The sequence below is a fragment of the Mucilaginibacter sp. SG564 genome, assembly GCF_013149275.1.
Taxonomy (GTDB): Bacteria; Bacteroidota; Bacteroidia; order Sphingobacteriales; family Sphingobacteriaceae; genus Mucilaginibacter.
The window spans coordinates 1-57,671 of the sequence record NZ_JABGNA010000012.1 but is presented as its reverse complement, the minus strand read 5'-3'; the positions used below and the strand labels follow the sequence as shown (position 1 = coordinate 57,671).

The 57,671-nt window shown below is 42.4% G+C and carries 49 protein-coding genes (1 of these 49 running past the window's edge); 21 read left to right on the top strand and 28 right to left on the bottom strand.

Translation table 11 applies throughout. From position 1 onward, the window contains the following. Together sprA and FHW89_RS23425 are read left to right on the top strand one after the other, a co-directional pair. On the top strand, positions 1–3,438 hold the end of the coding sequence (sprA, locus tag FHW89_RS23430) for a cell surface protein SprA (protein ID WP_172337487.1). It extends 3,588 nt beyond the left edge of the window; 3,438 of the gene's 7,026 nt are visible here — the last part of the coding sequence; the start codon falls outside the window, past its left edge; it ends in the stop codon at positions 3,436–3,438. Between the two features lie 14 nt (positions 3,439–3,452). Continuing rightward, complete coding sequence (locus FHW89_RS23425) at positions 3,453–3,947, top strand: YcxB family protein (protein ID WP_172337486.1); 495 nt, start codon at positions 3,453–3,455, stop codon at positions 3,945–3,947. 400 nt (positions 3,948–4,347) lie between these two features. On the opposite strand, the gene FHW89_RS23420 is transcribed toward FHW89_RS23425, so the two are convergent. Continuing rightward, positions 4,348–6,150 (bottom strand): hypothetical protein, encoded by a 1,803-nt coding sequence (locus FHW89_RS23420; RefSeq protein WP_172337485.1) that lies wholly within the window; start codon positions 6,148–6,150, stop codon positions 4,348–4,350. Positions 6,151–6,841: 691 nt separating this feature from the next. On the opposite strand from FHW89_RS23420, the gene FHW89_RS23415 reads away from it, so the two are divergent. From FHW89_RS23415 to FHW89_RS23370, 10 genes are all read left to right on the top strand, one after another. Next, the gene (locus FHW89_RS23415; RefSeq protein ID WP_172337484.1) at positions 6,842–8,335 is read left to right on the top strand and encodes a MiaB/RimO family radical SAM methylthiotransferase; all 1,494 of its coding nucleotides are present in this window, start codon (positions 6,842–6,844) and stop codon (positions 8,333–8,335) included. Positions 8,336–8,378: 43 nt separating this feature from the next. After that, positions 8,379–8,756 carry a four helix bundle protein gene (locus FHW89_RS23410; protein ID WP_256367818.1) on the top strand — a complete coding sequence of 126 codons (378 nt, stop codon included), beginning with the start codon at positions 8,379–8,381 and terminating at the stop codon, positions 8,754–8,756. A gap of 27 nt (positions 8,757–8,783) precedes the next feature. After that, the gene (locus FHW89_RS23405) at positions 8,784–10,037 is read left to right on the top strand and encodes a sigma-54-dependent Fis family transcriptional regulator (RefSeq protein ID WP_172337482.1); all 1,254 of its coding nucleotides are present in this window, start codon (positions 8,784–8,786) and stop codon (positions 10,035–10,037) included. A gap of 5 nt (positions 10,038–10,042) precedes the next feature. Further along, positions 10,043–10,567: an LptE family protein gene (locus tag FHW89_RS23400; protein WP_172337481.1), complete on the top strand. Its 525-nt coding sequence runs from the start codon at positions 10,043–10,045 to the stop codon at positions 10,565–10,567. A 21-nt stretch (positions 10,568–10,588) separates the two neighbouring features. Further along, positions 10,589–11,977 (top strand): hypothetical protein, encoded by a 1,389-nt coding sequence (locus tag FHW89_RS23395; RefSeq protein WP_172337480.1) that lies wholly within the window; start codon positions 10,589–10,591, stop codon positions 11,975–11,977. 9 nt (positions 11,978–11,986) lie between these two features. Further along, a complete protein-coding gene (gene secG / locus FHW89_RS23390; RefSeq protein WP_172337479.1) occupies positions 11,987–12,355 on the top strand; it encodes a preprotein translocase subunit SecG in 369 nt (122 codons plus the stop codon). A 147-nt stretch (positions 12,356–12,502) separates the two neighbouring features. Next, the gene (locus FHW89_RS23385) at positions 12,503–13,120 is read left to right on the top strand and encodes a hypothetical protein (RefSeq protein WP_172337478.1); all 618 of its coding nucleotides are present in this window, start codon (positions 12,503–12,505) and stop codon (positions 13,118–13,120) included. A gap of 216 nt (positions 13,121–13,336) precedes the next feature. Further along, positions 13,337–13,612: a co-chaperone GroES gene (groES, locus tag FHW89_RS23380; RefSeq protein WP_076375713.1), complete on the top strand. Its 276-nt coding sequence runs from the start codon at positions 13,337–13,339 to the stop codon at positions 13,610–13,612. A 144-nt stretch (positions 13,613–13,756) separates the two neighbouring features. Beyond that, a complete protein-coding gene (gene groL / locus FHW89_RS23375) occupies positions 13,757–15,391 on the top strand; it encodes a chaperonin GroEL (protein ID WP_172337477.1) in 1,635 nt (544 codons plus the stop codon). 363 nt (positions 15,392–15,754) lie between these two features. Then, positions 15,755–16,543, top strand: a complete 789-nt coding sequence (locus FHW89_RS23370) for a mechanosensitive ion channel family protein (protein ID WP_172337476.1) — start codon at positions 15,755–15,757, stop codon at positions 16,541–16,543. 337 nt (positions 16,544–16,880) lie between these two features. On the opposite strand, the gene FHW89_RS23365 is transcribed toward FHW89_RS23370, so the two are convergent. The 6 genes from FHW89_RS23365 to FHW89_RS23340 form a co-directional block, all read right to left on the bottom strand. Beyond that, positions 16,881–18,227 carry a DUF58 domain-containing protein gene (locus FHW89_RS23365; RefSeq protein WP_172337475.1) on the bottom strand — a complete coding sequence of 449 codons (1,347 nt, stop codon included), beginning with the start codon at positions 18,225–18,227 and terminating at the stop codon, positions 16,881–16,883. Between the two features lie 111 nt (positions 18,228–18,338). Next, positions 18,339–19,316 (bottom strand): MoxR family ATPase, encoded by a 978-nt coding sequence (locus tag FHW89_RS23360; RefSeq protein WP_172337474.1) that lies wholly within the window; start codon positions 19,314–19,316, stop codon positions 18,339–18,341. Further along, positions 19,306–20,490 carry a DUF4350 domain-containing protein gene (locus tag FHW89_RS23355; protein WP_172337473.1) on the bottom strand — a complete coding sequence of 395 codons (1,185 nt, stop codon included), beginning with the start codon at positions 20,488–20,490 and terminating at the stop codon, positions 19,306–19,308. Before FHW89_RS23355 ends, FHW89_RS23360 begins: the two co-directional genes overlap by 11 nt. Next, the gene (locus tag FHW89_RS23350; RefSeq protein ID WP_172337472.1) at positions 20,487–21,239 is read right to left on the bottom strand and encodes a hypothetical protein; all 753 of its coding nucleotides are present in this window, start codon (positions 21,237–21,239) and stop codon (positions 20,487–20,489) included. The genes FHW89_RS23355 and FHW89_RS23350 overlap by 4 nt, the downstream gene beginning before the upstream one ends. Positions 21,240–21,241: 2 nt before the next feature. Next, on the bottom strand, positions 21,242–22,144 hold the full coding sequence (locus FHW89_RS23345) for a hypothetical protein (protein WP_172337471.1): 903 nt from the start codon (positions 22,142–22,144) through the stop codon (positions 21,242–21,244). Next, positions 22,128–23,099 (bottom strand): stage II sporulation protein M, encoded by a 972-nt coding sequence (locus FHW89_RS23340; RefSeq protein WP_172337470.1) that lies wholly within the window; start codon positions 23,097–23,099, stop codon positions 22,128–22,130. Before FHW89_RS23340 ends, FHW89_RS23345 begins: the two co-directional genes overlap by 17 nt. Positions 23,100–23,192: 93 nt before the next feature. On the opposite strand from FHW89_RS23340, the gene FHW89_RS23335 reads away from it, so the two are divergent. After that, positions 23,193–23,942, top strand: coding sequence for an RDD family protein (locus FHW89_RS23335; protein WP_172337469.1), 750 nt, complete (start codon positions 23,193–23,195; stop codon positions 23,940–23,942). Here FHW89_RS23335 and FHW89_RS23330 read toward each other — a convergent pair. Both FHW89_RS23330 and FHW89_RS23325 read right to left on the bottom strand, forming a co-directional pair. After that, a complete protein-coding gene (locus FHW89_RS23330) occupies positions 23,906–24,289 on the bottom strand; it encodes a DUF2752 domain-containing protein (RefSeq protein ID WP_172337468.1) in 384 nt (127 codons plus the stop codon). The two genes, FHW89_RS23335 and FHW89_RS23330, sit on opposite strands and share 37 nt — an antisense overlap. Continuing rightward, on the bottom strand, positions 24,289–24,765 hold the full coding sequence (locus FHW89_RS23325) for a DUF5684 domain-containing protein (protein ID WP_172337467.1): 477 nt from the start codon (positions 24,763–24,765) through the stop codon (positions 24,289–24,291). The genes FHW89_RS23330 and FHW89_RS23325 overlap by 1 nt, the downstream gene beginning before the upstream one ends. Before the next feature lie 132 nt (positions 24,766–24,897). On the opposite strand from FHW89_RS23325, the gene FHW89_RS23320 reads away from it, so the two are divergent. Further along, positions 24,898–26,325 (top strand): L-serine ammonia-lyase, encoded by a 1,428-nt coding sequence (locus tag FHW89_RS23320; RefSeq protein WP_172337466.1) that lies wholly within the window; start codon positions 24,898–24,900, stop codon positions 26,323–26,325. A gap of 286 nt (positions 26,326–26,611) precedes the next feature. Here FHW89_RS23320 and FHW89_RS23315 read toward each other — a convergent pair whose 3' ends face one another. Beyond that, positions 26,612–27,172: a histidine phosphatase family protein gene (locus FHW89_RS23315; RefSeq protein ID WP_216650679.1), complete on the bottom strand. Its 561-nt coding sequence runs from the start codon at positions 27,170–27,172 to the stop codon at positions 26,612–26,614. Positions 27,173–27,318: 146 nt separating this feature from the next. Beyond that, positions 27,319–27,600, bottom strand: coding sequence for an ATP-dependent Clp protease adaptor ClpS (locus FHW89_RS23310; RefSeq protein WP_076379060.1), 282 nt, complete (start codon positions 27,598–27,600; stop codon positions 27,319–27,321). Between the two features lie 115 nt (positions 27,601–27,715). On the opposite strand from FHW89_RS23310, the gene FHW89_RS28705 reads away from it, so the two are divergent. Continuing rightward, a complete protein-coding gene (locus FHW89_RS28705) occupies positions 27,716–28,582 on the top strand; it encodes a hypothetical protein (protein ID WP_216650678.1) in 867 nt (288 codons plus the stop codon). 142 nt (positions 28,583–28,724) lie between these two features. Here the strand turns inward: FHW89_RS28705 and FHW89_RS23300 are convergent, their stop codons facing one another. Beyond that, positions 28,725–31,448 (bottom strand): carboxypeptidase-like regulatory domain-containing protein, encoded by a 2,724-nt coding sequence (locus FHW89_RS23300; RefSeq protein WP_172337465.1) that lies wholly within the window; start codon positions 31,446–31,448, stop codon positions 28,725–28,727. A 156-nt stretch (positions 31,449–31,604) separates the two neighbouring features. Further along, positions 31,605–32,141, bottom strand: a complete 537-nt coding sequence (gene dcd, locus FHW89_RS23295; protein WP_166091642.1) for a dCTP deaminase — start codon at positions 32,139–32,141, stop codon at positions 31,605–31,607. Positions 32,142–32,419: 278 nt separating this feature from the next. Here dcd and FHW89_RS23290 point away from each other — a divergent pair, with 278 nt between their 5' ends. The 3 genes from FHW89_RS23290 to FHW89_RS23280 all read left to right on the top strand — a co-directional run bounded on the left by FHW89_RS23290 (position 32,420) and on the right by FHW89_RS23280 (position 34,532). Continuing rightward, positions 32,420–33,064 carry a 4'-phosphopantetheinyl transferase superfamily protein gene (locus FHW89_RS23290; RefSeq protein WP_172337464.1) on the top strand — a complete coding sequence of 215 codons (645 nt, stop codon included), beginning with the start codon at positions 32,420–32,422 and terminating at the stop codon, positions 33,062–33,064. Continuing rightward, positions 33,064–33,819 carry a lipoyl(octanoyl) transferase LipB gene (gene lipB / locus FHW89_RS23285; RefSeq protein ID WP_172337463.1) on the top strand — a complete coding sequence of 252 codons (756 nt, stop codon included), beginning with the start codon at positions 33,064–33,066 and terminating at the stop codon, positions 33,817–33,819. Before FHW89_RS23290 ends, lipB begins: the two co-directional genes overlap by 1 nt. Before the next feature lie 65 nt (positions 33,820–33,884). Next, positions 33,885–34,532 carry an SGNH/GDSL hydrolase family protein gene (locus FHW89_RS23280; protein WP_253952309.1) on the top strand — a complete coding sequence of 216 codons (648 nt, stop codon included), beginning with the start codon at positions 33,885–33,887 and terminating at the stop codon, positions 34,530–34,532. Positions 34,533–34,592: 60 nt separating this feature from the next. Here FHW89_RS23280 and FHW89_RS23275 read toward each other — a convergent pair whose 3' ends face one another. Both FHW89_RS23275 and ettA read right to left on the bottom strand, forming a co-directional pair. Further along, on the bottom strand, positions 34,593–35,660 hold the full coding sequence (locus FHW89_RS23275) for a branched-chain amino acid aminotransferase (RefSeq protein ID WP_166091646.1): 1,068 nt from the start codon (positions 35,658–35,660) through the stop codon (positions 34,593–34,595). Between the two features lie 259 nt (positions 35,661–35,919). Further along, the gene (gene ettA / locus FHW89_RS23270; protein ID WP_172337462.1) at positions 35,920–37,602 is read right to left on the bottom strand and encodes an energy-dependent translational throttle protein EttA; all 1,683 of its coding nucleotides are present in this window, start codon (positions 37,600–37,602) and stop codon (positions 35,920–35,922) included. A gap of 229 nt (positions 37,603–37,831) precedes the next feature. Between ettA and FHW89_RS23265 the strand changes: the two genes are divergently transcribed. Further along, entirely contained in the window at positions 37,832–38,611 is a 780-nt protein-coding gene (locus FHW89_RS23265) for a hypothetical protein (RefSeq protein ID WP_172337461.1), read from the top strand. A gap of 340 nt (positions 38,612–38,951) precedes the next feature. Here the strand turns inward: FHW89_RS23265 and FHW89_RS23260 are convergent, their stop codons facing one another. Together FHW89_RS23260 and FHW89_RS23255 are read right to left on the bottom strand one after the other, a co-directional pair. Then, the gene (locus FHW89_RS23260) at positions 38,952–39,719 is read right to left on the bottom strand and encodes a LytTR family DNA-binding domain-containing protein (protein WP_172337460.1); all 768 of its coding nucleotides are present in this window, start codon (positions 39,717–39,719) and stop codon (positions 38,952–38,954) included. Next, positions 39,716–40,798, bottom strand: a complete 1,083-nt coding sequence (locus FHW89_RS23255) for a sensor histidine kinase (protein WP_172337459.1) — start codon at positions 40,796–40,798, stop codon at positions 39,716–39,718. Before FHW89_RS23255 ends, FHW89_RS23260 begins: the two co-directional genes overlap by 4 nt. Before the next feature lie 570 nt (positions 40,799–41,368). Between FHW89_RS23255 and FHW89_RS23250 the strand changes: the two genes are divergently transcribed. Next, positions 41,369–43,903: an ATP-dependent Clp protease ATP-binding subunit gene (locus tag FHW89_RS23250; protein ID WP_172337458.1), complete on the top strand. Its 2,535-nt coding sequence runs from the start codon at positions 41,369–41,371 to the stop codon at positions 43,901–43,903. Between the two features lie 58 nt (positions 43,904–43,961). Here the strand turns inward: FHW89_RS23250 and FHW89_RS23245 are convergent, their stop codons facing one another. After that, positions 43,962–45,074 (bottom strand): carboxypeptidase-like regulatory domain-containing protein, encoded by a 1,113-nt coding sequence (locus FHW89_RS23245; RefSeq protein WP_172337457.1) that lies wholly within the window; start codon positions 45,072–45,074, stop codon positions 43,962–43,964. Between the two features lie 160 nt (positions 45,075–45,234). Between FHW89_RS23245 and FHW89_RS23240 the strand changes: the two genes are divergently transcribed. Next, positions 45,235–45,633: a hypothetical protein gene (locus tag FHW89_RS23240; RefSeq protein ID WP_172337456.1), complete on the top strand. Its 399-nt coding sequence runs from the start codon at positions 45,235–45,237 to the stop codon at positions 45,631–45,633. A 119-nt stretch (positions 45,634–45,752) separates the two neighbouring features. Here the strand turns inward: FHW89_RS23240 and FHW89_RS23235 are convergent, their stop codons facing one another. From FHW89_RS23235 to FHW89_RS23190, 10 genes are all read right to left on the bottom strand, one after another. Further along, positions 45,753–46,769 carry a hypothetical protein gene (locus FHW89_RS23235; protein WP_172337455.1) on the bottom strand — a complete coding sequence of 339 codons (1,017 nt, stop codon included), beginning with the start codon at positions 46,767–46,769 and terminating at the stop codon, positions 45,753–45,755. Between the two features lie 267 nt (positions 46,770–47,036). Further along, positions 47,037–47,849 (bottom strand): enoyl-ACP reductase, encoded by an 813-nt coding sequence (locus tag FHW89_RS23230; RefSeq protein WP_172337454.1) that lies wholly within the window; start codon positions 47,847–47,849, stop codon positions 47,037–47,039. Between the two features lie 35 nt (positions 47,850–47,884). Beyond that, the gene (locus FHW89_RS23225; RefSeq protein ID WP_172337453.1) at positions 47,885–48,634 is read right to left on the bottom strand and encodes a TonB family protein; all 750 of its coding nucleotides are present in this window, start codon (positions 48,632–48,634) and stop codon (positions 47,885–47,887) included. A gap of 40 nt (positions 48,635–48,674) precedes the next feature. Continuing rightward, positions 48,675–50,378, bottom strand: coding sequence for a DNA repair protein RecN (gene recN / locus FHW89_RS23220; RefSeq protein ID WP_172337452.1), 1,704 nt, complete (start codon positions 50,376–50,378; stop codon positions 48,675–48,677). Positions 50,379–50,447: 69 nt separating this feature from the next. Further along, positions 50,448–52,430 (bottom strand): M56 family metallopeptidase, encoded by a 1,983-nt coding sequence (locus FHW89_RS23215; protein WP_172337451.1) that lies wholly within the window; start codon positions 52,428–52,430, stop codon positions 50,448–50,450. Positions 52,431–52,436: 6 nt separating this feature from the next. Further along, a complete protein-coding gene (locus FHW89_RS23210) occupies positions 52,437–52,814 on the bottom strand; it encodes a BlaI/MecI/CopY family transcriptional regulator (protein ID WP_172337450.1) in 378 nt (125 codons plus the stop codon). 498 nt (positions 52,815–53,312) lie between these two features. Continuing rightward, complete coding sequence (locus tag FHW89_RS23205; protein WP_172337449.1) at positions 53,313–54,224, bottom strand: DUF4835 family protein; 912 nt, start codon at positions 54,222–54,224, stop codon at positions 53,313–53,315. After that, on the bottom strand, positions 54,221–55,423 hold the full coding sequence (coaBC, locus tag FHW89_RS23200) for a bifunctional phosphopantothenoylcysteine decarboxylase/phosphopantothenate--cysteine ligase CoaBC (protein ID WP_172337448.1): 1,203 nt from the start codon (positions 55,421–55,423) through the stop codon (positions 54,221–54,223). Before coaBC ends, FHW89_RS23205 begins: the two co-directional genes overlap by 4 nt. A 142-nt stretch (positions 55,424–55,565) precedes the next feature. After that, on the bottom strand, positions 55,566–55,898 hold the full coding sequence (locus FHW89_RS23195) for a DNA-directed RNA polymerase subunit omega (protein WP_172337447.1): 333 nt from the start codon (positions 55,896–55,898) through the stop codon (positions 55,566–55,568). Between the two features lie 12 nt (positions 55,899–55,910). Next, positions 55,911–56,843, bottom strand: a complete 933-nt coding sequence (locus tag FHW89_RS23190) for an outer membrane protein assembly factor BamD (protein WP_172337446.1) — start codon at positions 56,841–56,843, stop codon at positions 55,911–55,913. Positions 56,844–57,671: the final 828 nt, after the last annotated feature.

The window sequence follows — 57,671 nt, the reverse complement described above, 5'->3', positions numbered from 1 at the left end:
AATGGCAGTACACAAATGGTTAACTGGTACCAGTTCAGGATCCCAATAACCGATTATCAGGCCGCTGTGGGTAATATTCAGGATTTTAAAGCCATCCGTTTTATGCGGATGTTCATGACCAACTTTGCCGATACCGCCGTATTACGTTTTGCTACCTTGCAGCTGGTTCGCGGGGAATGGCGTTCTTTTAATACCGAAAGAAACCCACTCAATGTGATTGCTGACCCGGCTATTCCGAACCCTCCAATTGATAATTCTACGCTTGATGTACAGGCGGTGAGTATCGAACAAAACGGTAACCGTACGCCCATCCCGTATGTAGTACCGCCGGGGATTAATCGCCAGCGTAATTATAATAACCTGCAAACAGATACTAAACTTAATGAGCAATCACTTTCGTTAAGTGTTAAAAGTTTGCGCGATGGTTATTCGCGGGCTGCCTTTAAAACCTTTTTTAATGATCTGCGATCGTATAAGCGAATCCAAATGTTTGTGCATGCCGAAGGTGATCGGCTGAAGGACAATGACTTAAATGCTTTTATCCGTTTAGGGGTTGATTACCAGGATAACTATTATGAATACCAGGTACCTTTAAAGGTTACAACACCTGGTACCCGAGATCCGGACGCGATATGGCCCTCTGTCAACGCTATCGACCTTGAACTGGATTTGTTAACGCGAGCTAAATTGAAGCGTAATCATTCCAACGTGCCCTACAACCAGGTGTTTAAATACGTGGAAGGTAATCAAACCGTTTATATCAAAGGTCAGCCGGATCTGAGCAAGCTGCGTACCATTATGCTGGGGGTACGTAATCCTTACAAAGGCGCGCAACCATCAAATATTGACGATGGTCTGGATAAAACCGGTACCGTTTGGTTTGACGAACTAAGGTTAACCGATTTTGACCAACGTGGTGGCTGGGCCGCGACGGCCCGGTTTGACGCCAAGCTGGCCGATTTTGCCGATATCACTATCGCCGGCACTAAAACTACTATTGGCTTTGGTACGCTTGATTCCCGTTTGAACGACAGGAGCCGTAGTGATGATCAAACATATGACGTATCGGCCAATTTAGAACTTGGAAAATTCTTCCCAGATAAGAGCGGTATCCACATCCCAACCTATGTCAATGTGTCCAAACAAACCAGCATGCCACAATATGATCCGGGCGCACCCGATGTGGAGCTCAAAGCATCATTAGCTGCTGCAACCTCCAGTCGTGAACGCGACTCGATACGCAACGCTGCTGTTGATTATACCCTCCGAAGAAGTTTCAATTTTACCAACGTACATAAGGCAAGGACAGATCCTAATGCCCCCAGCCATTTATGGGATGTAGAAAACCTGAATGCCTCATACGCTTATACGGAATATACTCACCATGATTTTGTAACTCAAAATGATCTGGAAAAAACATACAATCTTACACTGGCCTATAATTATACAAATCAACCCAAATACTATAGTCCGTTTGCCAAAATCATTAAGAGTAACCTCCTGGCACTTTTCCGGGATATTAATTTCAGCCTTTTGCCATCCCGGTTAAACCTGAGTATCAATTTTGATCGTTTTTATTCCGAAAATACCTTGCGGGATAATGACCCAAATAATTTTATCCCTGTACCTACAACCACTTTCAATAAATACTTTAATATTACCCGGGTTTACGGTATCGGCTGGAATCTTTCCAAATCATTGCAGATGGATATCGACGCGACCAATCTTTCGGTAGTTGATGAGCCTGCAGGTCGTATTAATGGCCTAAAACGGGATACCCTTTGGGATAACCTGAAAAAACTGGGCCGAACCACCAACTATAACCACACCATTAACTTTAACTATAACGTACCATTCACCAAAATACCGGGGATGGACTGGGTAGCTATGGTGGCCAGATACAGCGCGCATTTTAACTGGCAAACACAGCCTCTATTTGCAATCAATGATCCTACGTATGATGTGGGTAATAGTATACAAAACTCCAGGGCCATACAGTTAAACCCTACATTAAATATGGTGTCGCTGTATAATAAGTTCCCGTTCATACGCAAAGCCAATAACCCTAATAATACCAAAACAGGCATTGATAAAGTTTTGATAGGATTGTTAACCAGCGTTAAAAACCTTAGCGCTACTTATACCCGCACCCAGGGTATATTTTTACCGGGATATTTACCACAGTCGGGCTTTTTTGGATCCGACGCCGGAGCACCCGGTTTAGGATTTTTACTGGGTAGCCAGGCCGATATCCGGGCCAAGGCTGTAGCCAACGGTTGGATCACGAGGGATACACTGCAAAACCAACTGTATGTAACCACCATGAATGAGGATATGCACTTCAGGGGTATCATTGAACCGTTTAAGGATCTGCGAATTGAACTTATCGCGTTTAAAACACAGGATCATAACTACCAGGCTAATTTTAAATACCTCCCATCAACCAATAGTATTGAAACTTTAAGCCCGGTAACCACCGGCAATTACAGCATATCATTTTTAACCATTGCTACGGCGTTCAAAAAAACAACCGGAGTAAATAATTCATCGCCTATTTATCAAAAGCTTTTGGATAGCCGCTCAACTATTTCCCAAAAACTGGGGGCAACAAACCCCAATTCTTCGGGTAGTACAGATGGCTATGCCGATGGTTATGGGCCAAACTCACAAAATGTACTGGTGCCGGCTTTCCTGGCGGCTTATACGGGTAAAAATCCTGCTAAAAGCAATCTTTCCCAGTTTCCGTCTATCCCGATACCTAACTGGCAGATCACTTATAACGGGTTGAGCAAGATTCCGTTTTTCCAGGATATTTTTGACTCGTTTGATCTGACACATGGCTACCGGTCGTCCTATAACGTAAGCGGTTTTACCTCTCTATTGCAATACCAGGAGGCTAATGGCGCCGTTAATTCACGGGATCTGAACAACGATTTTTTACCCCAATACCAGTTTTCGCAGGTAACTATTTTTGAGCAGTTTGTACCCTTGCTGGGCGCCAGTATCAGGTTCAAGAACAGCATGACCACCAATGTAGAGTACAGGCAAAGCCGGTCATTAAGTTTGAGCTTGCTAAACAGTCAGCTGGCGCAACAAAACGAGCGTATTATTGTGTTTGGTTTTGGGTATCATACCAAAAATTTCCATTTTCCGTTTGGCTGGTTTAGTGGACCGGGTAAGGATAATGATGTAAATTTCAAACTCGATTTCTCCCTGCGGGATAATAAAACCCTGATATACCGGGCGGATGTGGAAGCCGCCGAAATATCATCGGGTGCGCAAAATATTACTGTACGCCCATCCATTGATTATGTGATCAACCAGCGGTTTAATTTGAATCTGTTTTATGATTCAAATATTACCAGGCCATACACTTCGCAAACATTTAATACCGCGTATACCAATTTCGGTATCAACCTTAAATTGTTGCTGCAATAAGCTATAAGAATGCTATGGAAGATATTAAAGTTACGAGCTCGATAGACCTAAAAACTTATTATGCCATCTGTTTACGTATATATTTGAAAAAGCGTGCCCTTATACTTCTGATTCCGTTTGTGCTTGTACAAATCACCATTCTTATGGAGCCGCCGGTTTCCTGGGACGAGGAGCTTTGGCTAATTGGCATTTTTGCCGCATTGTATATTTTTAGTATCTGGGCAATGTACAGGGCTTGTAAACTACAAACGCAAAGAACACCTTATCTTAAAGAAACGGTACACTATAAGCTTAATCCCGATAAAATTGAATTATCCGGCAATTCATTTACCCATGTTTGTAGCTGGGAGTATGTAGGTACGCTAATGGAGCGCGAAAAGTACTTCATGCTGTTTAACCAGAACCGGACTTTTTACTACCTGCCAAAAGATGGTTTTGAGTCGCGCGAGGCTGCTGCCGGTTTTAAAGAAATGGTAAAAGAAAAAGGCATTAAATTTTCCTATAACTGATCCCCAAAAACTTTTTAAACCTTAAATTTTAACAAATTTTCGTTCAGAAACGGCGTAAAAACGGCCGGAAATTTGTTCAAAACCCCTCATTTTAACACTTTTTAACAAATTTTGAGGTCGTTTTAATGCGTTTTTTTAAATTTAAAAAGTATTAAATTATTGATTGTCAAATAACTACACGTAAAATGGTCGGTTGTTGACCTTGTTCTACCCTTAACAAAACAGCCCGGTTATCTGGTGAAAGATAACCGGGCTGTGATTCATATAAAGATACGAAAATTTAAGCAGAATACATAAACAAACAAGTTGGCCTGTCACGCTGATCCCGTCGAAGAGGCTTGCCCGCCATGCTTCGACAGGCTTCAGCATGACATCTCCGGGTTTTTCATGGTAACGTTTCTTACTTATTCAATTCTTTCTGCCGCTTTTTTTCGGCTCTGCGTTTTTTTCGGGCTTCTTTTCGGGCCTTGTGTTCGCGTTTGTTCTTTTGATGCTCCTCCAGTCGGGCTTTGGTTTCCTGTTGTTTTTTGGCATCAACACCAACGCAGGGTTTTATACCTTCGAGCAGGGTTTTCCACATCGTTTTAAAAAAAGGCGAATCTTTAGGGCGCAGGTAAACCACATTGGCCGAACGGGGTGTTTCGCCAGCCTTATCCGGGTTGTCATGTTTGATCACGAACAGGTTGGCAAACATCGACAATACCGAACGCTTTTTCAACCGGTCATTTGCGGTATCGGCCTGGAATATGTTTACCTTCAGGTTATTATATAAAAAACCAACATGCCCTTTAAATACATTGGCATTGGCCTGTATATCAAAGCTTAACTCTTTAATGGTTCCTGAGGTAGCCTTCACCATAGCCAGTGGCATAACCGCGGGATTAATTGTTTGCAGGCTCATAGGGCCCAGGGTGCCTTTATACGTAAAGGCCGCATCTTTATCAGTTAGATTGAAAGCAAATTGTACATCCAGCTTACCCCGGTTCATGAAATAAGTGGTAAGGTTAACCATAGTAATATTGTTTTTGGCCAACGTGGCCTTGTTGGTGGTGATATTATAAAAATGACCACTGGTATTATTAAAGGTAACTGTACCCGTTTTGTTTGATTTATGATTAAACTCGGAGTACTCCACATTAATATGGTGCACGCGCAGAGTATCAATGTTCAGATCGGTACCTATCTGGTGTATCATTACATTAGGAAAGGTTTTTACCTTATCAACCGTTTCATCCTTTGTTTTATTGGGGTTGTTGAATACCCGGATGCTGCCCCGGTTCAACAGCAGGTTTGAGGCCGTTACCCGCCGGTATTTATGATAGCTTAAAAAATCAAAATTATTAAGCTGCAGGCTGTCGATATTCACCCCAAAGCGGTCGCTGTGACTTTTGCTAAAAAACAGATCTGTTTTGGCTGGTGAAAGACTTAGCCCTTCTACATTTAACTGCGATTTGAGTGTGGAAAGCTTGAGGTATTTGATCTTGTAGGTATACAAGCCACTTGCTGTTTTACCGGTATAGTTATTCAGTTCGGTTATTACATCCTTACAATAAAGCAGGCGGGAACGGTCTGTTTGCGTGGCCGAATCAATCAACAGGTCATTTGCCGTCAGGTTCATTTCCTTCAGTTCGGAAATAGCTACTTTATTGCCCGAGTAATCATGGTATTTAAACTTTACATCATTGAGCAGTATCTGCCCGATGTGGATAGATTTTAAGCTTTTGGAGATCTTTTGCCACGCCGTGCGATGATCTTTTAAAACCGTATCCTTAGTATGATTAAGCTGATAACTGATATTTACTTCGGGCTCGTTTAATATTACCCGCCCAATATTTAGTTTATGACTAAAATACAAAGTAAAAGGATGCACATGCTGTAAAACAAGTCGTTTTACCCGGAGCTCAACCAGGTTGTTTGGCGCCAGGTGCTGTTTTTTCTTTTGATTGTAAACCGCGGTATCCGGGGTGAGCGTAATATTGTAAAGTGTTAATTTCCCCTCCAGCACATGCAGGCGGGCATCGGTAAAATCAATACGGTACAGGCTATCGCTGCTGCTTAATACCACATCATGAACCTTGTTGGCCAAAATAGGCGACCAATACCGGTTAACCACCAGGGCCAGCAGAAAAATAATGATTACCGGTATCAGCACAAACTTAAATACTATTTTTTGCCACTTGTGCTTTAAAAATTTAAATTTCATTTACCGGTTTCTATCTCTTAGGGTTTTATTATTTTAGATCAACTGCTTTTGCCAGCTTTTGGTTTTAACTTCCGCTTTAATCAATAGCTTCTGGACATACTTCAGCCTTAAATTTATTAAACTTATACGGTAAAACACACCGTATTAATACCTTATTTTAATTTTTTTATAAAACATAACAAATGGCATTATATCATTCGATGTCCTTTTATAAAAATGCAGGGATTGATGCCGTAAGATAACGCGGCAGTTAACAGGTTATGGCATAAACGGTGACGAGGTAGGGTTATTGTTTTGGAGGTGAAAATGTGGTAGGACAATTTTAAACAAGCTGATGAACCGACTCGCCCTGTCATCGCTGCGCTCGACATCCCTCTCTTCGCCTGCGGCGGAAAGAGGGAGTTTTTTCTTTTTAGTTTTCGTCATCCTGAGGAACGAAGGATCTATTCTGCGATTGAAAAGTTCTATAATAGATGCTTCACTCCGTTCAGCATGACAAAGCTTTTTTCCTCTTTCTGCCGCAGGCGGATGAAGGGGAAGAGGCCTGCCCACAACTTGGGAAGATTAAATAGTTATTAAAAAAAATCAGTAATTCACTAAATCACTAATTGAATAATTAATACAAATGCTGCCAATATGTCATTTGGGTATTTAAATTTTATGTATTTTTGCAAACTAATTTTTACAATACATGATGGATTTGGTAATTCCGGATAAAACACATGACGAAAGCAGGCAGGGCGAAGCCCTAGTTTTAGAACCTGCGGCCGGTAAAAACAATGGCCGTAAGCTTTATATTGAAAGCTACGGCTGTGCCATGAATTTTTCGGACAGTGAGATAGTTGCATCAATTTTAGCCGAGCAGGGTTTTGAAACCACAGCCGATCATAACCTTGCCGATGTTATTTTTATAAATACCTGCTCCATCCGCGAAAACGCGGAGCAAAGGGTACGCAACCGGCTAAAAGAGTTTACGGTTGCCAAAGTAAAAAATCCCGGCCTGGTGGTAGGTGTGCTGGGCTGTATGGCCGAACGCCTGAAATCGAAATTTTTAGAAGAAGAAAAACTGGTTGATGTAGTGGTTGGTCCGGATGCATACCGCAACCTGCCCGAACTGATTGACCAGGTAGATAGCGGCCAGAAAGCGGTGAACGTACTGCTGTCGCGCGAGGAAACTTATGCCGATATCAGTCCTGTACGTTTAAACAGCAATGGTATCAATGCCTTTGTATCTATTATGCGTGGCTGCGATAATATGTGTTCGTTTTGTGTGGTACCATTTACCCGCGGTCGTGAACGCAGCCGAGATCCAAAATCAATTGTGGCTGAGTGTACCGATCTGTTTAATAAAGGTTACCGCGAGGTTACCTTGCTGGGGCAGAATGTGGATTCGTATAAATGGAAACAGCCTCAGCCTGCCCTCTCCAAAGGAGAGGGTTCTGATGAGCCGAATGCGGAGGAAGTCCTCTCCTTTGGAGAGGATTTAGGTGAGTCCGAAACTACCAATTTCGCTAACCTATTGGAACTGGTAGCCTTGATCAATCCTGATCTGCGGGTACGTTTTTCGACCTCGCATCCTAAGGATATCACCGATGATGTATTGTACACCATCAACCAGTACGAAAATATTTGCAACTATATACATCTGCCGGTACAATCGGGCAATAGCCGTATACTGGAAATGATGAACCGTACTTACGACAGGGAATGGTATATCAACCGTATCGATGCTATCCGCCGTATTATTCCGGATTGCGCGGTATCAACCGATGTGATCACCGGTTTTTGTTCGGAAACCGATGAGGAGCATCACGACACCGTAACCATGATGGATTACGTAAAATATGATTTTGCCTACATGTTTAAGTATAGCGAACGCCCGGGCACTTTGGCCGCGAAACGTTATGCTGATGACATCCCCGAGGAAATAAAACAAAAACGCCTGGCGCAGATTGTGGCCAAGCAGCAGGAGTATTCTTTTTACCGGATGCAAGCACGTATTGGCAAGGTAGAAAAAGTGCTGATAGAAGGATACTCCAAAAAATCAGACAAAGACTATTGCGGCCGCAGCGATCAAAACGCCATGGTAATTTTCCCGGTTGGTGATAGCTACAAACCCGGAGAGTACGTGAACGTGCTTATCGAAAAAACAACATCGGCGACGTTGATAGGGAAAGTGGTATAGTAGAGGCAAGAAGTTAGAATCAAGATATAAGACAAGAAATTGTATGCGGCATAATTTTAAGAATTTAAAAGTATGGCAAAAGGCAATGGATCTGACAGATTTAGTTTTTGATTATGGTAAGGACTTGCCTGTTAATGAGCGCTATAATTTGATTGATCAAATAAACAGATGTTCATGTTCCATCCCTTCAAACATTGCAGAGGGTTCGGGCAAAACAACAAGTAAGCATTTTACAGAGTTCTTGTCGATATCAATTTCATCGTCTTACGAGCTTGAGACACAATTATTAATTTGTGAACGAAGAAATTATGGGTCAGTAAATAAATTAAGGGAGTGTATGGAATTAGTAGCTGAGGTTCAAAGAATGATTTTTTCGTTCAGAGAACACATACTAAAAACAGGGGCTTCTCTTGATTCTTGACTCTAATCTCTTGATTCTTTTTAACAAATGGATATACAAGAAATAAAACAACGCTTTGGTATCATTGGCAATTCGCCATTGCTTAACCGGGCTATAAATATTGCTAACCAGGTATCGCCAACAGATATTTCGGTATTGATAACCGGCGAAAGCGGGAGTGGTAAGGAGGTGTTTTCGCACATCATACACCAGATGAGTCCGCGTAAGCACGGGCCGTTTATAGCGGTGAACTGCGGCGCTATACCAGAGGGTACTATTGATTCGGAATTGTTCGGTCACGAAAAAGGCGCCTATACCGGTGCTGTTGGTGAGCGTAAAGGTTATTTTGAAACGGTGAACGGCGGTACCATCTTTTTGGATGAGATTGCCGAAATGCCTTTAGGCACACAGGCGCGTTTGTTGCGCGTGCTGGAATCGGGTCAATACATCAAGGTAGGCTCGTCTAAAGTCGAAAAAACAAACGTGCGTGTTATAGCCGCTACTAATGTTGATGTGTACGATGCTGTAAAGAATGGCAAATTCAGGGAAGATCTTTATTACAGGTTAAATACTGTTCCGCTGCGCATACCACCACTGCGCGACCGGAAGGAAGATGTTTACCTGCTTTTCCGGAAATTTACGTCAGACTTTACCGATAAATACCGTACACCACCCATCCAACTGGACGATGAGGCGCAACAGATATTGATAAATTACTCATGGCCGGGTAACGTAAGGCAGCTTAAAAATATGGCCGAACAACTGGCCGTATTGGAGCGCGACCGTATCATCACCGCGCAAACACTGCTTACTTACATTCCGCACGAAACCAGCAACCGCAATTTGCCCATGCGTTTGGACAATCAGCCTAAAGAGGATTTTTCTGAAAGGGATATCCTGTATAAAGTGCTGTTTGATATGAAGCGCGATATGGTAGAACTAAAAAAACTGGTAGCCGATATTATTGAACATGGGGGAGTAGCCGCCAACTACAGTAATCATTCGCAAACTATCAATCAGTTGTACCGCGATATTGAGCTGCCCGGAAACCCCGAAGCGCAATTTACTTTGCAACAACCCGTTAATACGGTAAATAATAACAGCAATAATAATAACGTTGATGCCTATAATATAACGCATGATGCCGAAGAGGTGGAAGAATCGTTATCACTGATAGAAAAAGAATCGGACCTGATACGTAAAGCGTTAAAGAAACATAAGGGCAAACGCAAGCTGGCTGCTAATGAACTGGGTATATCAGAACGTACCCTTTACCGGAAAATAAAAGAATTAAATTTATAAGCTAAATGAAAAAGTTTTTTGGGGTCGTTGTTTGTTCGCTAAGCTTGCTGTTGTCATCTTGCTATACACTCAGAAATGCTTCTATCCCTCCGGGTATGAAAACCCTTGACGTGCAGTTTTTTGAAAATAACTCGCCCCTGGTGGTAGCCAACCTGAGCCAAACTTTTACCGAGAATTTAAAGACCCGGATACGTAACCAAAGTAGTCTAAGTCTTTCCCGTAATGCCGACGCGGATGCTACCTTATCGGGCAGTATTATAGGGTATACCATTGCGCCGGTTTCTATCCAGGCGGTAGCCAATAACGTAGCCCCTATTGCCGATGCGAACAGGCTGACGATTACCGTAAAGGTTAAATTTGTTTTTAACAGTGCAAAGACTCCTGCCGAGAAAAAGATTAGCTTTGAACAGGATTTTACCAATTATCAGGATTATAAAGGGGATATAGGAGCGCAGGAGCAAAGCCTGATAAAAACGATAACGGATAAGATAACAGAAGATATTTTTAACAAAGCCTTTTCTAATTGGTAGGCAATTCGTACTTTCAACCACGTGGATCAAGACTTGAATAACAGGCAGAACGGAATATTATTGGAATTGTTGGCTAATCCGGCTAATATCGGGCAGCAGCATAGCTATAATTTGCAGCAACTGGTTAATGAATTTCCGCAGAGCGGCTTACTGCGTGCTGTACTTGCCCGTGCAGGTAACGGCACCGATCTGAAACAGGCTGCCGCTTATTTTGATCCGCAATTTTTATACAAACTCACTCATGAGGCCGACAGTCTGGCTGTAGTATCACCAGCACAAATTGCCGGGAGTTCTGCAAATTTGGTCAGCCATCAAAACGGTGAAAACTTTGCCGGCGAAAATTATTTTAATATTGGACAGGTATCTGAACATACCATAACCAATGAACCCCTCGCTGCAGAACTGCATGCCGAGGATCAGTTTGTGAATAAGAACAGGCTGCCCGCCGAAACTGATGAAGATCACTCGGAAACACAATCTGTAGTAACTGAGCCTGTAGCTTCTGTTCCGCCTGCTCAGCACGATATAGATGATGAGGTGTATGATGAAATAAGGGGTATTGATGAACCGGCTAAACCTGTTGTTGCGCACCCTCACGATGGTATTGAAGACGAGGTTTATGATGAGATATTAGGTATTGAGCATATTCACCTTCCTAAACAGGAGAAAGTACAGGAAGAGCCTGTTGCCAATGAAAAAACAAAGGACACGGAGACCGAACCTGATGCGATATCTGAAGATTGGGTGATAGGCAGTATAGCCGGCAGCGATTACTTTATGTTTGATAAATCGGTTGCTGACCAAAGGCATCATGAAGAGGCAAAAAAAGAAGTGACTTCACCTGTGGCCGAAACAGTAACTCACGCCGATACGGAAAGTAAGGATGTATCCAGGTATGATGATGAGAAAATGCCTTATACCTTTATGTGGTGGCTGGATAAAACCCGTAAGGAATATGCCGCTACTTATCAGCCGTACTCAAGTCCTGAACCGGTAAAGGCAACCCGCGTACAGCAAGGCAATAACAGCAATGAACCTGCTGCAGATGCTTTACAGCAGCAGTACGTTGAAAATATTTTCCATGTACGGTCATTAGAGGAATTGGAAAAAACACCTCAGCCGGATGTGCCCGAGATTAAACGGAAAGAAGATGTGATCATTGACCGCTTTATACAGGAGGAGCCGCAGATACGGCCACCCGCCATGGATAAACTGGACAATGAGAACAAAGCCAAAAAGAGCTCCGAGGACCGGAATGACCTGGTAAGCGAAACACTTGCCCAGATTTACGCCGACCAAATGCTTTACCACAAAGCAATAGCTACTTATAAAAAATTGATGTTGAAATTCCCGGAAAAAAGCCGTTACTTTGCCACCCAAATTGAACAGTTAGAAAAGAAAACCAATTAATATAAAGAAATGTATTTAGTTTTAATTATCATTGCCATTATCGTTTGCATCCTTTTAGGCCTTATTGTGCTTATCCAAAACCCTAAAGGTGGTGGTTTATCATCAAATTTCTCCAGCTCATCACAATTGATGGGTGTACAAAAAACCGGTGACTTTTTAGAAAAAGGTACCTGGGTGCTGGCCATTAGTTTAATGGTGTTATCATTGGCTATTAACGTAGCTGTAAAAGGCGGTGCTTCAACAGGCAACAGTGGTTCTGTATCGCGTGAGCAAATTGAAAAAGCTTCAAAACCATCAGCGCCAGCAAGTGCACCGTTGAGCTTACCTTCAACACCAACACCTGCACCGGCTAAGCCAGATGCAAAACCTGCTAAATAACTATAGCGGTCAAAAAAATAAAAAAAGGCTTTGGACATGTCCAAAGCCTTTTTTGTGAATATAGCCTTAGAAAAACCAGAGACTTTATTGCCGATAGTAAAGGATATTATTAATTTAGTTCCCCCAGTAATTTTTAACAGCATAATAATGACGAGTTCTGTAACTAACCCGAAAAAGGGGTTTGAAGATGTCCTTGGAGGACTGTTTTTGATGATAGCATTTACATTAGTTTGGACAGTAATTAGCGAGTTTGCGCTACGTGGACGGGATTATTGGAGTATAGGTCTGCTGTTTATTATAGTGATCGGGTTTTTCCTGATCGCCTATAGGAAATTTTATACAGCATCTAAAAAAATTAAAGGCGAAGCGGTTACTGTTTCAGCCGAAGACAAGGCTAAAAGCAAGTGGTTCAACATCATTTTTATAGTAGAGGGAGTAGCGATATTTGTTGTGGTAAATGTGTTGAATAATACGGGTCATGGCAACTATTTTATCTCCAGTTTCGCGCTTATTGTGGGTTTGCATTTTTTTCCGTTAGGAAAAATTATGCAGCGCAGGGCTTATTATCTTATGGGGAGCTTTATATCGCTGGGTGCTATTCTGGGAATTATCCTGACCAATAAAGGATTTCCCGCGTACGAAGTTACCGGCATAGTAGGCGCCTGGTGCGCTCTGGCTACCTCTGCCTATGGCATAACATTAATAAGAAGAGGAAACCAATTGCTATTAAACAGCAGCACGCAAAGCTATCAGGCAGGTAGCTGAAATTGGGTTATTGCTTGTAAAATATCGCTGTTTTGCAAAAATAAGTAACTGACATGATGGCACTGGAATATTAAAAGATTGTTAAGCACCAAAAATAAAATAACCTTTAGCTGACATTACAACAGTTTAACCTGTCAATATTGGCCATTGTATTTACTTGGCATAATTGATGAGGAATTGGAGTCGAAAACTTAAATAAAATAAACAGATATAACTATGTCATTAAACATTAAACCAATCGGCGACAGGGTTGTGGTGGAAGCTGCAGCTGCCGAAGAGAAGACCGCTTCGGGAATTATCATCCCGGATACCGCTAAAGAAAAACCTCAGCGTGGAACTATCGTTGCAGTTGGCGATGGTAAAGTAGATGAGCCTTTAACCGTAAAAGTTGGTGACCAGGTTTTATATGGAAAATATGCAGGTACCGAAATTACTTATGAAGGTAAAGAGTATCTGATTATGCGTGAATCTGATATTTACGCGGTACTTTAATAGAAGTGAGATATTAGATATGAGATTTGAGACAAATTATGCTCAGATACTTGTATCATAAACTTAAAAAAATTAAAACGATTTGATGTTTGAAATGGAGTTATCTCACATCTCAAATCTCAGATCTCAAATCTAAAAACAAAAATGGCAAAACAAGTTAAATACAATGTTGAAGCACGCGACGCCCTGAAACGCGGTGTTGATATTTTAGCCAACGCGGTTAAAGTAACATTAGGTCCAAAAGGTCGTAACGTAATTATTGATAAAAAATTCGGTTCACCAGCTATCACTAAGGATGGTGTAACTGTAGCTAAAGAGATCGAACTGAAAGATGCTTTAGAGAACATGGGTGCCCAGATGGTGAAAGAAGTAGCTTCAAAAACTGCTGATATCGCTGGTGATGGTACTACTACCGCTACCGTTTTAGCTCAGGCTATCGTTACTGCTGGTATTAAAAACGTTGCAGCCGGTGCTAACCCAATGGATCTGAAACGCGGTATCGACAAAGCTGTTGCAGAAGTTGTTAAAAACCTGCAAAGCCAATCACAAACTGTTGGCGAAGACAATAACAAAATCAAACAAGTTGCTGCTATCTCTGCAAATAACGACGAGGTTATCGGTTCGTTAATTGCCGAAGCAATGGCTAAAGTTGGTAAAGACGGTGTAATTACTGTTGAGGAAGCAAAAGGTACCGAAACCGAAGTTAAAACTGTAGAAGGTATGCAGTTTGACCGTGGTTACCTTTCTCCTTACTTTGTTACTAATGCTGACAAAATGGAAGTTGAACTGGAAAATCCTTACATCCTGATCTATGATAAAAAGATCTCTTCGATGAAAGAATTACTTCCTATCCTGGAAAAACAAGTTCAAACCGGTAAACCATTATTGATCATTGCAGAGGATCTTGACGGCGAAGCTTTAGCTACTTTGGTAGTTAACAAGATTCGTGGTTCATTGAAAGTTGCTGCTGTTAAAGCTCCAGGCTTTGGCGATCGTCGTAAAGCGATGTTAGAGGATATCGCTATCCTTACTGGTGGTACTTTAATTTCTGAAGAAAGAGGTTTCAAATTAGAGAACGCTGATCTTTCTTACTTAGGTACTGCCGAGAAAGTAATTATCGACAAAGACAATACTACCGTTATTAACGGTGCTGGTTCTGCCGAAGAGATAAAAGGCCGTGTAAGCCAGATCAAATCTCAGATCGAGTCAACTACATCTGATTATGACCGCGAAAAATTACAGGAGCGTTTAGCCAAATTATCTGGCGGTGTTGCTGTATTGTACGTAGGTGCTGCTACAGAAGTAGAAATGAAAGAGAAAAAAGACCGTGTTGATGATGCTTTACACGCAACCCGTGCAGCTGTTGAAGAAGGTATTGTTGCCGGTGGTGGGGTTGCCTTCATCCGTGCAGTAGGTGCTTTAGCTGATCTTAAAGGCGAGAACGAAGACGAGAACACTGGTATCCAGATCATCCGTCGCGCTATCGAAGAGCCTTTACGTCAGATCTGCGAAAACGCTGGTATCGAAGGTTCAATCGTTGTGCAAAAAGTTAAAGAAGGCACTGCCGACTTTGGTTACAACGCACGTACCGATAAATATGAAAACTTAATTGGTGCCGGCGTTATCGACCCAACTAAAGTAAGCCGTGTAGCTTTAGAGAACGCAGCTTCAATCGCAGCTATGTTGTTAACAACAGAAGTTGTATTGGCTGATGATCCTGAAGATGCTCCAGCTGGTGGTCCACCAATGGGTGGCGGCGGCATGGGCGGCATGATGTAAGCCGCTAGCCCCCTGAAGGGGTGTTTAAAAAATATACACAATACAAATCCCTGTCTGGTTTTCCAGACGGGGATTTTGTTTTTAGAAGCATTTTGGGTCATGAAAAAGTAAACGGATAGTCACGAGTTAATCATTTGATTAATTTAGTGTATTTTCTATATTATCGTTCCGTATTTTTGCGTAACAAATCTGAAACTCAATACTCCGGGCATAAGATTTGCGTATTACAAGTATTATGAAAAAAATAGTTCAAACATCAAAATTAGTGCGCAGTGCCATAGTAGATTGGGTGCTGATCAAAGGCCCTGAGCTGTTTGTTACTATTTACGGTAAGTAATAAATTTTTACCTTTACCTCCGCATTATGAAGGTAGAAGAATTTTATCAGCAGTTTCATCATTGGCTAATCACCCGCGGGCCAAATTACGTAGGCGGGATCATCATATTTTTTATTGGTCTTTGGGTTATTAAGCTTATCCGTACGCGTATGCGTAACCGGATGATCAGGCGAGGTATCCACTCATCGTTACAGCCCTTTTTTCTGAGCCTTACCATTACCGCGCTTTATGTGCTGCTGGTAATTTGGGTAATGAATATTATTGGTTGGGAGATGACCATCTTCACCACCATCATCGGTGCGTTCAGTGTGGCGGCCGGTTTGGCGCTGTCTGGTACATTTCAAAATTTTGCCGGTGGCGTACTGATATTACTATTGAAACCATTCGAACTCAATGATAGCATACAGGCCCAGGGGCAGGATGGCAAAGTAACCTCTATACAAATGTTTTACACGGTTTTGCTTACTGCCGATAATAAAACAGTCATCATCCCCAATGGCAAACTGTTTAACGAGGTTATTATCAACGTAACCCGCGAAGGCAAACGCCGCCTGGATTTTGAAGTAAAGGTGGGCTATGCCAATGATGTGGAGAAAGTAAGAGGGATTATTGAGAACGCCATAAGTACAAGCTCTGGTTTGTTGAAAACACCAGCCTCAAGGGTTGGTATTAATAGCCTGGAGATAGATTCCATCAGATATGTGATCAACGTATGGGTTCAGCCCGATAATTTTTTAACAGCCAAAATGGCCCTTCAGGAAAAGATCATCAAAGATCTGGGTGCGGCTGGAGTATCGTTCCCGAAAGCAGGATAGGATGGGGAAGAGAATCAAGAGATAAGAATCAGGAAATTTTTTTAGGTATTCATTGATGTCATTTCGACCGGAGGGAGAAATCTTTTGCGCCTAACATATCTTGGCGTAAAAGATCTCTCCTCGTACCTCGTTCGAGATGACATTTGTTTTTAGACGATGGTTATATAGTAATTAAATACGTTTGTCATTCTGAGCGACAGCGAAGAATCTATTTTACAATATGCATAGTTCGTTAATAGATCCTTCGCTGTCGCTCAGGATGACAAACTTGAAGAAATGTATAGAACAGTATTATAGTCTTGATTCTTGACTCTAATCTCTTGCTTCTCTTCCACCCTTAAATCTTTTGCTTAGCCTTAATTTCCAGATACCGGTTAATGGTATTAATGGTCAAATTTTGAGGTGCGCTCAGGATAGATTGGATGCCGTGTTTGGCTAGCTCTTTTACGATGAGCTTTTTATCGTAGGCAAACTTTTCGGCTATGGTTTTAATGTAAATGCCTTCTACATCGGCAGCGGGTTGCTCGCTCAATTTTTTCAGCTCGGTATTTTCAAAAAACACCACCAATAGCAGGTGGTATTTGGCTATTCTTTTTAAAAAGGGTAACTGCCTGTTTAATGCATTCAGGCTCTCATAATTAGTAAAAAATACTACCAGGCTACGTTGTTTGATCACCCTGCGTACAGTGGCAAACAGCAACTCCATATTGGTTTCCAGGTAGCGAGTTTTCTCTTTGTATAAAGCTTCGAGTATTTTGTTCAGGTGGGCAGGACGCCTTTCGGCAGGTATTACCGCTCCCAGTTTTTCAGATACGGTGATCAGCCCGGCTTTATCTTCTTTCAATAGCGCCACGTTTGATAATACCAGGCTGGCGTTGATGGCATAATCCAGCAGGCTCAGTCCCTCAAAAGGCATTTTCATGGCCCTTGATTTATCAATAACACAGTATACATGCTGCGATTTTTCGTCGGTATAGGAGTTTACCATCAGATTGCCTTGCCTTGCGGTGGCTTTCCAGTTAATGGTGCGATAATCATCACCCTGAACATAATTTTTTACCTGCTCAAACTCCATGCTGTGCCCAATACGGCGAATTTTTTTGATGCCGATATCGGTAAGTCGGTTGGATATGGCCATCAGCTCATATTTGCGCATCTGCAGAAAGGACGGGTATACCGGTAAGGTTTCTGCCTGCTCAAAATTATAACGCCGCCTGATAAAGCCTAAAGGCGATTTAACGTACACCCGGATATCGCCAAATTCATATTCGCCCCGGCGTGTTGGTCTTAATACATAATTGATGAGTTTTTTTTCATGCGGTTTCAGACTGGTTTTAAACCAGATATCGCGCTTTTGAAACTGGAAAGGGATCTCGTCAATAATACCAACACTGACAGGGAAACTGTACCAGTTTTCGATATATACACCCAGATCATTATTATCGCTGTTACTCAGGCGTTCGGGCGCATGGCGTTTGGCAAATACCCCGTTTGCTATACGGTATAGCAGTAATACATCTATCAAAAATAATATCACCAGCACCCCAAATGCCAGGGTTGGAATAAAGCCCAGCCACGGAAAAAAGAACGAAAATAAAAACAACACCACACTGCAGGTTAAAGCTGCAAACAGGCGGTTTGTTAAAAACAGGTTTCTATAAAAGAGGCTGATGAATTTTTTCACTATAAGCTGTTGATTAAGTATCAAGTAGCTAGTATCAAGTATCAAGATTTTTGACTACATGGGTAAATGAAGCAGTCGTGATACTTGATACTAGCTACTTGATACTAACTTCTATCTCGGTATTTCCAATTTTTGTATGATCTGCGCTACCACATCATCCGGGCTCACACCTTCCATTTCCTTATCCGGCGTAAGCATAATACGGTGCCTTAATACCGGTGCGGCTACGTAAATAATATCATCTGGTGTAATAAAATCGCGGCCCTTGATAGCAGCAACGGCTTTAGCGGCATTGATTATGGCCAGCGACGCACGTGGCGAACCACCCAGGAATAATGATTTATGGTTACGGGTTTCGTGAATGATCTTAGCAACAAACTCCAATAGTTTGGCTTCTACATGGAACGACCGTACCTGCTGCCGAAGGGCAATAATATCCGCACCCGATAAAACCGGCTGTATATGACTTAGCTGGTCGGTAGTTTTTTGCTGATGCTGACGGGTAATGATGGCTATCTCTTCTTCCAGTGTTGGGTATTTGATTTCTACTTTAAATAAAAACCTGTCGAGCTGGGCTTCGGGTAAACGATAGGTACCTTCCTGCTCCACCGGGTTTTGTGTGGCCAGAACGGTGAAAGGTTCCTGCATTTTATAGGTATGCCCGTCGATAGTTACCTGACGCTCTTCCATCACCTCAAACAAAGCCGATTGGGTTTTGGCCGGGGCGCGGTTAATTTCATCTATCAGGATGATGTTGCCAAAAACAGGGCCCTGTTTAAATTCAAACTCCGCATTCTTAGGGTTAAATACAGATGTGCCCAATATATCCGAGGGCATGAGGTCGGGTGTAAACTGGATGCGTGAATAGCGGGCGTCAATAGCTTTGGAGATCAGTTTAGCGGTAAGGGTTTTGGCCACGCCAGGAACTCCCTCTATCAGGATGTGCCCATCGGCCAGGATACCTGCGATAAGCAGGTCGATGGAATCCTGTTGCCCTACAATGATCTGCGCAAGTGTATATTTAATTTGATTAACCGCGGTACTGAGTTTGCTCAGATCGGTTCTGTTTTCAAAATTCTCATTTTCCATTATATCCGGTTTGGCTGTAAAATTTCTCTATTAATTTATTCAATTCAATCAATTCCCTATCGGTTACCTGCTGCTGCGTACTGATGAAATTTACCGCGCTGATGAGCGAGTTGGCAAAACCACCATCGATACCCGTTTTTTGCGACAAGATGTCGATAAACTCCTGATTGAGCTTACTGGTTTTTAAACGGTAACGCTCCCTGATATGATCAAGCAGATAAATAACTTTTTTATGGGCAATGTTGGCGTTATTGCGTTTTTCATAATATACCTGACCCACAACAGTTACAAAATCAAGTGTGGAATTGGGCAAAGGCTCAATCACCGGGATTACACGCTGGCGGCGTTTCATCTCATAAAAAACAAACAGGAGTATACTGCCCAGGCTTAGGTAATAGGCCCATTGCAAAGCCGGGTTGGCGAAAAATACCCGCAATGGCGATATATCTTCGGGGATGTCTCCGTTTTGATACTGGTCCCAGTAAACATGTTGGGCCCGGGGCAGGTATGATAAGGCTTTGGATACGTAATCGGCTCCCTGTGGGGTTAACAGGCTGTAGTTGGTAAAAACATCGGGAGTTGCACACAGGTACAATGTACCCTTGCCAAATTTATAGCTTAAAAAAGTAGCATGATCTGCATAGTTTTTGCCTATTACCATAGCTTTGGCGGTGTCGAGCTCCGAAAAATATTGGTTTGCAATGTCCCGCTTAAATACATAGTTATTGGTTGCCTTTAACTGTGGGTTGGTAAAGTTGATAGATACATTTTTTGTGGCATATTCTGCCCGACTCTCCATTTTCAAAGTATCCGTAATAAAGCCGCGCCACTCAAAAGCCGACATAAACACCGAGTTACCGGCTTTGATATATTTCACCATTGCCTCAAAATCAAATTTATTAAGAGTGATGTTTTTGGCTATGATAATATAGTTTCCCTGTTGCAAGCTATCGCCGTGAAAAGCATTATAGACTGATTTATTGGTTCTGGTTAATTCGGCATTAGGATAAATGTCTTTTAGCCGGTCATATAATAAATAAGTGCCGAAGGGAATCTTATCCTTATAATACAGGGTTGATTGCCAGTTAACCGGTTTGGGTTTGTTGTACTGTGCCACCACGTAACCTATCAATGCCAGGCTGGCTATAGTGATATAGATCTTAAAATCTTTCATGCTATGCCTTTGTTAAAATCCTGGAACACGGTGTTGATGTTTTTGAAAGTTTTCCCGTCGATGGCAAATTCGCCGTACCAAACATATTCAAACTGTAAGGTCAATGAACTGAAAAGCTGGCGCTGATGGGCGTTGGTCAGTTCGTCAATATAGGCGCTGTTGGTTTTATCAATTTGCCATTTGATCAAATCGGCATCGCTAAGCTGTTTTAAACATTTTAAATAAAGCAAGCGTACGGCCAGGCGGTAATTATGCTGAGCTACGGCCTTTTCAATTTCGTCATCAAAGTTAATATCATGAATATTCTCCAACGATTCGGTAAAAGGTAAGTTGGCTGATGTGGGCTTGCGCCGGAAAATGTTGAGCATGTCAATGCCCATAAGCTTAAGCACCAGAAATACTATAGCAGCCAAACCCGCGGCCAGAAGCAGGTATTGCAAAACATATGATAATATCCTCAGGAAAGGGCTCATACCATGCTGGCCCAGCTTTATAGGTTTAAACAAACTCCAGAACCAGCGCCAGAAACGGTCCCACCAGGAAGGTGTTGTATCGGTATCATCCCGGTACTGAAACTCAGGCTGTTTGCTGTGAACTGCAATAGTGGCAGTGTCTAAACGGCGCAAGGTTATCTTTGCCGTGTCGGTTTTAAGCACAAGTGGTTGTTTAACAGGTTTAACAGCCGGAACCGCCCCGTTGCCCGCGTAAACAAGTAGTACAAAAAAGATAGTACACAACAGGCGCAGCATGATCAATATTCTTCGGCCGGTAAATCGGTATTGGGTGTGGTAGTACCCAGTTTGTTTATCTTATCCATTAAGCTGGTGCCATCTTTGCTTTCGGTTAAGTTAAAATAGCAAAGTGCTAATGCGGTTACAGGCAAAACGCCAAATACCTGGCAAAGCTGTTGCAAAGCCGCCCCAATAATGGCAGCAGGAGCCGAAAACGCAGCGCCACCTTTTTGCGGAGCGGTGATCAGGCTTATCATGTTAATAATAGTTGTAGGTATGGTGATTACTACTATAGCCACGTAAAAAATTATCCATATCACCACCAATGCACCAAAGGTTACCCACCAGTTATCCTTGATCAGAAAGAAACTCCTGCTAAAGGCATAGCCAAAGCTGGCGTTCTCTATCACCATGATCGGAAATATCAAAGCAAAAATAGGGGAAAGATAAATCCCTGGTACGCCGCAAAGCAACGATGCGAAAATGAGTAATATATGCAGCAGTATCGAGCTGCCCAGTACCCGCAGAAAGTAATATTTAATATAACCCCACATCTCTTCGGTGGTGGGCACCTGCTTGCCTTTTTCTTTGTACAGGGCTATGTAGCTTAAAAAGGTAACCGTTAAAGCAGTAAAGCTCAGTATTCCAAAAAGGATGAGTAAAAAATACTCGGGTCCAAAAAAACTGAATGGCGACGGCTTGTATTGATTGGTGTTAAAAGCGCCTGCACGCAGACTGTTCATTGTACCGGCCCATTTTAACTGGTACAGCGCCGCGCATACAATACCGCCTGCTACAAAAATACCGCAAAAGGTAAAAAAGTATTTCAGCAACGGTTTAATATTTTGCCTGATAAATAAAAAGGTATCGCTTATAATTTCGCCAAAATCGCGGATCTTGGCTAACTCAACTTTGGGTTGCATGATGGGTATAGGTTTGGGTTGCTTTATAAATTTTATTGGGGTATATGATCACATACCAAATAATGAACAATAATGATGATGCTAATATAGTAATACTAAGCCACATCGGCATTTCGGTGTGGCGGGTTACAAAACCTTCAAAAAACGCCGCTACAATTAATATGGGGATAATGCCAATGGCCACTTTCATGCCATCTTTAGCACCTCTTTTTAAGGATACCATACGCTTATAAGTTTTTGGGAACAATAGGCTGTTCCCCAGGATAATGCCGGCAGCGCCCGCTATAATAATGGCCGAGATCTCCAACGTGCCATGTATCCATATCACCAGGATTGATTTTACACCCAACCCTTTGCTGAAAAAATAATACTGGAATGAACCCAGCATAATGCCATTACGAAAAAGATAATAAACCGTACCAACGGTGAATATAATACCACTCACAAAAGTTACCAGGGATACGTAAATGTTATTGGCTGCTATACCTAAAAACATCAAAGTTTCGCTGCCGTTCTTGTACACACCAAAAGGGTCGCCTTTCATAATGTTGGCATTGGTCATGTCCACGTACTGGTCGCCCATGATGAGGCGTACAAAATTTTCATCGTATTTGGCCGATAGCGCGCCTATCAAACAAAAAACCATAAAAAATAAGAAAGCGTAAAGCAACTGCTTTTGATAGGCTTTAAACAGCAGGGGCAGCTCATATTTCCAGAAAGTGAGGAAGCGGTTGCTCTTTTCGCTTTTGTTTTTGTAGATGGATTGATGCAGACCAGCCGCCAATCCATTCAAATAAGCGGTAGTTTTTGATTTAGGATAAAATGTTTTGGCATAAGCCAGATCGTCGGTTATCTGGATAAACCTATCGGCAAGCTCATCAGGATCATTGGTTGGTTCCTGCTCAAAGCTGGTCCATTTCTGAGAATTTTGCTTAACAAAAAGAGGTTCCCGCATGAATTGCCGTATAAAAATTATTTGGTTAAAATAATTACAAAAGAGCTATATAACAACTAAAAAAGACAGATTTACATTTTATATTTGAGTCATATGCAAACGATAAGGATAACCACCACACAAAATATAGATATTGATTATGAAGTAGCCGGTTTGGGCGAACGCATTGTGGCCTATATTATTGATATGGCCATGTTTGGGGTTATCATTATAGCCACAATTATCATTGCAGAAGCTACAACCAAGTTTCGGGGGGGTACCGAGAGCTTTTGGTTGGGCCTTATCATTATAATTTATGCTGTATTGTATGTGTTTTATGACCTGATATGCGAATTGGCCATGAACGGGCAAAGCGTAGGTAAAAAGATCATGAAAATAAAGGTAATAAGCCTGGATGGGGCCCGGCCGCGCCTGGGGCAATACCTGTTGCGCTGGTTATTCCGCATTATTGATTTTTTGCCCGGTACTTTAAATTTGTGCGGATTGATCTGTGTGGCCGTGTCAGACAAATCGCAACGCCTGGGAGATATGGTTGCAGGTACCACGCTCATCAGGACTGTGCCCCGCACCAAAATGCAAAACATCGCCTTTAAACCCGAGGGGGATAATTATCAGCCTGTTTTTACAGAAGCAGCTCAGTTAAGCGAGCAGGATATTGAATTGATAAACGAAGTGATCAACAATTATGTTAAAAGTGGTAACAGTATGCTGGTGTATAATATGGCACAACGCATCAAAGATCTGTTGAATGTAACACCACCTGCCGAAATGAACAATATGTTATTTTTGCAAACTATTATTAAAGATTACAGCCACATCATAGCCCAGGCCGATGTTTTGTAATGGCCATATAATTCCCACAATTTAATGCCGTAGCTAACCAGCACAATGCTGCCCATGATCATGAACAGGGTTTTCTTGATGGTTGATTTGGGCGTGTCCAGCTTAAAATAACTGTCGGCAATGCCGTAGGCGAAAAAGAACAGGAGCGGAATAGCTGGTGGGTAGAGTGCAAAACTTTTATGAAGATCGCCCTGCAAAAGAGCTACTATGGCACGCTGAAAGCCGCAGCCCGGGCAGTCGACTCCGGTAAGATATTTGAAAGGGCAGGGGAGCAAATGATTTTGCAGCCAGTGGATAAAACCCCACTGGCTGCAAAATATTTGTAAATGGATATACTTGAATAGCATTACACCTGCGGCGTAGGCGGATTGGTGTTGAATGGATCCTGGTAATTGGTGGAGGGATCAAATGGTTTACCACCACCCACAAACCCGGCACCGGCGGGCCCTAAATATTGATAGTTGCCAAAGCCTAAAATCGGTAGAAAAATAAAGTGTAAAAATATAATACCAATTGTAAAGCCAACGCCCTGGCCAAAACTTTTGCTTAGCAAATTAATTGCCCAAATGGCAAAAATAAAACTGGTGCATGGAAAGATAATAAGGAATAACCACCATATAGGTTTGCCGATGATTTCAAGCAATACAATGGTGCTGTAAATTGGTATAATGGATGCCCAACCTGGTTTGCCGGCTTTTTCAAATATTTTCCACAGCCCAACGATAGAGATAATACTTGTAATTATTAATGGAATAATACAAATCATAAATATTGCCATGAATATTCCGGCCGAGGCTGCTGAAGAAGGATCGTAATCTTGCATTTTGATTTTGGTTTAAGTGATTGTTTTAGTGTTTATTGATTGCTGCAAAATATAAAATATTTAAATAAAAATTAAATACATCACTTTTTTATTACAAAGCAGGTGTGGTATTTTATTTATAATTTTGGCGTAATGCAGAGAGAACAAATTTCGGTTTTTGATATGTTCAAGATAGGCATAGGGCCTTCCAGTTCACATACACTGGGGCCCTGGCGGGCGGCACAACAGTTTGTGCAGTCACTTGAACAGCAAGGTGTTTTGCCTTTGGTTGAACAGGTGAAAATATTGCTTTATGGTTCATTGGCCAAAACGGGCCGTGGTCATGGTACCGATATTGCCATACTATTAGGATTGAGTGGCGATGATCCGGTAACTTTTGAGGTTGACCAGATAACAACTAAAATTGGTGACATCACGGCAACCCACAAATTACAGCTTGGCGGTATTCAAAGCATTAGCTTTTCTGTGGTCGACGATCTGCTTTTCCTGTTTAACGAGAGCTTGCCTTTTCATCCTAACGCGGTAACTTTTCAGGCTTTTTTAAGTAATGGTAAGGCTGTTTCTGAAACCTATTACTCCATAGGTGGGGGCTTTGTAGTAAAAGAAGGCGGCTCGAATCAAACCAAACAGGAGGTTGATCTACCGTTCCCAATTGATACCGCTGCCGACCTGCTGCACTGGTGCATCAAAACCGGGCTGAAGATATCAGAAGTGGTAATGGAAAACGAGCTGGCCTGGCGCAGCGAGCAGGAAACACGTACCGGAGTGCTACAGATTTTTAAAGCGTTAAAGGAATGTATTTACCGTGGCTGCCATACTACCGGGCAATTGCCGGGGGGATTAAATGTGGCACGTCGCGCTTTTAAACTTAACAGTAAATTAATAGGTAATAACGCTTATTCCAACTACGACGAATGGGTTTTAGCCATTCGTAAAACTGGTGAAGGGTTTAAAAATATATTGGATTGGGTAAGCTGTTTTGCCTTGGCCGTAAATGAAGAGAATGCTTCATTCGGCAGAGTAGTTACCGCGCCTACCAATGGCGCGGCAGGGGTTATACCTGCTGTATTACAGTATTATATCGTTTTTTGCGAAGGCAATACTGATCAGCGCATCATCCAGTTTTTGCTTACGGCATCAGAAATTGGCAGTATCTTTAAAAAAGGTGCCACCATATCGGCAGCGATGGGGGGGTGCCAGGCCGAGATCGGTGTATCATCGGCCATGGCCGCGGCAGCGCTTACCGAGTGTATGGGCGGTACACAAAGGCAGGTGCTTATGGCTGCCGAAATAGCCATGGAGCATCACCTGGGCCTCACCTGCGATCCGATAGGTGGCCTGGTGCAGATCCCCTGCATCGAGCGCAATACTATGGGTGCCATTAAAGCTATTACGGCCTCGCAGCTAGCCTTACAAAGTAACCCTGAAAAAGCGAAAGTGAGTTTGGATGCCGTAGTGAAAACCATGTGGCAAACCGCATTGGATATGAACTCCAAATATAAAGAGACATCGGACGGTGGATTGGCTATTAACATTCCAATCAGCTTGCCGGAATGTTAAGCCTGGCTCCCTGAAAGGGGGAAGGCCGTTAAATAAGGAATTTTGGAAACCCCATCGGGGTTCAAGCTTTGTAGAATAAACCAGTTTCAAGACCAGTGCCGTAGGTACTGTACTCAGGTTGCATACCTACGGCATGCTTAATTCCTATTGTTTGTTTTCTCAGTATCAAACAAAAAAAATGCGTCATTGCGAGCGATAGCGTGGCAATCCCAAACTATACAGCTCTGCTCTGTAGACCGGGGATTGCCACGCTATCGCTCGCAATGACGTTGGTGCTTAGAGCTGGTCAAAAACTACAACCCACGGCCGGCTTTATTCCCTCTTTGTCAATAGTTAAAACGGGTTTATCATTTTTAAAGGTTACCACCCAAATGGTATCATAATCATTATCGGGCCATTGAAGGTCTTTAACCTTCAGGCCGAGCTTCTTCAATATAGAGGTGATCTCGTTGTGTTCCCATACCACCAGTATAGTACCTTTCCGGCTGGCCAGTTCTTCGGCCATATCTTTGGTGTCTTCTTCTTCAAAAACACTGTTGATGGTTAAATTATACTTAATAGCAAAAGGCGAAATAGTTTGAAACATGCGTGCCCGGGGAGTTGATTTACCGAGGTGCAGGGCAGGCACATAAACCCGATCGGGCAAACCGAATTTGGCCTTTAAAACAGCTGGTAATTTAAGTGCCCGGTTCAAACCGGCACATGACAGGTTATCGCCATCATCTGGTTTCTCGGCATGGCGTATAAAAACCAGTTTAAGGTTTTTGCTTTGCGCACTTAAACTGCAATTTGTAAAGCAAATCACTATCAGGATCAAGGCAGATAAAACAGCTATTCTCTTTATCATAAACATCTGAATCAAAATTTGCAGAATTAAAAAATTAGCAGAATTGAAAATTATCCAAATCCGAAACAGCGAAGCTCTCTTTAACACAAATGAAAACCAACAATTGTTAAAAATCGAATATCCGAACTCCGAAATCAAAAAGACGCTTACTCTACACTAACGGTAAGGCCTTCCTGTTGTAATATTTTGCGATAGATCTCCATTTCGGTAAATGAGCCTTCTAATACAGCGCATTTACCTTCATTGTGTACCTTCCAGGCAATTTTTTCGGCTTGTGCTTCTGAGTAATCCAGATACTTCATCATACAATGAATCACGTGATCAAAGGTGTTAAAATCATCGTTCCATAGTATCAGGCGGTGAACTTCTTTAAGTCCTGCCAGTATCTCTTCGAGTGTGAGTGTTTCTTCCTGTGTTTCGGTTGGCATACGTAACTACAAATTTACTCAAAAACAATAATAAATGTGTTAAAATTGTGTTTTATGGGCTTAAAAATCATGTTACAATATAGCGTCGATCAAAAACCCTAAACTCTCCAATTTTATGAAAAAAGTTGTCCCCTGTTTTATTTTAGCCTGTACCGCTCAGTTGTTAGCTGTTGGCGTAAGCCACGCACAAACCGCAAAAAATGCGCAATCTACGCTGAAAGTGCCATTTGGCCCTATTGTCATTGATGGCAACCTCAAGGACTGGGGCGACAGTTTGCGTTATTTTAACGACGAAAAAAAGATCAGTTATACGCTGTCCAATGATCAAACTACGCTTTACGCGGCCGTACGGGTGAGCGACCGTATGGATCAGATCCGGACGTTAAACGCGGGTATAACCCTGAGTGTTGATACCAAAGGCAAAAAAAAGGAAAGCTTTTCCCTCACTTTTCCGCTGGCCGATCCGGGAACGCCACCAACTTTTGGCAAACGGGATAACCCCGGCGGCGATATTACCCAGGAAGACCGTGATGAGCTGATGCGCGAACGTGTAACCAAGCTGCGTAATATAAAAGTGGTAGGCTTTAAAGATATTGAGGGTGATATGATAACCACCTCGAACACCTATGGTATTAAAGCCGCCGTTGATTATGATGCCAAAGGCAACCTGGTATATGAACTGGCTGTACCTTTACAATTTTTTCATGCCGATGACATCGCTAAAAATGAGTGGGCGTTTAACTTTAAAATAAACGGGCTGCAAAGGGCCAAGGGTGATGGTGCCGAAAATCCTGATCATCAGAGCGGTGGCTTTGGTGGTGGCGGTGGCCGGGGCGGTCGTGGAGGTGGAATGGGCGGCGGTGGTCGTGGAGGCAGAGGTGGCCGTGGTGGTATGGGCGCTGGCGCCGGTGGAGCAGAAAACGGCCGCAGCGAACTGGCCAAATCTGTTGATTTTTGGGAGAAGTTTTACCTGGCTAAATAAAATTCAAAAGTCAAAATTCAAAAAACTTATCTTGTTGAAATAAGTGAATTATTACTGATCAGGATAGTAACCCAACTGATATAAAAGTAAAAAGTCAAAATCCACGCCGGGTTTTGACTTTTTACTTTTGAATTTTAACTTTTTACTCTACCTTATATTTAAATACCTGTCTGCCCAGGTTGCCATCGGCATCAATACCTTCTATAATTACACGATACGTACCTTTCCCATCCGCATTAAAGAAGGAGAAGGAAGTGCTGCCTTCTTTATCCGTAATGATCTTGGGGTTCCAGTATATGGTTGACCGCAGATCCTGCATCTGTGTATTGGTTTTAGGATCGTCATACTGGGGCGAATAAAACTCCCTTGCTTTATAATAGCCCTTAGGTGAATAAGTAACTACGCCTGGAGCATACCGGTTATATACAGAGCCTTCATCACCCCGTTTAGTGGTGATCACCAGCAAGCCGTTTCCTCCCCTGAAACCATATATGGCCGTATTGCCTGCAGAACGCAAAACTTCAATACTGGCAATATCTGATATCACTATATTGTCCAGGTAATCGGCTTCCATATAAATACCATCAACTACAATCTGCATAGGGCCACCGCCACGGGTAGAGTAAGGTTTACCTCCGCGAAACATTACCCCTAAAAGCCGGCCTGCCAGGATATTGGAAAGCTGACCACCGCCCAAATTCTCCAGGTCCTTGTAAGTTAAAACCTGGTCGGCGTTACCGGCTCCATTCAAGTTTGACGAATGTTTTACCGCCGTGGTACGGGTATCTTTTACGACTACCTCTTTTAGTACAATGGTATGGTTCCCTATACCATATTTTACCTGCTCATTAAACAGCTTTTTACTGTTCTGCAAATAAACCGACCGGCTATCGCTCACACTTACCTGTATATCCGGGGCATTTTTATTTTTTCCGACTGCCTGCGGTGCTATATTATCCAGCTCTATCTCCAGGTTTTTACGGTCTTTGGCTGTACGGGCCTGCACCACAAATTTGATACTGTCCCTGAAAACCAGGTTATTGAAAGTGAATTTGCCTTGGGCATCGGCTACAGTATCTAAAATAAAGGTACCGCCCGCGGTTGTAAATAAGGTTACTTTGCCATTAGGAACGGGCTTACCGCCAAAGGTTTTTAAGTGTCCGGTTACTTGTAATGTTTTTTCGGGCTGATAAACCGCAGGGGGTACAGCATCATTGATCACCTGTTTCCATTCAAAACGTCGATAGCCTTGTGTAAGCATCAATACGTCAAGATCGGCGTTTGTTTTTGCGCTTGGGTTGCTAAAATAATAGCCTGGTTTTTCTATATAGCCTTTCAGGTCGGAACTTAGCAATATGTTCGAAAAAATGCTTTCCTCGTTAGTCTCATCAACCGGGACTTTTGACAGATCGATAACCGAGGCCGAAAAACTACCAATTACAGGCTTATCTTCTTTATTTTTAGCATTCAGATTAATGGTTACCTTTTCGCGTGGCGCAAATTGTTGCTTAGGTGCCGAAACTGATAATTTAAGCTGATCTGGATTTTGAATAAATACGATGCGTTCATTTAAAGGCTCGCCGGTTGCCGAAAACAAAGTAAACTGTACAATACCCGATGGGAATTTACTTTTTGGGATAATGGCCCTGAATGTTTTTCCGTTATCGGAGCTTTTAGCGGCATAGTAGATTTCGCCGCTGCTTTGAGCTACGAGCATGAGGCTGCCATTTGATGCAGTATTTTGTGCAATACCAGATCCCGGTAATATTCGCGCTACCAGGTTATCATCGGCAGAATTATCAATATTTAAAACATAAGCATTATCAATCGCTTTAGGTAGGTTAAAATCAGCCCCAGATCCATCAGCAAATATCACCTTCGCTTTATAGGTTTTGCCGTTTATGGGGGTAAAATTGAATACCCCCATACCCAGGTGGGTACTGCTAAATGTAGTTACTGTTTGGTTTTGATCATCCACAACCGTACCTTTTATATCAACACCCAAGCCATCGGCGCCAACCGCCTTAAAAGCTACCTTACAGCCGGCATCATTGATCAGGTTGCCACTTTCCGGAAAAAATTGGACATCCGTTTTGGCCGATACCGCTTTGACTGGCACCACCTTGGTGATCACTTTTTTATCGATCAGTTTGATATTGGCAATAATATTACCGGTTGCCGCGGGGTTGGGTGTAGTATTAATAAATGAGGCTGGCAGGTCGCCCTTATCATTGGTTACGCCCTTACCTTTAAAAACTATTTTGCCATTGAGTTCAACACGGTAGCTCACCTCGTTACCGGCATATGGTGCGCCGTTTGCATCGGTAAAATTAATCATGGCGTTTACCCTTTGCTTGCCGTTCTGTTCACCGTAGGTATAATCCGTTTTGGTAAAAACAGTATTGCCGATGGCTTTGGATATGGTAATGGTTTTATCAAAAAAATAAGCGTCGCCCGCATTGCGCATCCAGTTGGTATAGGCTCTTATACGATAGTTGCCTTCCTGCATGGTATCGGGCAGGGCAAAATCACCATATGCCATGCCGCTGATGAGCGGTAGTTTGATACTGCGTTTTACAGAATCATCTTCGCCTATCAGATCAACATTTAATATTTCGCTATAGGCCGATAGCTGGTGTTTGCTGCCAATGGTTACATAAGCCTTAAACCAGATATCATCGCCAACGGCATAATAGGGTTTGTCCAGATGGAGATAAACTTTTTCTTGCGGATGATCGGCGCGCCATTTATAAAGCTGGTCCACCAGTTTACCGAGCAGATCATCGCCTGGGCCCGTGAAACCAAAAATTACCGTAGCAATTACAGTTATCAATAAGCCGATAGATACTTTTTTGAATGTTATCATGGTAAATAAAGTTTAATCTACACAAAATATCTAATCAGGCGATGAGTTGTGAGGTTATAGGTTTATTATGTAAGGTTAAATTTATGTGCGTTTAATCTTAATTTTCACTTTGACCTTCCCCAACAACAATGGTTTAATCGATCCCCAAAAAAACGATTAAAACTTATTCTTCCACATCATGCTTTCCACAGGGCGTGTTGTCGGGTTATTATATTTAGCGTTGCTTTTGGTATTATACATGGTTTCGATATCCCCTTCCACCACAAAGTAGATGAGCTGGCCAATGGGCATGCCGGCGTAAATGCGTACGGGTTGGGCGCAGGAGATCTCCAGCGTCCAGGTATTGCAAAAGCCAACATCGCCTTTGCCCGCGGTAGCATGTATATCAATGCCTAACCTGCCGGTACTTGATTTACCTTCCAGAAAAGGTACATGGTTATGGGTTTCGGTATACTCCATGGTAACGCCGAGGTAAAGCGTATTGGGCTGCAGGATAAATCCTTCTTTGGGGATCTCAAAGCCATCAATTTCGTTGTGCAGTTTGGCATCCAGCACCCTATCGCGGTAAGTGGCCAGGTGCTTGCCTAAATGAACGTCGTAGGAGTTGGTACCCAGGCATTCGCGTTTAAAGGGTTCAATAATAATACTTCCTTTTTCAATTTCTTCGAGAATGCGCTTATCTGATAATATCATGGTAGGGCCTAAATTACTATTTTAGTCGCAAGTAGATAGTATCAAGTATCAAGATTTTTAATAACAGAATCTGAAATAGCCGTGTAAATTGTCGCGATACCTGATACTAAATTTTAGTATCAGGTAGTTAGTATCAAGTATTAAGATTTTTAATAACCGAATCTGAAACAGTCACATAAACTGTCGTGATATTTGATACTAACTACTCGATACTAAACAATTATTTAATTAAATTTATTTGACATAAGTTTGCTACCTATTTTGCAATTTTACTAATTATGGCTATAGCATACAGGCAGCGTATTGACGATGATACCGAATTTGCGCTCTGGAGAATTGAAGAAGAGGCCGACGACCTGTACAACCAATTACAACTTGACGAGGACGAAAAAGCCTACGTTGAAAAACTAAGCAACAGCAAGCGCTACCTGCACTGGCTGGCCACTCGTGTGCTGCTGCGCACAATGCTGCATACCGACGAATATATTGATTGTAAGGTTGATGCACATGGCAAACCCTATCTGGTAAACCTGCCTTATCATATTTCGCTGAGCCACTCTTTTGATTACGCTGCTGTGATGATTAGCAAAACACATAAAGTAGGGATAGATATTGAACTGATAAAACAAAAGGTAGAGCGCATTGCCGGTAAATTCTTACGCTCCGACGAACTTTCCTTTATTGATAAAGAGCATAAAATAGAACAGCTATATGTTTGCTGGTGCGCTAAAGAAGCCATTTATAAATGCAACGGAGAAAAAGAAGTATCCTTTGCCGATAATATTTTCCTGGATCCTTTTAATTTTAATACCCGTGGCGAACTGAGTGCGCGCCTGCATAAAAATAATATCAACCTGGATTATGTGGTGAGCTACATGCAGTATGAAGGCTACATGGTAGGCTATGTAAAGGGACAAATGTAATGAAGAACAAAAAAGTATTTTTTCAAGATTGGGGCTTGATCGATTATCAGGAAGCCTGGGACAAACAGGAGGAGCTGTTTGCCGCCTCGGTAAAAACCAAACTCCATAACCGCAACAGTGAGCTGGCTTATGAAGCTGCCGCCAAAGAACCAGTTGCCGCCGGTACCTTTGAGCCGTTTGAACCCGAGGAAACTTTTAACTACCTGGTATTTTGCGAGCACCCCCATGTGTACACCCTGGGTAAAAGCGGTAAGCCCGAACATTTATTGCTTGACGAAAACGGGCTAAAAGAAAAAAACGCGGTTTATTATAGCATTAATCGTGGCGGGGATATTACTTATCATGGTCCGGGCCAGATTGTATCGTACCCGATACTGGACCTGGATAATTTCTTTACTGATATACACTTGTACCTGCGCACGCTGGAGGAAGCCATTATTTTAACCCTGGCCGATTATGGTTTAAAGGCTGGTCGCTACCCAGGCTATACCGGTGTTTGGTTTGATGCCGATAATGAGAATGCCCGCAAGATATGCGCCATGGGCGTACGTTGCAGCCGCTGGGTAACTATGCACGGACTGGCTTTCAATATCAATACCGATCTGGACTATTTTAACAATATTGTGCCCTGTGGTATTGATGATAAGGCCGTAACCTCCATGCAAAAAGAACTGGGCCATGAAGTTGATATAAATGAAGTGAAAAAAATCCTTAAACATCATATTTCCGTATTGTTTGATATGGAGATTTTATGATGAAAGCATTATTTTTAGTTTTATTCTCATTAAGCGCCTTATCGGCGTGTACAAAAACCGCATCAATGTCAAACATACCAACCGGCACAAGATCAGATATTCCCGCGAGGGATACGTTAAGCTACCTGGCTCTGGGCGATTCCTATACCATTGGCCAGTCGGTTGATGAACATGATGCTTTTCCATACAAACTTGCCGGGCAATTGCCGGGACATAAAATAACCGGGCCAACCATTATAGCCCGAACTGGCTGGACAACCCAGCAGTTGATATCCGCTATTGATGACAGCGATGTCAAAAACAAAACCTACGACATAGTGACCCTGCTTATTGGCGTGAACGACCAGTACGGCGGCGGCAGCCAGGCCGATTATCGCGTTAAGTTTGTGCAGGTTTTAAATACGGCCATCAAGTTGGCCAAAGGCGATACAAAGCATGTTTTTGTATTATCCATACCCGATTATGGAGTAACACCATTTGCACATGGCGATGACGCACGTATTGGTAAAGAGATTGATCAGTTTAATGATATTAACCGGCAGGAGAGTGCCAACGCGGGTGTTAACTATACGGATATCACCGCTATATCCAAACTGGCAGCCAACAACAGATCGCTTATTGCCGATGACGGTTTACATCCATCCGCCACTATGTACCAGATGTGGGTTGATAAACTGAAACTGGTTGTTTTGGATGCCCTGGAAAAGAAATAATATTATAATAAAAAAGGTGTACCATTTGGTACACCTTTTTTATTATATGGGTAAGTATAATTAACCTACAAGGTAATTCCAGCCATAAGTATCGGGCGCGTTACCGTATTTAATGGCATCAAGCGTTGCTAAAACTTTTTGAGAGAACTCACGTGTTTTTGGATCGCTCAGGAAATATTCCTCGCCATCAACACTTATAGAGCCTACTGAAGCAATAGTAGCGGCGGTACCTGCGCCAAAAGCATCGGTCAGTTTGCCGTTTTTGGCACCTTCAATAATTTCGGCTACAGAAACTTTGCGGGTTTCAACCGGGATGCCCCATTCTTTTGCTAAAGCGATAACGGTATCGCGCGTTACGCCATCCAATATAGTATCCTTTGCTTCGGCAGTAATCAATACGCCATCCAATAGGAACATAGCGTTGGCTGCGCCCATTTCTTCAATGTATTTATGCTCTTTGGCATCGGTCCATATCAGTTGGTCAAAACCTTCTTCTGCGGCTTTGCGGGCTGGTAACATGGCGCTGCCATAATTGCCGGCTGCTTTGGCATAACCCATACCGCCTTCGGCAGCGCGGGTATAATGTGTTTCGATTTTAACACGCAGTGTTTTTGAGAAATACGGTCCAACGGGGCCTGCAATTACCATATACTTATAGGTAGCAGATGGAGTTACGCCCAGGAACGGATCTGTAGCGAACATAAACGGGCGGATGTATAAAGCATGATTAGCTTTAGCAGGCACCCACTCGCGGTCGATATCAACCACGGCGGCCATACTTTGTAAAAATATTTCTTCGGGTAGTGTCGGCATGCACAAACGTTCGGCCGATTTGTTGAAGCGGATAGCGTTTTTATCCGGACGGAAAATAGTTACTTTTCCATCGGCATGTTTGTAGGCTTTTAGCCCTTCAAAAAATGCCTGTCCGTAATGCAGTGCAGAAATAGCAGGACTAACCCCAATTTCGCCGTACGGAATGACCTGCAGGTTCTTCCATTCACCATCGGCATAATCAGCCACAAACATGTGGTCAGAAAATGTTTTTCCGAATGGTAAGTTGTCAAAATCCGTTTCAGCTAAACGGGAATGTGCGGTTTTGGTGATCTTGATGTCCAGCGTCTCAGTCATGGCCTTATGTGTTTATAATTTAGAAAATGGCAAGTTAGGAATTTTTTTATGGAATCGGGATAAGGAATTGATAGTTAGGCCAATTTTCGGGGATTGTTGCATATTATGACAGGAAATTAACGGAGGGGTAAATGGCAGTTGGTTATGGCAAAAAAACAAGTTTGTCATTCTGAGCGTAGCGAAGAATCTAATCAGCGAATAGATCCTTCGTTCCTCAGGATGACAAGCTTGTTTTTTAATTTACTATAGGAATAGCTTCTTACACCGTCAGCTTCTTATACTTAATACGCTTAGGTGCTATATCGCCCAGGCGTTTTTTGCGGTTTTCTTCGTAGTCGGTATAGTTGCCTTCAAAGAAGTATACCTGCGAGTTGCCCTCGAAAGCCAGGATGTGGGTACAGATACGGTCAAGGAACCAGCGGTCGTGACTGATCACTACAGCGCAGCCGCCAAAGTTTTCCAACGCTTCTTCCAGTGCGCGCAGTGTGTTTACATCGATATCATTAGTAGGCTCATCCAGCAACAGCACGTTCGATCCTTTTTTGAGGGTGATGGAAAGATGCACTCGGTTACGTTCACCACCTGATAATACACCTACTTTTTTCTGCTGATCGGCACCGTTAAAGTTGAATTTGGATACATAGGCCCTGGAATTTAGCGGACGGTTGCCCACCATAATGGTCTCCAACCCGCCGGTTACGTTTTCCCAAACAGATTTGTTGGGGTCAAGGTCATCATGCATCTGGTCCACATAACCCAAAGCCACAGTTTCACCTACACGGAAGGTCCCCGCATCCGGTTTATCCTGGCCGGTGATCAAGCGGAACAGCGTGGTTTTACCAGCGCCGTTTGGCCCGATGATACCCACAATGCCTGCCGGCGGTAAGGAGAAGCTTAGGTTATCAAACAATAATTTATCGCCATATGATTTACTTACGCCATTGGCCTCAATCACCACATTACCCAAACGCGGGCCCGGTGGAATGAACAGTTCCAGCTTTTCTTCGCGTTCCTTGGTTTCTTCTGAGGCCAATTTTTCATAATTACCTAAACGGGCTTTTGATTTGGCGTGGCGACCTTTCGGACCCATGCGTACCCATTCCAGCTCGCGCTCCAGGGTTTTCTGGCGTTTGCTTTCGCTCTTTTCTTCCTGCGCCAGGCGTTTGGCTTTCTGGTCGAGCCATGAAGAATAGTTGCCTTTCCATGGAATACCTTCACCACGGTCGAGTTCCAGGATCCAACCGGCTACGTTATCCAGAAAGTAACGGTCGTGCGTTACGGCAATCACGGTACCTTTATATTGTTGTAAATGCTGCTCCAGCCAATCGATCGACTCAGCATCCAGGTGGTTGGTAGGCTCATCCAGCAACAATACATCCGGTTCTTTCAACAAAAGACGACAAAGTGCTACACGACGGCGCTCACCACCAGATAGTACCGCGATTTTAGTATCGGGTTCTGGGCAGCGCAGGGCATCCATGGCACGCTCCAGCTTGGTATCCAGTTCCCAGGCGTTCACGGCGTCTATCTGGTCCTGCAGTTCGCCCTGGCGGGCCATCAGCTTATCCATTTTATCAGCGTCGCTATAATATTCTTCCAGGCCAAATTTCTCGTTGATCTCCTCGTATTCCTTTAATAAGGCGGTAGTTTCGGCAACGCCTTCTTCCACTACTTCGCGCACGGTTTTTTCGGGATCAAGTTCGGGCTCCTGGCTCAGGTAGCCTACGGTATATCCCGGCGAAAAAACAACCTCGCCTATATTGGTTTTATCAATTCCTGCTATAATTTTTAATAAGGACGACTTACCCGAACCGTTTAAACCGATAACGCCAATTTTGGCGCCATAGAAAAACGAGAGGTAAATGTTTTTTAAAACTGTTTTTTGCGGAGGGTAGATCTTACTAACCCCAGCCATTGAAAATATGATCTTTTCGTCTGCCATATAATTGATTAAAAAAGAAATTCAAATATGGTTAAAATTGGCGGATTCCCCGAAAAGCTGACACATATAATATCTTATTTGCAGATCTCACCAAAACGCTAAATCATTTCAATATTCCCGATCGACGATTCAGTGACGGTTTTTGCTGCTTCACTCAGAAAACTACCTCATGGCACTTTACCTGCCGGTAGTTTTGCGCCATCAAAATAATAACAAATAGTATAGAAAAATGAAAAACACACATGCAATGACATTGGCGGGCTTAGGATTTGGAGCAATTGCTGATCATGTTAAAATGAGATTTGGATTAAAAGGAAGTATAATGAAAGCCCTGTTTGCTCTTTTGCTTTGGGTAATATCTACCTTGAATGTATCGGCTCAAAAATCTACCGTATTGGATGCCTTTTCCAAACATGGTATTGACGCGAAGATCCTCAATCCCGACTATCTTCAGCAACCCGATAATTACACCTATGAACTGAAACAAACCACCATAGCCGCGGGAAAAGAAACGGTGATTGACGCCAAGTTTGATCCATCCGGTGCGAAGGGTGAGGAGTGGACGGTGACTGCTGTAAATGGAAAAAATCCATCTAAGTCTGATATCAATTCCTTCCGGAAAAGTCAGAATAAAGAGTCGGCATCCAACAAAACAGATGATGCAAGTTATAAGGTGGAGAAAGAAACCTCAGGTTCGCTGGTGATCAGTTATAAGCTTGATCCTGCCGGTATTGCCAAAGACGCCTCCTTCATGAAGGATTGCCGGTTTTACATGACCATTAACCTGGGCACCAAGGAGCTGGAGCAAGTAGAAGCGCTGAATGAAAAGCCGCTGAAAATTAAAATACTCAATGCCGAAAAGTTTGACCTGGTACAAAAATATATCATGGACGACCAGGCGAAACGCTATTTTGCCACTAATCAAAATCTCAATATCCTGGCTAAATTTCTGGGACAGCAAGTTAATGTGCAAACCATTACCGAATACTCCAACTATTCCAAAAAATAACCGGTGGATCTGGTTTATCGGAAAATTAGAAATTGATATAACCGCTCTTTGGGGCTTCTGAATCAGGCAGGAGCCCTATTGGTGTTTTAATAGCTAATGAATGGCATGACGCACAGCCAACTCCCGGCGTCGCCTCTTAATACACGCGTCATTGCGAGCGCAGCGTGGCAATCCCCGACTTACAGAGCCGTCCTGCATATCGGGGATTGCCACGTCGTTCCTCCTCGCAATGACGCGTGGAGAGAAGATGTTTCTGTTCCCACCCTCTATGCGCGAAGCGGAGAGAGGGGTAAAAACGCAGCGATGTCGGGGTGAGTCGGCACGGCATCGAACGTCCTGATCAGTAATCCAGCCAGCTTTTAAATAAAGGAGCTTTTGTCCGGCTCACTATAATAGCCTCGTCTATGCAATTTTTCACCTGGAGCTTTAATTTGCTGTTAAAATAGTTATGCACCTTTTCGATAGAATTGGCATGCAGAATGTACTGGCGGTTTACCCTGAAGAAGTTTTTAGGTTCCAGTTCCTGTTCCAGCGTTTCCAGGGTTTGCGGTACCACCATTTGTTCGCCATTAAACAGGTTGGCATAAGTAATGGTTAGGTGCGAATAGAAAAACGCAATATCCTCTATGTTGACTTTTCTATAGCCATCGCGGTAGGGCAGAAAAAAACGGGTGCGGTATGTTTTAGGCTGCATTTGCCTTAGTAATTCTTCGATCAGGGGCGATTGCTGATAGGAGCGCTGTACGGAATTTTCAAACTTGGCGATGGCAGCCTCTAACTCATCCTTTTCAACCGGCTTGAGCAAATAATCTATACTGTTATATTTAAAGGCCTGCACCGCATATTCGTCATAAGCGGTTGTAAAGATTACCGGGCATTTTACATCTGCCAGGTTAAAAACCTCAAAACTTACACCATCTGCCAGTCGGATATCCATGAGGATCAGATCAGGATCTTCGTTTTCGGCAAGCCAGTCTACCGTTTTTTTAACACTGGTTAAAATATCCAGGATCACTGCATTCGGCCTGATGTTGAGCATCAGACGCTGTATCCTGTCGGCGTTAAGCTGCTCATCTTCCAGGATCAGTATCTTTTTTATACCATTCATTTGATCAGGGGTACTTTTATCGTAAAAGTGTTATCTGTTTTTTCTATCACGGGTTTTCTATCGCTTAACAGTGCATAACGACTGACAATATTTTCTAAACCAATACCGGTTGATTCGGGCTTTTTTATCAGCGGTAATAAGTTATTGGACACCAGCAGTTCTTCGTCATCAGTAGTGTAAATATCGATAATCAAAGGATTTTCTTTTTCGGTGCGGTTATACTTTAGGGCGTTTTCGATGAATAGCTGAAGTGTGACCGGCGGAATAAGCATATCCAGCTTTGATCTGTCAATATTTACACGAAAGATACTTCCGCCGCCCATGCGATAGTTGATCAAAAAAAGATAGGCATCCAGAAATTTGAGTTCTTCGCGCAGGGAGATCAATTCTTTTTTGGCGTTAACCAGCAGGTACCGGTATACTTTGGCGAAATTCTCGGTATAATCATACCCCAGTTGCTGATCCCTCAATATCAATTCTGAAAGCACGCTCAGGTTATTGAAAACAAAATGGGGGTCGAGCTGCAGCTTCAATGCCTGCAATTCTGTTTCGGCTGCCAGTTGTTTGTTCTGGGCTGCTTTAATTTCAAACTCTGCTGCCTGCATGGTAGCTGTTTTCCAGTTCCTGAGTAAAAAATCGCCGGTATTTAAGGCGCTGATCATTAAAGCCCAGAATATAATGGAAAGAAAGGCGTATACCGTTTCTCTTAAACCAACATATGGATAATGCGCATTTATAGCATCACTAAATAATAAATAGATGATCACATAGATGACTGCCAAACAAAATACAAGAAACAAAACACCAAGGATCTGGAACAGCGTTTGGGTCAACAGGCGTTTTATGGGGTGAAGCATCCACGGTATCCTCTTGTTGAGCTTTCTGTCGATGTATAAACTTAGTTCAAAAAGGACGGCACAAAATATAAGGTTGGTCAAAACGTCGGCCCATATCCTTAAAGCTGGCAAGTGAACGTAATCTCTCCAATACGTAAAGGGAAATATGATGAATAAAGTAGCATATGAACCTACAAAAGTGAATGTGATGAGGGCTACACTCTTTGCTTTGATCTTTTTCATCGTGTTAAATATTCCCCCTATGTGTTTTATCTGCCATATATGAGTAAAAAGATAAATTCAAATATGATTAAAATTGGCAGATTACCAGTAAAAAGGCAGTGTATATCTTATTTTTGTAGTGAACGTTGAGTATCAGGATTATTGCGCATACTTGTTAAATAATTATTGCGTTAAACTTAAACAATACAGCAACTGTTGGGGTTCTTTATACGTATATTGTATAGGTAGTGTGGAAATTGTTGCAATGCCTAAATGTCATGCTTGATGACGAAATTACCAGTTATGGCCGGCTTGCCTATAAAAATTGTTAATATGTTTAAACTATTTTGAATTTTTTGTATCAAACAGGTGTATTTGATTTGTATATTGTAAAATAATTCAGCAATCCGTTGAATTTTTTGATAAAAGTTGCATAATAAAGCTAAACTTTAATAGCTTGCGTATCATATCAATGTCTGTTTCTGCAAACCATTAAATGTTGGCAATATTGTTGATAAATGTTAAGTCAAGCGTCGTGGTTTGTAAAAACAAAATTAATAGATTAGGACGTTCATAAATAGAAAGGTATATATGGAAGCTAAATTTTCGCCGAGGGTTAAAGATGTTATTCAATATAGCAGGGAAGAGGCTTTACGCCTGGGGCACGACTATATCGGGACCGAACATCTTTTACTGGGGCTTATCCGGGATGGTGACGGAGTTGCAATTAAATTGCTGAAAGGTTTGAACGTTGATACCGCCAAACTGCGCCGCGCTGTTGAAGATGCCGTAAAAGGAACTATTGGAACAAACGTACATATTGGCAGTATCCCATTAACTAAACAAGCCGAGAAAGTACTAAAGATAACTTATCTTGAAGCCAAGATATTTAAAAGCGATGTAATTGGAACCGAGCACTTGCTGCTGTCCATACTTCGCGATGAGGACAACATAGCTTCGCAGATACTGATGCAGTTTAATGTAAACTATGAAGTATTTAAAGGAGAAGTAGAATCGCACAAAAATGATGTGACTGACGAAATGCCCGGTTCACCAACCGGCGGCGACGACGACTTTAAAGAAGAAGAAGCTTTTAGCCAGCCTAAAAAGGTATCGGACATCAAATCAAAAACACCTGTGTTGGACAACTTTGGTCGCGATTTAACCCGTGCCGCCGAAGATGGAAAGCTCGACCCGATTGTTGGTCGCGAAAAAGAGATCGAAAGGGTATCACAGATCTTATCACGCCGTAAAAAGAACAACCCTATATTAATAGGTGAACCAGGTGTTGGTAAATCGGCCATTGCCGAAGGTTTGGCGTTGCGTATTGTTCAGCGTAAAGTATCACGCGTATTGTTTAACAAACGTGTAGTTACGCTTGACCTGGCTTCATTGGTTGCCGGTACAAAATACCGCGGTCAGTTTGAAGAACGCATGAAAGCGGTAATGAACGAACTGGAAAAATCACCCGATGTTATTTTATTTATTGATGAGATACATACTATAGTAGGTGCAGGTGGCGCTTCAGGCTCGCTTGATGCCTCCAACATGTTTAAACCTGCCTTGGCCAGGGGCGAGATCCAATGCATTGGCGCAACTACTTTAGATGAGTACCGCCAGTACATCGAGAAAGATGGCGCGCTCGACCGTCGTTTCCAGAAAGTAATGGTTGAACCAGCTACTCCTGTTGAAACTATCGAGATCCTGAACCGCATTAAAGAAAAATACGAAGAGCACCACGGTGTAACTTATACCCCGGAAGCGATCAATGCCTGCGTTAACTTAACTACCCGTTATATTACCGACAGGTTTTTACCAGACAAAGCTATTGATGCTTTGGATGAATCGGGCTCACGTGTTCACTTAACCAATATCCACGTGCCGCAAAATATACTGGATATTGAGCAAAAGATCGAACAGATCAAGATCGAGAAAAACAAGGTTGTTCGTAGCCAGAAATACGAAGAAGCAGCTCAGTTACGCGATACGGAAAAAAATCTGTTAGTTGAGCTGGATCAGGCTAAAGCATTGTGGGAAGCCGAAACAAAATCAAAACGTTACACCGTAACCGAAGATAATGTTGCCGAGGTGGTATCCATGATGACCGGTATCCCGGTACAACGTGTAGGCCAGGCCGACAGCCAGAAACTGCTGCACATGGCTGATACCGTTGGCAGCAAGATCATTGGTCAGGAAGATGCGATCAAGAAATTGACCCGTGCCATTCAACGTACCCGTGCCGGACTGAAAGATCCTAAAAAACCAATCGGTTCGTTCATATTCTTAGGCCCAACAGGTGTTGGTAAAACCGAGCTGGCCAAAGAGCTTGCCCGCTTTATGTTTGATACTGAAGACGCGCTGATACAAATTGATATGAGCGAGTACATGGAGAAATTCGCGGTATCACGTTTGGTAGGAGCGCCTCCGGGTTACGTGGGTTATGAAGAAGGCGGACAGCTGACTGAAAAAGTGCGTCGTAAACCTTATGCTGTTGTATTGCTGGATGAGATTGAAAAAGCTCACCCTGATGTGTTCAACATCCTGTTACAGGTATTGGATGAAGGACAGCTGACCGACTCATTGGGCCGCAAGGTTGACTTCAGGAACACCATCATTATCATGACATCCAACATCGGTGCCCGCCAGTTGAAAGACTTTGGTCAGGGTGTGGGTTTCAGCACCAATGCTAAAAACCTGCAAGCCGATATGCACTCACGCGGTGTTATCGAAAATGCCTTGAAACGTGCTTTTGCACCAGAGTTTTTGAACCGTATTGATGATGTGATCGTGTTTAATTCATTAGGTAAAGACGAGATCTTCAAAATTATCGATATCGAACTGGCATTCCTGTTTAGCCGTGTAAATGGTTTAGGTTTCAAAATTGAACTTACCGAAGCCGCTAAGGAGTTTATTGCCGATAAAGGTTACGATTCGCAGTTTGGTGCACGTCCGTTAAAACGTGCTATTCAGAAATACCTGGAAGACCCAATTGCCGAAGAAATATTGAAAGGTGAACTGAGCGAAGGCGATATCATGGCAGTTGATTATGATAAAGAAGCCGGCGAGATCAAGATCATTGATAAAAAAGGCGAAAGCAAAAAACCAGAACAGGAAGAACAGAAATAATTGGTCTTCTTTTAGATAATCAAAACCCGGTCACAAGCCGGGTTTTTTGTTTTATAACTTATTTTCGGGGAATAGGTTCATAATCAACCGGCAGCATTTCGGCAAAGCGGTATGATGTCCAGTCGCCTTCAAAAACAATACTGCGCGGGTTGTGGATAATGCCGTTGTTATCAAAAAAGGCGTAAGCTTCATGCTCGTCGAGGGTAGCTATGGATGTGGCAACATCCGATGCGTCTGGGGTGCGATCGGGGTTACTGTTGGCTTTTTTGTTGTACATAATATACAGGCAATCATTAAAACTCAACGCGAATAAGCCGGGCTGATCGGTACGTTTGGCAAAGGCGTTCACATCAAGCGGCTGCTTGATGAGTGTTTGCAGATATTTGTTTTTGCTATCAAACGGACCGCCTTTATATTCGGGATTAGGTTTGCGCATGAGTTTGAAAACCTCAAAACCTTCCTGCAATAATTGATTAGTAATTATGGTACGCAGAAAATGCATTGGCGAACCCAGGTAAGCGGTTTGTCTTTTCTTTTTCCACTTGCGCATTTTGGAGCTGCTGCCTGCCAGATCTTCAAATACCGATATGCCGTCGTAATACAAGAAACCCTTGGTTGGGTCGTAAGTGAATTGATTGAGCTTATATTTTATTTTGTAGCCCAGGGCCTTATTCTCTATCTCCAAAAAATCATAGGATGATGCCTGGAGTATACGTGTTTTAGCATCAAATTCCAGATCGAGTTGATCGGGGTTAAGTATTTTGCATTGTGCTGCGTTGGCCGATGTGCCGAGGAACTGATGTTTAAATATGTCATAATATTTCCCCCAGTCGGGGTTGGGCTTAATTTTTACTTCTTTAAGTTCAATAGTTTTGGGAAGCAAAGCAATCTCGGGCATAATGACATTGCTGTTAACCACACTGATAGTTTTATTATAGGTTTCATAACCAATAACAGATACAATAAGATCATACTGACCTGGTCGTACATTACCAAGAACGAAAGAGCCATCGGCAGAAGTTTTATTGCCTGCGCTGGCATTATTTAAAAAAACACTGGCATCAGGTATCGGTTTTTTGTCGTTAAGGTTGATCACTTTGCCGCTGATCTTTAACTGGGCAAAACAAAACGATGGGGATAAGAGTATTAATAGCAAGAGGAACTTCTGCATATTTAAAGGTAAACTAAAAAAATAGTTTAATGTAGTAAAATTTCTATTACGGACAGAATTATAACGTTATTATAATATAAAAATAAAATAACCTAAAAAACGTTAAACCTTTTAATGACATTTGTGTCTTTACTAAATATTAATATCAACACATTCATTTATGAAAAAAATCTTGACTCTCGTTTGCTGCACCGTCTTATTAGCAGCAACATCTTGTACTAAAAAATACATTACACCTGGTGCCAAAACAATTTTTACAAATATCACTACAGATATGTGGCGCGTGGATAATAGTAATGCCCAAGGTTCTGTACATGGGTATACCGTAGATGTACCCGTACCAGATATTACTGATTATTATAACGATAATGGAGCAGTATTAGCTTATATCGATTATGGAGATGGCTCATATGAGCAAATACCTAATGTTTATGATAATGTTACCTTTAGGGTTACTTATTATACCGCCGGGCATTTATATATTGATGCCCAGAGTGCAACTGGCGCCGTTCCTGCAAATCCAGGACCTCTTAAACTTAAAATAGTTTTAGTGCCATAAGGATTAACTTAAAGAATTCAATAAAAAAAGCTCCCTGAATTACAGGGGGCTTTTTTTATTAAATTCTTTACTTAACAAATAAGCCGCACATCAATTTGTTGGGATATTGAATGTTTTGCTTAATGAAAATACAGATCAACCTCCTGGCCGCTAACTACGGTAGTGTGCTGCCCAACATCGGTTACAACATTATAAGGAATGAAATTCAGGGCAACCACGGTAGGTCTCCTGCCGCCACCGGTTAATACCTGAATACCTGTCATATTACATGAACCATTCGGATAGTTGGAAGATTGTTGCATATTATAGGCTTCCATGGTTTCAAATATGTATTGCATCTCTGGTACATTGTTTACCGTTATGCTGTTATTATCCGGATAATAATGAATGCGGTGTGGTCCTGGAGCTGTGGGGTTGTCAACTTCCCAAAATTTAGATGTGTAATTATAATTTCCTCCGGTTGCGGCAGTTCCGCTCATGTTTCCCGTTAAGCCGGTACCGGGAGTAACAGTTATTGGCGTGCCATAAAATACGGGGCAGGTTTGGCAGGATACATACCAGTTATTAATTACCCAATAATTACCACCAAACCGGCCATTGTTGCCATATTGTAAAACCGGCTGCAGAATATGTGAGGTAGCGCTAAAGCCATCCTGTAATCCGTTAAACAGATATAGTAATTGGCCATTGTTTGCCGGAGGATTAGAAGGCACTATCCAATCGGTTGAAAATCCGGTTATGCCAGCTACAGGCACATTGTTTTGCGCATAGGTGATCCAACCCGAACCCAATCCCGGGAATGCGGAAGTGCTCAGGCTAGTTGTTTTCTTTGATTGCTCCGCATTTTTCTGTATTTGTAATTGGTCGCCAAAGTCCTCAGCCACTTTGCCTGTTTGGCTTTGAACTTTTACCAGGCGGTTTCCCTGGTAGGTTAGGGCGTACCCGCTTTCTATTTGATGCACCTGTGATGCAGGCCGCGCCCCAAATGGTGTAATCACCATATCTTGTTGTGCGCTGGCCGCTTTTTGATCATCAGCGGGTTGATTAATTGGGGTCATCGCTGATTTTTTACAGCCAAAAGAAAAAAACGCGACAAATAGTACAATGCCGCATAAGGTTGCAGAAGTGTTTTTCATAAATAGGTTTTTAATGTTAGATAATGATGTTTGCCGGCCAATTGGTTAATATTGACTGACTTAGGTAGATATTTAATACCTAAGTTAAAAAACTATAATTATAATTTATAGATATTTATGAAAATATAATCTATTATTAATAGATATAGGAGGGGGGGGTATTATTAATGCAGAAAAGACTTACGAAGTTTAACTCAATGATGTTTGTTTTTAATGGTTTCGTTGAGGCCATTTTAAAACTTCGTAAGTCTGAAAATGAGTAGTTCTTTATTTTTCCATTTGCTCAATAACCGCCTGGGTTACGCCGGTGAAGGAGAAGCCGCCATCATGGAAAAGGTTTTGCATGGTTACCATACGGGTAAGATCGCTGAACAGGGTTACACAGTAATCGGCACACTGATCGGCACTGGCATTACCCAGCGGACTCATCTTTTCGGCATAGTTAACAAAACCGTCAAAGCCTTTTATCCCCGATCCTGCCGTGGTGCGGGTAGGCGATTGCGATACCGTGTTGATACGCACCTGTTTTTTGATACCATACTGATAACCAAAGTTACGGGCTATGCTTTCCAGGTAAGCCTTGTTATCGGCCATATCATTATAATCTGGGAATACACGCTGGGCCGCGATATAGGTTAGGGCCACTACGGATCCCCATTCATTAATCACATCCATTTTCATGGCTGCCTGCAATATGCGGTGCAAGCTCAGGGCCGATATATCCAGGCCTTTATGCGTAAAGTCATAATTGTTTTCGGTGTAATGGATACTTTTGCGCACGTTAACGCTCATGCCAATAGAGTGTAAAATAAAATCGACACCACCATTAAAATGTTCCTGTGTTTTGGTGAGCAGGTTGTTAATGTCGTCGCCGTTGGTAACATCGGCGGCAATAACCGGGGCATTGCATTCTTCGGCCAGTTTATTGAGCTCGCCCATACGCAAGGCGATGGGTGCGTTGGAAAGTACAATTTCGGCGCCTTCCTGTACAGCGCGTTGTGCCACCTTCCAGGCTATGGATTGATCATTCAGGGCACCAAAAATGATCCCCTTTTTACCTTTTAATAAATTATAAGCCATGTTTTGAGTTTTTATAATTGGATGTGAAATTATAGTTATTGGTCGGCTAATGAGAATTTGATGGAAACAGAGGTCTTAAGACTTACTGGATGGCCATTTTCAATTCCTGGTTTCCATCTTGGGCTATTCATTAAAAGATTTAGGATTTCTTCATCACATCCGTAGCCAATTCCTTTTTGTACCATAAAATTATTTAAACGGCCATCGTTTTGTACAGTAAATGCAACTTCAACAGTGCCTTCAATATTATTCTTTATGGCCTTGTCCGGATATGACAGGCTTTTTTTAACGTACAATAAAAAGCGTTCATTTCCGCCTGGAAATTCTGGCGTTTGTGAAACAAAAAGAAATGGACGATCATTTGTTGATACGTTAATAGAAGGAATTGCTTTGGACGCAATCCGTTTAGCGGTAACTTCAATTGGATTCTCTGAATTTAAATCCAATATCTTTTCCGATGGCAAGATAAGGATCATTAGCCGGCTCCCTTTATTATAATATTTTTGTCTTCCGTAATTGATACCATCAACTGTTATAGTATCGTTTACCATAAGTCCATTCAACGTAAACAGGCCGTCATTATCAGTAATTGTACCCAGCCATATTTTCTCACCGTTAGGACGTTTTTGTTGTGACCGCACGGCAATATGTGGAACGGGTGTGCCATTACTACCTATAACTACTCCTCTTAAATTAACTGTGTCCTGGCTTATAGTTGTATTTTGGGCAGAGGAAGAAAAGCAAAAAAACAGGAATAGAAAAAGCAAGGTCAAAGATATTTTCATATGTTGATAGGTTTAAAAAAGCATCATCATTTATAGATCACTAATTATTCAGCAATTCCCTTGCATTTTGCAGTGCGCTTTCACCAGGTTTATCACCACTCAGCATTTTGGCAATTTCCAGTACACGCTCTGGCTGATCCAGTTGTTTGATGCGGGTATAGGTAGTTGCTGCCGAATCATCTTTGTAAACAAAATAGTGATTTTGGCCTTTGCTGGCTATTTGCGGCAGGTGGGTTATGGTGATCACTTGCAGATTATCGGCCAGGTGCTCCATGATTTGCCCAACTTTATTGGCCACTTCGCCGGATACGCCCGTATCTATCTCGTCAAAAATAATGGTTGGCAAGGCGGTGTATTGCGCAATGAGCGATTTAATGCTCAGCATCAGCCGGGAAAGCTCACCGCCCGATGCCACCTTGCTCATCTCGGCCAGGGCATGACCTTTGTTTGCCGAAAACAGAAATTTGATGTAGTCGGCACCGGTTGCACCAAGTGTTACAGAAGATGAATTGCCGGAGCCCTCTTTTTCAGCTCCCCCTTTAGGGGGCAGGGGGGCATGCTCAATCTTCAATGCCGAATTGCCCATACCCATTTCGGCCAGAGTTGCCAGTACCTGTTTTTCAATTGCCGGAATGGCTTTTATACGGTTGGCGGTTAATTGTGCTGCCAGTTTTTCCAGCTCGCTTCTATCGGCAATTAATTGTTTTTGCAGTTGCTCTACAGCCTCATCACTAAATAATACTTTCTGTATTTTGTCCGACAGATCATCCTGGATAGCCAATAGCTCGGCATTGGTATTTACCCGGTGTTTTTTCTGTAGATTATAGATCAGGCTCAGGCGGGTATTGATCTCCTCAACCCGGACCTCGTTGGTTTGGGTACGTTGTTCGATGGTTTCAATTTCAGCAGCGATATCCTTGAGTTCGATGATGGTACTGCTTAATCTTTGATGCAGCTCTTCTATCTGGGTATCAAATTTTTCGAGATTGCCCAGTTGCTGGCCTGCTTCTTTTAACTGTGTTAATGCCGATGCCTCGCTTTCCTGTATCAGGTAGTAGGCGCCAAAAAGATTGCGTTTTATTTCTTCGGCATTGTTTAATGCGTATAACTCTTTTTCCAGCAGCTCCTGTTCATCAGGATGCAGCGCGACTTTTTCCAATTCATCAAACTGAAACTGGAAGTAATCCAGATCGGTTTTGGCTTTTTCACTGTCGGTTATCAATTCGTTAAGGCGCGCAACGGATTTTCGGTAAGCCTTATATTTAGTTTGATAATCACTCAGCAGCTCATCATGTTTGGCAACCGAATCAACTACCAGCAATTGAAATTCCGGATCGTTTATTTCAAGCGTGGCATGCTGGGAGTGAATATCGATCAGTTTTTCGCCCAGTTGTTTCAACGCGGTCAAATTAACCGGTGTGTCATTCACAAAAGCTCTGGACTTGCCATCGGCAGATATTTCACGGCGCAGAACGGTTTCGGCTTCATAATCCAGGTCGTTGTCTTCAAAAAACGATTTCAGATGAAAGCCGTCAATTTTAAACAAGCCTTCAATAACGCATTTTTTTTGCTGATTAAAAAAGTAACGACTCTCGGCCCGTTGCCCTAAAATGAGCGACAATGCACCCAGGATGATCGATTTACCCGCACCGGTTTCGCCGGTAAGGATGTTTAATCCCTTACCAAAACTTATCTCCAGGTTATCAATTAAAGCGTAGTTGTTGATGGTTAGCTTTTGAAGCATAAAAAAAGTGTCCTTATTTTATTAAGGACACTAAATTACGAAATTCGATGTATTGGGATAATAATAAAACTATCTATTAGTGGTATCGGCCTTAGCGTCAGAATCGTATTTGTTATCGTACTTATAATCGTATTGATAGTTATAAGCCTGTTTACGATATTCTTCCATCTTTTTCTTAAAAGCAGGGCTGTTGGTGTATTCGTGTAATCTTTTTGAGGCCTGTTCAAGCAGTTCCTTCTCTTTTTTCAACTCCGGATTGTTTTGGTACGACCGCATTTGCTCGCCCAACTTTCTCATTTCGGCCTGCTGTTCCTTCATCTGCGGGTTACTATAAGCCTTTCTCATGCTGTCGCCCATCATTCTTAGTTCGGCTTGTTTTTTACGAAACTCCGGCGAATCATATTTGGCGCGCATTTGTTCGCCCATCTTTTTCATTTCGTCGGTTTGTTGTTTTATCTCGGCTGGTATTTTGCTTTGCAACTCATCCTGGTATTTGCGATAATTTTCGTCTTTGCTATCATCAATATAATTATGGTTGTGGGGTATGCCGTATTTCTTTTCCAGTTGCTCGTTCATCTGCTTAAACTCCTGACTTTTAAAATAGGCTCCCATTTTTTCGCCTGCTTGCCGCATTTTTTCGCTAAGCTCTTTGGTTTCACTGCCATCACCCACTTCTTTTTGATATTCAGCGGCAATTTTCTGCTGGCGTTCCTGCAATTGTTTCATTTCCGGGCGATTATAATAATCGGCCATGGCCTGGCCTTTCTGTTGAAGCAATTCAGATTGCCTTTTAAAGTCGGCGCTGTTATAATATTTACTCATGGCTTCGGCATGTTTGGTTACCTCGGCGGTTAAGCGGTTTAGTTCGGCATCGTTAAGGCCGTATCTCTCGGCCATGTGTTTTTCATGATTGGCCTGGTTTTCTTTTGCCTTTTTATAAGCTACTACTTTTTTCGATTTTACTGCTGATTTACGGATAGTGTCAATTGGTTCGGCGATAACTTTTGGGAAAGCCAGTTTTTTGATAGAAAGTTTTCCGTTTTTGATGGTTGGGTTTAACCATGCTATGCTACTTATGCTGGCGGCCATTATAGCAACGGCCACAAGCAGGTGGCGTATGTTGCCCATTGGTTTTGTTGTTTTCATGATACGTTCAATTCTGGTTAATAAAGGATATTTTTTGCTGGTAGCAGCCAATGCCAGTCGCAGATCTGTATGCCGGGTTTGCTCTAATTTTAAAAGGGCCTGGGCATATATTAATGGTTGAGCGGTGGTTTGCACTACCAGATCGTCGCAGCGGTTTTCGCGCTCCTGGTTTATGAGTTTGTTAATTAATTGGGCAAAGGGATTAAAGAAAAGCAATACGGTTATCAGCTGCTGAATCATATTCAGCAGGTAATCGTTCCGTTTAATATGTGATAGCTCGTGTAATAAGATAGCCTCGATCTCGGTTGCCGTCAGGTATGTGGTAAGCGTGATAGGTAAAAGGATAATAGGTTTAAAATAACCGATCATGCAAGGCACATCTACCATGCGGCTGAAATTTACGCTTACATATTTATGGATACACAGCTTTTTGCAAAGGTTATCAACGTAGATCTGTACTTCATCGGCAGGGATCATGGTGTTTTTAATAAGACTTAACTTTTGCAGGTTAAGGCCCATTCGTAACAGGTTAAACACAAGGCCGGCAAAGTATAATGCCGAAACATAGGGCAGGTATCCCTCAATAATGTAATTTAAGCGGGCTGCGGGGATAGCATGTGTAGCAGCGTTTAACGGAAAATCAAAGTGCGGCAACAAGCCTGGTGAAGTAACCGCGGCCAGATCAACCCATACATGTTGTTGTATCTGCACTGCAAATGTGTAGATAAACCAGGTGCAGATGGTAAAAATACCCGTCATGCCCAGGTTATGTTTTTTCACCGACGACATGGACGGCGCACAAGTGAACAACAAGTGCAATACAAACCATACCAATAATCCCTGCCACAAGGAGTGGATGATGGTGATGCCTAAAACCTGGCTTATGTTGTAGAACAGATTTTCCATGATTGTTTATTTTTTATCCTGATCAAATTGGTTAAGGAAATTTTTAATAGCGTCGATCTCATCGGCCGATGCCCGGTGCTGGCCCAGCGCCTGTATCACCAGATCGGATGTTGAACCTTTAAATACAGTAGACAATATTTTATCCAAAGCGTTGCTTTGCGCCTGCTCCTGGGTAAATAATGCTTTATACAGATGCGTTTTTGATGTGGTGTCGCGCTCAACCAAACCTTTGTCGTGCATAATCTGCATCAGCTTTAGCGTAGTAGTATAACCGGCATCCTTGGTTTGGGCCAGTTGCTCGTGCACATCGCGCACGGTACATTGGCCTTTATTCCAGATCACCTGTAATATCTCCAGCTCGCTTTCTGTTGGTTTTATATCCATGTTGTTTCTTAATACGAATTTCTTCGTACAAATATCTACGATGAATTTCGTATTTGCAAGAATTTTGTGAAAATAATTTTTGAGGAGGAGGAAATCGGGATTATAGAGTCCACTTGGGGTCTATGGAGCGGGTAATCGCTCCTGAAAAGACAGGATTGAATTTGAAAGCATGGGAGTGTGCGATTCCCTCCCTCGGGAGGGGCAGGGAGGGGTTTTAAGCCACCTGCATCACGAAGAAACCCCTCCCTGCTACCACACTATCCATCACACCCCTCCCGAGGGAGGGAATCTTAGCTGCAAAATAGCCCCTCTGCCACTTGATAGACCATGCCTCTGAAAGTGTCAAAAAGTGGGTTTACATGTAAACCCACTTTTTGACACTTTATTTTATATAATTATTTGATTTACAGTTATATAACTCGATTTTAACCATAAAAAGTGTAAACCCATGTAAACCCACTTTTACAAGACGGCCAACTTGTTCAGGAGTTACCTTGCTTAGCGCGAAGTAGGACTGGTACCCTGCAGGGTTTGGTACTTATTACCATTGGCCGGATCGGCCTGTACCAGTATATTCATGGCCTGCAAACGATCCTGGGGCTCGGCCTTGGTAAATAGCGATACCAGTTCATCGCTTTTGGCGGTATAAAATATAAGCGGGAGCATAGCGCCCACGCGTAGCCTGTCAACCTGTTGTAGAGATGGCAAAAAGGAGGAGATAGCTTTAAGCGCTTTAGAGGTATTATCGGTCATGATATCCAAACCATTGCGATGATAATCATACAGAAAGCTGCGCAGGGGAGCATAAGCTTTATTGTTGAGGTTTTCGCATAGCCAATACCGGTTAATGTTTCCGTCAAAAGCTTTCCAGCCACGGTACGACCCGGTTTGCGCGTTATTGATCACCGTTTGCGCTGCCGCAAAATAGGGCGATCCGCCGTAAGGTGAAAACGTGTCATAATCAAGCCCGATGATCACGTAGGCATAAAACGCCATGATGGAACTCAGGTTACTCTGAAAACTCTGGTCGGTATAATCAATGGTTTGGCCTTCGTTATAAATAAAATCAACATCCTTATCAGTCAGGTTGATAATGGTAGAGTTATACGTTGAGCCATAAACCGGTCGTGAGGATTGTACCTGGAGCTCGCCGCTAAAATTGCTGCTGCCATCCCAGTTGGTAATGTTCAATACAAAATTACAATCTATCCTTTCCTGGGGTTGTATAGGATCGGCACTCCATTTACGGCCATTCAAAAAATCCTTCATGGCTGTTTCCAGTGTCTGAAAGATACGCTTGTTGCTGCCCTGTATTTTGGGCGAAAGCACCTGTACCCGCGCGTTAAGATCCTGGGCTGCAACCCTGAAACCTGCGAGGGTTAAAATGATATAAAAGAATATTTTTTTCATCTGTTGATGAGTTGGGCAACTTTAAGGCAAATGTCTTGCGCCACAGCTTCCTTACTTTTAAGTTCAAATACTGTTTTTTGAAGGTCGCGGTCAATAATGGTTACCTTGTTGGTGTCCTTTTTGAAACCGGCCCCGGCGTCGTTAAGCGAATTTAGCACAATAAAATCAAGATTTTTTCTTTGCAGCTTGCTTATTGCATTTTGTTCTTCGTCATTAGTTTCCAGGGCAAAACCAACCAGTATTTGATCCGGTGTTTTTTGCTCGCCCAGGTATTTTAAAATATCGGTAGTTTTTTTGAGTTCGATGCTGAAGCCGCTATCCTGCTTTTTGATCTTTTGCTCGGCCACATGCACAGGGGTATAGTCGGCCACTGCAGCGCTCATGATACAGGCTTTGGCGGTTTTAAAGTTGCTCTCACAGGCGGCTAGCATCTCTGCTGCCGAAGTTACGTTTATCCGTTTGATGTTTTGCTGATGGCTTACTTCTGCCGAAGGACCGCTGATTAATGTAACATCGGCTCCCATAGCGGCCAGTTCATCGGCAATGGCAAAGCCCATTTTACCGGAGGAATGATTACCGATGAAACGTACCGGATCAATAGCCTCATACGTAGGACCGGCGGTAACCACAATATTATGATTGGCTAAAAGGAGTTTTTTTTTTAGGGTTGATGATAAAAAGGCAACGATCTCATCAGGCTCGGCCATCCGACCCTCGCCGTATAAACCGCTGGCCAGCTCTCCCGATCCGGGGGCTATCAATACATTGCCAAAGGATTGCAGCCTGGTAACGTTTTGACGGGTAGCCGGATGCAGCCACATATCCAGATCCATAGCGGGTGCAAAATACACAGGGCACTTGGCCGATAGATAAACTGCCAGCAGCAAATTATCGCAAATACCATTGGCCATTTTGGCCAGGGTATTGGCACTTGCCGGAGCTATGATCAGCATATCGGCCCATAAACCCAACTCCACGTGATTGTTCCACTCGCCGGTATCCGGCTTAAAATAGTTAACGTGCACAGGATTTTTGGAAAGGGTAGCGAGGGTAAGCGGGGTAATAAAATGAGTGGCATCTTGCGTCATCACCACTTTTACATGCGCGCCTGCTTTAACCAATAATCTAACCAACAGGGCCGATTTATAAGCGGCTATGCTACCGCAAACACCCAGTACTATATTTTTACCTTCTAACATTTAAATTAAAGTCAAAATTCAAAAGTCAAAAGAATTCTGACTTCGCTGTGTGAAGATACATAAAAAATAAAAGTCAAAATTCAAAAACGCCTATGCAAGCAATTTTGAATTTTGACTTTTAGCTTTTGACTTGAAAAAGAGCTTACGCTTCCTTAGTAGGGTTACGGTAGTAAACCTTATCGTCTAAAAATTCCTGAACGGCTACCAATGATGGTTTTGGCAGTTTCTCGTAATATTTAGAGATCTCGATTTGCTCGCGGTTTTCAAAAACTTCTTCCAGGTTGTCATTTGATGATGCAAACTCAGAAAGCTTTTGGTGTAACTCTTCTTTGATATTGTTTGATATCTGGTTCGCTCTTTTTGACATAATTACAAGCGACTCATATATATTGTTAGTGTTTACATCCAGCTCGCGTAAATCGCGGGTTACAGTGCTGCTCGCTACTGCTGGTTTGTTCGTGTTATTTGCTGTCATATATCAATTTTTTTAATATGGTATTTTTTGTTGCTGGTTCTTTTCTGATGGCGGTTGTGTTTTTAAGGTATCTTTTCCTTTTTCCGCTAATTTTTTGGCTACTCTGTCGTTGCTTAAAGCCTCGGCAAGAATGCGTTTGGCATTCTGAATGCCGCGCTCACTATCTTTGGCTAATGCTTTTACATCGTGACCGTAGGCACTATTTGGATATTTTTCGTTAAACTGATTGGCGTAAACCTCGGCCTGGGTATAACGATCTTCCTGTTTGTATTCCAAACTATGATAGGCGTATAAATATTGTGCCTTAACGGTAAGATACTCCATTTCTTCGGCATACTTGGTATCCGGGTAATCACGTAACGCATTATTAAAGGCGATTACCGCCGATTGATAATCGCTGATGGTTAAATATAACTTAGCATTAGCATAAGCCTTTGTTTCCAGCTTATCGCGCAGGTTTTGTATCAGCTTGCTTGCTTCGGTAACACGGTCGCTTTTAGGGTATAAGTTAATAAACAACTGTAATGCCTCGATAGCTTTCATGGTATTATCCTGGTCAAGCGAGTATATAGGCGAATCCAGGTAATAGCAATAAGCCGAGAAGAAACGGCATTCTTCGGCCCGGGTACTTGATGGATAGGTATCGGCAAAGGTTTTGAAGTGATATCTTGCAGATGTATAGTCCTTCAGCTTATAGTTGGTGAAGGCATAATAATAAAATAGGTCTTCCGCCTCAGCACGTCCGCGATAACGCTCAACCAGCACCTCAAATAAGCCCAAAGCCTTGTTATAATCTTTTTGATTATAGTATTTGATGGCCTCCTGGTATTTTTTGGCGTAATCGTTACTTGCTTTTAACTTTTCGTATTTGCTTTTACAACTGCCCAATGTAATAATTAACAGAGCTAAAACACTGGCTAATAACGTAAGTTGCTTTTTAAACATTTTGCAAAGATAGGTGAATAATATAAATCAGTCAATTATTTATTTATCAGCGAATATATAACGTGTTTCCTGCTCCTTATGTATATAACAAACTATTTAACATCTTTTAACGATTGGGCTCGTGTAGATAGCTTGGATAGTTTGGTCAAATTCTGCCCGGACTAGTGAAATGGGGTAGTATACTATATAGTATATAAGCAGAAAAATAGCGTCATGTTTTTCTTGAACTATCAGCTATGTGCATCCTGTTATATATAGCATAGATAAGTGCCGAATAAAATCTCTTTTATTTAGTCGGTGAAGCGGCCTATACAACTACCCTATATATAGTATATAAGTAACATAAGCAAGGTTGGGGTTGTATTGCTTAAAAATACCGGGTAAATGGCGACTTTATTAACAAAGATGAGCCGCCATAGTTGATTTTATAGGTAAATACCCGATTTACACATCTGGGGAATAAAATTTCTTGCTGATTATTAACACCTTATGCACACGTGTTAAGTATTTGTTAAAAACAGTTTGCGAAATTGATTTCTATGCATACCTTTGCAGCCCGCAAACGAGGAAGCGGGGTTGTTCTTAGAAAGGTTACTGAAGAGGTTTTTGAAGAGAGATAAGTGAAATTGAAAGACAAAAAATAAAGCCAAAAAAACTTCAAATAAAATTTCGGATTTCAAAAAAGGTTTCGCACCTTTGCAGCCCGCTGAGGAGGAAGAGAAAAGGGAAAGAGAGGCGGTCAAAACTTAGAATAAAAAAAAGAAAAAAAAGTTTTGGAAATAAGAAAAAGGTTTCTACCTTTGCACTCCCGAAACGAAGGAAAGAAAA

Coding starts and splice junctions, on each gene's coding strand:
- FHW89_RS23260 (WP_172337460.1), bottom strand. CDS start 39,719: ATGAATGGTATAAAAAAGATACTGATCCTGGAAGATGAGCAGCTTAAC.
- FHW89_RS23345 (WP_172337471.1), bottom strand. CDS start 22,144: ATGCAACCCAAAGTTGAGTTAGCCAAGATCCGCGATTTTGGCGAAATT.
- recN (WP_172337452.1), bottom strand. CDS start 50,378: ATGCTTCAAAAGCTAACCATCAACAACTACGCTTTAATTGATAACCTG.
- FHW89_RS23250 (WP_172337458.1), top strand. CDS start 41,369: ATGGAAGCTAAATTTTCGCCGAGGGTTAAAGATGTTATTCAATATAGC.
- groES (WP_076375713.1), top strand. CDS start 13,337: ATGTCATTAAACATTAAACCAATCGGCGACAGGGTTGTGGTGGAAGCT.
- FHW89_RS23240 (WP_172337456.1), top strand. CDS start 45,235: ATGAAAAAAATCTTGACTCTCGTTTGCTGCACCGTCTTATTAGCAGCA.
- FHW89_RS23265 (WP_172337461.1), top strand. CDS start 37,832: ATGAAAAACACACATGCAATGACATTGGCGGGCTTAGGATTTGGAGCA.
- FHW89_RS23405 (WP_172337482.1), top strand. CDS start 8,784: ATGGATATACAAGAAATAAAACAACGCTTTGGTATCATTGGCAATTCG.
- FHW89_RS23400 (WP_172337481.1), top strand. CDS start 10,043: ATGAAAAAGTTTTTTGGGGTCGTTGTTTGTTCGCTAAGCTTGCTGTTG.
- FHW89_RS23335 (WP_172337469.1), top strand. CDS start 23,193: ATGCAAACGATAAGGATAACCACCACACAAAATATAGATATTGATTAT.
- FHW89_RS23410 (WP_256367818.1), top strand. CDS start 8,379: ATGCGGCATAATTTTAAGAATTTAAAAGTATGGCAAAAGGCAATGGAT.
- FHW89_RS23280 (WP_253952309.1), top strand. CDS start 33,885: ATGTCAAACATACCAACCGGCACAAGATCAGATATTCCCGCGAGGGAT.
- FHW89_RS23195 (WP_172337447.1), bottom strand. CDS start 55,898: ATGACAGCAAATAACACGAACAAACCAGCAGTAGCGAGCAGCACTGTA.
- dcd (WP_166091642.1), bottom strand. CDS start 32,141: ATGATATTATCAGATAAGCGCATTCTCGAAGAAATTGAAAAAGGAAGT.
- FHW89_RS23245 (WP_172337457.1), bottom strand. CDS start 45,074: ATGCAGAAGTTCCTCTTGCTATTAATACTCTTATCCCCATCGTTTTGT.
- FHW89_RS23425 (WP_172337486.1), top strand. CDS start 3,453: ATGGAAGATATTAAAGTTACGAGCTCGATAGACCTAAAAACTTATTAT.
- FHW89_RS23255 (WP_172337459.1), bottom strand. CDS start 40,798: ATGAAAAAGATCAAAGCAAAGAGTGTAGCCCTCATCACATTCACTTTT.
- ettA (WP_172337462.1), bottom strand. CDS start 37,602: ATGGCAGACGAAAAGATCATATTTTCAATGGCTGGGGTTAGTAAGATC.
- coaBC (WP_172337448.1), bottom strand. CDS start 55,423: ATGTTAGAAGGTAAAAATATAGTACTGGGTGTTTGCGGTAGCATAGCC.
- FHW89_RS23330 (WP_172337468.1), bottom strand. CDS start 24,289: ATGCTATTCAAGTATATCCATTTACAAATATTTTGCAGCCAGTGGGGT.
- FHW89_RS23385 (WP_172337478.1), top strand. CDS start 12,503: ATGACGAGTTCTGTAACTAACCCGAAAAAGGGGTTTGAAGATGTCCTT.
- FHW89_RS23340 (WP_172337470.1), bottom strand. CDS start 23,099: ATGCGGGAACCTCTTTTTGTTAAGCAAAATTCTCAGAAATGGACCAGC.
- FHW89_RS23230 (WP_172337454.1), bottom strand. CDS start 47,849: ATGGCTTATAATTTATTAAAAGGTAAAAAGGGGATCATTTTTGGTGCC.
- FHW89_RS23415 (WP_172337484.1), top strand. CDS start 6,842: ATGATGGATTTGGTAATTCCGGATAAAACACATGACGAAAGCAGGCAG.
- FHW89_RS23275 (WP_166091646.1), bottom strand. CDS start 35,660: ATGACTGAGACGCTGGACATCAAGATCACCAAAACCGCACATTCCCGT.
- FHW89_RS23325 (WP_172337467.1), bottom strand. CDS start 24,765: ATGCAAGATTACGATCCTTCTTCAGCAGCCTCGGCCGGAATATTCATG.
- secG (WP_172337479.1), top strand. CDS start 11,987: ATGTATTTAGTTTTAATTATCATTGCCATTATCGTTTGCATCCTTTTA.
- FHW89_RS23420 (WP_172337485.1), bottom strand. CDS start 6,150: ATGAAATTTAAATTTTTAAAGCACAAGTGGCAAAAAATAGTATTTAAG.
- FHW89_RS23205 (WP_172337449.1), bottom strand. CDS start 54,224: ATGAAAAAAATATTCTTTTATATCATTTTAACCCTCGCAGGTTTCAGG.
- FHW89_RS23360 (WP_172337474.1), bottom strand. CDS start 19,316: ATGGAAAATGAGAATTTTGAAAACAGAACCGATCTGAGCAAACTCAGT.
- FHW89_RS23315 (WP_216650679.1), bottom strand. CDS start 27,172: ATGATAAAGAGAATAGCTGTTTTATCTGCCTTGATCCTGATAGTGATT.
- FHW89_RS23370 (WP_172337476.1), top strand. CDS start 15,755: ATGAAGGTAGAAGAATTTTATCAGCAGTTTCATCATTGGCTAATCACC.
- FHW89_RS23300 (WP_172337465.1), bottom strand. CDS start 31,448: ATGATAACATTCAAAAAAGTATCTATCGGCTTATTGATAACTGTAATT.
- FHW89_RS28705 (WP_216650678.1), top strand. CDS start 27,716: ATGAAAAAAGTTGTCCCCTGTTTTATTTTAGCCTGTACCGCTCAGTTG.
- FHW89_RS23355 (WP_172337473.1), bottom strand. CDS start 20,490: ATGAAAGATTTTAAGATCTATATCACTATAGCCAGCCTGGCATTGATA.
- FHW89_RS23320 (WP_172337466.1), top strand. CDS start 24,898: ATGCAGAGAGAACAAATTTCGGTTTTTGATATGTTCAAGATAGGCATA.
- FHW89_RS23350 (WP_172337472.1), bottom strand. CDS start 21,239: ATGCTGCGCCTGTTGTGTACTATCTTTTTTGTACTACTTGTTTACGCG.
- FHW89_RS23290 (WP_172337464.1), top strand. CDS start 32,420: ATGGCTATAGCATACAGGCAGCGTATTGACGATGATACCGAATTTGCG.
- FHW89_RS23210 (WP_172337450.1), bottom strand. CDS start 52,814: ATGGATATAAAACCAACAGAAAGCGAGCTGGAGATATTACAGGTGATC.
- FHW89_RS23190 (WP_172337446.1), bottom strand. CDS start 56,843: ATGTTTAAAAAGCAACTTACGTTATTAGCCAGTGTTTTAGCTCTGTTA.
- FHW89_RS23225 (WP_172337453.1), bottom strand. CDS start 48,634: ATGAAAATATCTTTGACCTTGCTTTTTCTATTCCTGTTTTTTTGCTTT.
- FHW89_RS23215 (WP_172337451.1), bottom strand. CDS start 52,430: ATGGAAAATCTGTTCTACAACATAAGCCAGGTTTTAGGCATCACCATC.
- FHW89_RS23235 (WP_172337455.1), bottom strand. CDS start 46,769: ATGAAAAACACTTCTGCAACCTTATGCGGCATTGTACTATTTGTCGCG.
- lipB (WP_172337463.1), top strand. CDS start 33,064: ATGAAGAACAAAAAAGTATTTTTTCAAGATTGGGGCTTGATCGATTAT.
- groL (WP_172337477.1), top strand. CDS start 13,757: ATGGCAAAACAAGTTAAATACAATGTTGAAGCACGCGACGCCCTGAAA.
- FHW89_RS23310 (WP_076379060.1), bottom strand. CDS start 27,600: ATGCCAACCGAAACACAGGAAGAAACACTCACACTCGAAGAGATACTG.